The sequence below is a fragment of the Rhodococcus wratislaviensis genome (assembly GCF_900455735.1).
Classification (GTDB): Bacteria; Actinomycetota; Actinomycetes; order Mycobacteriales; family Mycobacteriaceae; genus Rhodococcus_F; species Rhodococcus_F wratislaviensis.
Map to the genome: position 1 here is coordinate 1 of NZ_UAUI01000029.1, position 57,290 is coordinate 57,290.

Genomic DNA, 57,290 nt, shown 5'->3' on the forward strand with positions numbered 1-57,290 from the left:
ACCCTGTCGCCGGAGCAACTTGCACAGTCGGTCCCCCAATCGGACGGCCTGATCAATGCACCCAACACCTATGGACTCGTCGTCTTCCACAACGTACTTCGGTCGGTCTGCCTGGCGAAAGACAAGGTCGACCAGCCCGCCGGTTGACGCGGCACGCGGTGCAGGTCGAGAGATTCTTCGAGGGTCAGAGGACCTTGCTGAGGAATTCCCGGGCACGGTCGGTATCGCAGTCGCTGAAGAACGCGTCGGGGGTGTTTTCCTCGACGATCCGGCCTTCGGACATGAAGATGATCCGGTCGGCGGCAGTCTGCGCGAAGCGCATTTCGTGCGTGACCACGACCATGGTCATGCCGCCCTTGGTCAGCTCCACGATGACGTCGAGGACCTCCTTGATCATCTCCGGATCCAGCGCGGAGGTTGGCTCGTCGAACAGCATGACCTTGGGATTCATGGCCAGCGCTCGGGCGATGGCCACGCGTTGCTGCTGCCCGCCCGACAACTGGGACGGCCGTTTGTCTGCCTGGGACCCCACCCCGACCCTGACCAGAAGTTCCATGGCCTGATCGCGTGCCTCTGCGGGCTTGCGTCCCTGCACCTGAACCGGGCCGAGCATGACGTTCTCGAGCACGCTCATGTGGGCGAAGAGGTTGAACTGCTGGAAGACCATGCCCACTTCCGAACGCAGCCGGGCGAGCGGCGCGCTCTCGTCCGGCAGCGGCACGCCGTCGATCTCGATGGTGCCGTCGTCGATGGTCTCGAGGCGGTTGATGGTGCGGCACAAGGTGGATTTTCCGGACCCGGACGGACCGAGGATCACCACCACCTCGCCTGCGTGGACGTCGAGGTTGATGTCGACGAGCGCGTGGTGGTTCCCGAACCACTTCTGGACGCCCTTGATCGAAATCATGTTGGTGTCGTTCTGCATTGGAATACCTTGTTTGTCGGTGCGTGCGGTCGGCTCCCTGTGGTCCCGACCGTGGAGGGATGTTGAATGGCGACTGTTCATTGCTAGCGCAGCCTTTCGCTCAGGAGCTTCGACAACCGGGTCAGCAGCAGGCAGATGCAGACGTAGAGGGCCGCGACGGCCGCGAAGATCGGGGCGGCATACTCCCCACCGAGGTATTCGATCGCTAACTCGCCGGTGAGCAGCAGGTCGGTGTAACCGATCACGAACCCCAGCGATGACGCCTTCGTGACCCGGACCATCTCACTGACCAGGCTGGGCAGAACCTGCCGGACCACCTGCGGCAGCAGAACGAACCGCAGCGTCTTGACGGTGCGTAGACCCAGCGCGTGCGCGGCTTCGGATTGGCCGCGAGGCAGGGCCAGGAACCCGCCGCGGAACACCTCGGCCATGGATGTGCTCTCGTACAGCACGAGGCCGATCACCAGCGCCCAGAACGTGCTGATGTTGAACCCGGTAGCCGCGGGAACCCCCAGGTAGATGAAGAACACCAGCAGCAGCTCGGGAAGCCCACGCAATGCCTGAACCCAGATCCGCGCCGGACGGTTGATCCAGTCCCGGTGCGACATCCGCCCCAGCGCGAGCAGCAGTCCGAAGACCAGGGACAGCACGACGGAGAAGACCGCGACCTTCAGTGTCGCGCCGACACCACCCATCAGGGCTATCAGCAGGTCGGGACGGGCCAGCACGGCCCAGCTGTCGGGGGCGAACAGGCCGGCATCGGTGAGGACGGTGACGGCCAGAATCACCAGGGCAACGATCGGCACGGCACCCCCGACCGTCCATGCCCTGATCCGGCGACGCTCGATCGGGCCGGGGATCTCGAAGAGTGTGGTAGTCATCAGGACGCGAACGCCACCTTTCGTTCCAGGGCGGCGGCGGCGAGTCCCGCCGGGATGGTGATCGCCGAGTAGAGCAGGCCGGTGAACAGCATCAGGGGGATCACCGCCGAGTCGTTGGTGTTGATGAGTTGGAGCATCGCGCCGAAGAGTTCCGTGACACCGAAGACGCCCGCGATGGCGGTCACTTTCACCAGCGCGATCGTGGTGTTGATCAATGGCGGTACCGAGTTGCTCATGCCCTGGGGCAGGACGATCAGCCGCAGTGTCTGGCCCTTGCGCAGGCCGATCGCGCGGGCCGCCTCGAGCTGGCCCTGCCCGATTGCGTTGATACCGGAGCGGACGGCGTCACAGTAATACGCGGCGAAATACAACGTGATGCCGATCGTCGCCAGCGCGAAGAAGGACAGCCGGACCCCCAGCAACGGCAAGATGAAGATCGTGAAGAACAGGTGCGCCGCGGCCGGGATGTTTCGCATGACTGCGACGTAGACCGCGCTGAAGCGTTGCAGCAGGGGCACCGGCGAGATCGCGAACGAGGCAAGGATCACGCCGGCGGCCAACGACATGACCCCGGACAGCGCAACCAGGACAATCGTTTTCACGAAGCCGCCCCAGAAGACGTCGAGGTTATCGATGATTACATTCATTCGAGCTCTTCCTTTCCGGCCGGCGGGCGGGCGTCAGCAACTGGCCATTTCGTCTGGGACGGTGGGTGCTTCGAGCCCGGAATCACCCATGTGCCGATCCCAGAGCTCACGGATGGTCCCGTCGTCGAACGCCTGCGCGAGGCGCTGGTTGAAGAATTCGCACAGGTCGGAGCGATCGTCGGCGATCCCGATTCCCCAGCGCTCGCCGGTGCCGTAGGTCACCGGCGCCAGGGCGAAGGAATCCGGCTTGTCGGCGACGAACCCGGCCAGCAGCGGGGCAGTCGAGTCGATGGCATCGACCGTCCCCTGCTCGAGCGCGCGCACACAGTTGGTGAGGGTGTTGAACTCGGAAATCTCGGCCTGCGGGATGAACTCACTGACACGGGGTTGCCCCTGACTTCCCTGCAGCACACACACTTTGGCCCCCTCGGGGATGTCGTGCAGCGTTTCGAATCGCATGGCGTCGTCCTTGCGCACCATCAGACTGGGCGCCGTCTCGAGATACGGCCCCGCGATAGCGAGGGTCTTCTCACGCTCGGGTGTGATGGCCAGCGCGGTGGCAAAGAAATCGATCTTGCCCTGCTTGAGGAAGGGGATGCGGTTGGCGGCCGTGGTGTGTACCCATTCGATGTCGTCCCGGTCGATGCCCAACGATTCGACGAGGAGGACGGCCAGGTCGGTGTTGAACCCCTCCCAGTCGTGCTGGAGATTCAGTTCGGCCAATCCCGGCTGGTTCGGGGAGGCGCCCACCTTGATCTTCGGTGCGCTGGCCAGGGCGGACATGGTCGAACCTGCGGGGAAGTTGTTCGGCCGGTCGGGGGCGTGTTCGCCGCAGGCGGCGGTGAGGAGCACCATGGCCGCGACGGCCGCCGGCATGAGGGTTTTCGAAGTGCGGAACATCGAGGAGATCACTCTCTTTCAACGACGGGTAGAACCAGTGCGTGGTCGCCGGCCCCGGACGGCGCCGGCAACTGCATCTGCCGTCACTGACTCCGTCCCTGAATCAGGCGGTGGCGCAGTCGAACCGCGAACAATCAGCTGGGACCCCAGCCGGACCGGGCCGGTGTGCACCGGTTTGCCGTCGATCTGATCCATCACCATGGCGAGACTGAGTGAACCGCTCTTGTCGATGTCGACCTGCACGGTGGTCAATCCCGGATCCGATGCCGCTGCGACGTCGACATTGTCGATTCCGACGATGCTGATGTCGTCGGGACACCGGTAGCCGAGCGTGCGGATTCCAGCCTGGATCCCCATCGCCACCAGGTCGTTGTAGGCGATGACGGCGGTGGCGCCGCTGGCGGCGACCGCCGCTGCGGACGCCAGCCCGCCGTGGACGTCCGCGGATTGGTTGCCCACCACGGTCAGGTCGAGCTGCCGTTGTGCGGCCAAGTCGGTGAGAATTTGGCAGCGGGTGCGGTTGGCCCATGAGGCGGCGGGCCCGGGGACGTAGACGAGGGAGTCGTGGCCCAGTGACTGGAGGTGCTCCGTCGCCTGCCGAAGCCCCTGTTCGACGTCCATCAAAACGACCGGGGCCTGCTCCGCCTCACCGTTGACGACAACCAGGGGTGTACTTCCGACTGCCCTGCCGGCGGCGGCGGGATCGGAGCGTGGTGAGCAGAGAATCACTCCATCTGCCTCGCGCCCAAGGGTTTCCAGAAGCTCGGTCTCCCGCGCCGGATCCTCACTGGTATCGGCGAGCAACATCCGGTGCCGCCCGGGCCACAACTTCTCCTGAATAGTTCTGAGCATCGCGGCGTAGACGGCGTTGGACACGTCGGGCACCAGTACGGCGATGGTCCGGGAACGGTGCGGCGCCGGCATGTCGTAGCCCACGCGTTGGGCGGCTTCCAGAACACGCCGCCTGGTATCCGGCGCCAGCATGTCGACGGAACTGAAGGCTCGAGATGCCGTCGCAAGGGAGACACCCGCCTCCTGAGCGACATCCTTCAACTTCGCGGCCACAGCACCCTCCTGCACATCTGTTACCTGGATCTCATGTCGCAACTCTGTGTAATGAGTTTCACACTTGTTTCAGCAGGATGCAATAGTTGCAGAAATTTTCATCGACAGTTGCCCGACACGGACAATCCGTCGAGCGCAGGGTGGGAGCAGGGGAAGGCATGCCGTCATGTGGTCTTGCGCTCGCGAAGAAGGCGGTCAACCACGACCGGGCCGAAGCCCGTCGGCGTGGGGCGAAGACACGCGCCCAGGGGGTAAGCGACGTGTATCGCTGCGGCGCCGGCCGACGCCGGGACACCGCAGCGATATCGTCGTGATTTGCTACGGCAACGTTGTGGCGCTGGTGGACTCGTCGATGTCGAAGAGTTCGCCGATCAGACCGCCGAGGAACCGCCGGTGTTGCGACGATATTTCGGCCGCCGCTGCTTCGTCCCGGGCCGCGCACAGTGTGATCAGGTTGTCGTGGTGTTCGATGGCGTCCTGCCAGCCGCGAAGGCTGGAGAACTTGCGGTAGTAGATCCGGTGGATCTGCGGGTGCACCTGGTGCATGAGCCGCTTGAGTAGTGGGTTACCGGCGGCGTCGACGATGACGCCGTGGAACGTGTCGTCCGCGGCGAGGGCGGCTCCGATGTTGTCGGTCTTGATCGCCTGCGCGAGGTCGTCGTTGGCGGTGCGCATCACGTCGATCATGTCGTCGGTGAGGTTGGGCACCCCCGTTTTCACGGCCAGTTGGTCCAAGACCTCCATCACGGCCAGCGTTGCCTCGACATCGGCCCGGTTCAGCGGGGTGATCCGGGTGAAGGCGGCGGGTTTGGCCTCGACGAGTCCGGTGTCGATCAGCCGGGTCAGAGCCTCGCGCACCGGGGTGCGGCTCAGACCGAGATGTTCGGCCAGCTCGCTGTCCTTGACCTTGGATCCGGGCGCGAGCTCACCGGTGACGATCGCGTCGCAGATCCGCTCGAACGCGACGTCGCTCATGCGGGGGCGCTCCACCGGATTATCACGCAACATACTGGATACTGTACTCTGCACGCCGCACGCTCCCGGGGTCCGCGTGTGCGAGTGCCAGGCGCCTTGTCGCGAGGATACCCAGAGCGCCTTCGTCGACCGTCCATCGTCCGGGCCTCGACTACCCATCCGCGCTGCGTCGCCCGGCGAGGACCTTGCCGCCGAGTTCGTCGCCAGGCTCGCCCCCGGCCGCAGCAGGTACGGAGCTGGGCGTTGCGGCGGATCGACCGGCCTTCGCCTCGGCTTTCTCTTCGGACTTGTCGATCACCGACGCGGCCAGGGAGTTTCCGACGACGTTGACCGCGGTGCGGGCCATGTCGGCGATGAAGTCCACCCCCAGCAGGAGTGCGACGGCTTCGGCAGGGAGGCCGATGGTGTTACCTGCGGCGATGAGCACCACGATCGAGGCGGAGGCAACGCCTGCCATGCCCTTGGACAGGATGACCAGCACGCCGACCATCAGCAGCAGGGTCGGGATCGAAGTGTCGACGCCGTAGGCGTTGGCGAGGAAGACCAGGGCCACAGCCTGGTAGAGGACGGAGCCGTCGGTGTTGAACGAGTAGCCGAGCGGCACGACGAACGAGGTCGTCGAGCGGCTGACGCCGAGCCCCTCGAGCTTGAGTAGAAGCGGTGCGAGCACTGCCTCGGAGCTGCGCGTGACGAAGGCCAGTCCGACGAGATTTCCGATTGCTTTGAGCATGGTGACGTACTCGACGCGGAAGATCGCGGCAATGATCGGAAAGATGATGCCGAGGATGATCGCCATACCGACGTAGACGACGGCGAGGAAGCCGAGCAGGCTCGACAGGTTCCCGAATCCGTAGTGCGCGACGTCGTAGCTGATGAAGCCCAGGACGCCGAGGGGGGCGAGGCGGATGACGTATCCGACCACCTTGAACATCGCGCTGGCGAGTGAGTCGAGCACGGACGTCATCGGCTTGGACTGCTCACCGATCGCAGCGAGTGCGACGCCGACGAACCCGGCGAACACGATCACTGCCAGCAGGTTCCCCTCCGCGAAGGCGGCGAAGACGTTCTTCGGAACAGCATGCAGGAGCAGTTCGTGGAAGTCGATGCCCTGCTCGAGGGTCTCGACTGAGGCTCCGTCGGCGCCCGCGACGGGGGCGCCGGAACCGATGTCGAGCAACTTCGCCAGCGCGACCGCCATCAGCAGGATGATCGTGGTGACGACCTCGAAGTACAGGATCGCCTTGGCGGCCATGCGGCCGACCTTCTTCGCCGAATCCATGCGCGCGATTCCGAGCACGATGAGCGGGAAGACCAATGGGACGACGATCATCTGAACCAGGTTGAGGAACACGTCGCCGGCCAGTTTCAGTTGCTCGCCGACGGCGGGGGCGAACGTGCCGATGAGTGCGCCGACGCCGACGGCGATCAGTGATTGCACTCCGATCGGAAGCTTCCAGAATTTCCACCACTTGCGTGGTGTGCGAGACGCATCGGCGTCTTCGGGTGCTGTCGCGTCGTCGGCAGGGATGGCGGGGGATGTCGTCATTCAACAGCTCCGATATATTGGATGTGGTGTACTGTTCGACAACAGTGATCGACGTCATAGACCCTGTCAAGTAGAACGGCGAAATAGGTGTTGGTGGAAAAGTTGAGCGGCAGCGATGTGCGGATCGAGCACGACTCGATCGGAGATCTGGCGGTACCGGCGCGGGCCTACTACGGCGTTCACACCGCCCGGGCGATCGAGAATTTCGCGATCACCGGGTCCACCATCGGTCAGTACCCGGCATTGGTCGCGGCGTTGGCGACGGTCAAACAGGCTGCCTGCCTGGCCAACCGGGACCTAGGCCTCCTCGATACGCGGCGGGCCGATGCGATTGTGGCCGCGTGCACGGAGATTCGCGCCGGGGCGCTGCTCGACCAGTTTCCGATCGATCCGATCCAGGGCGGGGCGGGCACCTCGTCGAACATGAACGCCAACGAGGTCATCGCGAACCGCGCACTCGAAATCCTGGGGTACGGGCGCGGCACCTACACCGAGCTCGACCCCCTCACCCACGTGAACCTGGGGCAATCCACCAACGATGTGTACCCGACCGCAATCAAGCTCGCGCTGGTCGAGCATCTCCGACTGTTGATCGCGTCGCTCGGTCGGCTCGCGGAGTCGTTCGAGCGCAAGTCGATCGAATTCGACGACATCATCAAGATGGGTCGCACCCAGCTGCAGGACGCGGTACCGATGACACTCGGTCAGGAGTTCGCCGCCTACTCGATCATGCTCAACGAGGACTGCGCCCGGCTCTCCGAGGGAGCGCTTCTGCTGCTGGAATCCAACCTCGGCGGCACCGCCATCGGCACCGGGATCAACGGCCATCCCGAGTATTCCGCGCTCGCCTGCAACTACCTGCGCGAGCTGACCGGTGAACCGGTCGTCCCGGCCGGCAATCTGATCGAGGCAACCCAGGACTGCGGGGCATTCGTGCAGGTCTCCGGCATCCTCAAACGTGTCGCCGTGAAATTGTCCAAGACATGCAACGATCTGCGGCTCACCTCCTCCGGCCCTACCGCCGGGCTCGGTGAGATCAATCTTCCTCCGGCCCAAGCTGGTTCGTCGATCATGCCCGGCAAGGTCAACCCGGTCATCCCCGAAATGGTCAACCAGGTCGCGTTCGAGGTGATCGGCAACGATCTGACCGTCACGATGGCCGCCGAGGGCGGACAGCTCCAGCTCAACGCCTTCGAACCCGTTATCGTCTACAGTCTGCTGCGCTCGACGACACACCTCGCCGCGGCCTCGGACACCCTGGCTGTGAAGTGCATCGACGGGATCACCGCCAACCGTGACCACCTCGAGCAGGGTGTTCGGCGCTCGATCGGCATCGTCACCGCGCTCTCGCCGTTCATCGGATATACCGCCAGCGCGGATATCGCCAAGAGGGCCCTCGCAACCGGCACCTACGTCGGCGACCTCGCCGTCGAGGACGGTCTGCTCACCCGCGCGCAGGTCGACGACATCCTGTCCCCCCGTAGACTTGCCGGCCTGCTCACCGCTCCGACCGTGGACCGCGAATTCTCCGCACTCGACCATTCCACCGGTGTCGCCGCGCACTGATCGACCGCATCACATCCCGCACCTCGGATACAGGACGCCGCAGTCTTCGCCCGAAGAGAAGTACCCATCGAGAGGAAACGAGAATCGGATGACGCTCACATCGACGGCACACTCCGTCGCAGTCCCTGCGACACATGCGCGCTCCTGGCTTCTGGTCGCGGGCTCACGTCCGGACGAGTTCGCCGCCGCCACGAACTCGGCGGCAGACGCGGTGATCTTCGATCTCGAGGACGGTGTTGTTCCGTCCTCGAAAACGCAAGCCCGCGAGGACGTCGCACGTTTCCTCGCCGGTGGTGGCACCGGGTGGGTGCGCATCAACAGCGTCACCACCGCGGACTGGTCCGCTGACCTCGACGCGATTCGGGGGCTGCCGGGATTGAGTGGCGTCATGCTCGCCAAGACCGAATCCGCGGACCAGGTCGATCGCACCGCTGCCGAGCTGCCGCACACCCCGATTCTCGCCTTGGTCGAATCGGCGCGTGGCGTCGAATTCGCATTCGACATCGCCTCGGCCGACGCCACGACCCGGATCGCATTCGGTACCGGCGACTTCCGACGGGACACCGATGCGGGCGCCGAGCCCGACGCCCTGGCCTACGCACGTGGACGACTCGTGGTCGCGAGCCGAGCCGCCGGCATCCCCGGTCCTGTCGACGGCCCCTGCTTGACAGGCGAACCCGAACTGTCCGAGGCCTTGGCCGTCACCAGGTCGATGGGCATGACCGGCAAGCTGTGCATGCACAGTGGTCACACAGGGATCGTCAATCGTGAACTGTCCCCGCTACACAGCGACGTGACATGGGCTGCCGAAGTCATCGCACAACTCGGCGCCAACGGCGAGAACATCGCCGACGGCAGTGATCGCCCCAAACTCGCCCGCGCCCTGCGGATCACCCACCTAGCCGACATCTTCTCGGGTTCCGCCTGATCACACAACCAACCGAATCCGTCGTCGGACAACGGTCGGTGAGTGCACGGACACCGACGACGCACAAAGACTCGATTCCCACCGCTATCGCCGCACCCCGGGGTCACAATTCAGATGCCGCTGGCGGTTACACACGACGCGGCGAAGTCGCACCAGCCCCACCGACCAGATTTCACTGATGACTGGCGGACTCCGGGCACGACGGCATGCCGGCTCGGCAACAGGGATCGTCCTGTCGCAGAGTCGGCATGGTGTGCGTTGCCCCGGGTCAGGATGCTCGGGGCCGGGCCCGGTTGTGCGCCGGTATCGGTTTCCGTTCCCAGTCGACTTGCCGTGGTGGGATGAACGTGGGGTGCCGGTCGGCTCCCATTTCCATTTCCCAGTCACTGTGGTGGAGCAATCGGTGGTGGAATCCGCAGAGCAGTACCAGGTTGCCCATGTCGGATGGCCCACCTGCGGACCAGTGAACGATGTGATGGCCTTCGCACCAGGACGGCGGCGCACCACACCCAGGGAACGCACACCCTCGATCTCTCGCCACCAACGCTTTTCGCTGCCGCTTGGTGACCGTTCGGGTAGATACGCCCAGGTCGAGTGGTGCACCCTTGTCGTCGAGCACGATCGGCGTGTAGATCGAGTCGCAGCTGAGGAGCCGGGCTGCTGTGAGGCTCAGCGGCCCCATCCACTCGGTCCACGCCACTCCGTCGACGGCGAAAAGCGACTCGCCAGCGGCGGAGGCATCGCGCTGTTGTCGCGCGCTGCAGTCAGTGTGGTCGGCGAGATCCTTGACGTTCACGTGGAGTGAGACGTGCGGCCGTTCGCCGCCTTCTTCGCCGGCTATCCCGGAGTCGAGGTAGCGGCGAAGGAGTTCGGTCAACCCGTCGGCCCGTCGCCGTCCGGGCGTGCGGCCGTCCTTGGTCCCGTCCTGCGCGGGTCGCGGCTTGGACAGTCCGGAGAGCGCCGAGAGCAGCATTTCGCCGGTGACGGCGTCCAGGTCACCTTTGACGGCGACGCGTCCGTTGAGTGTCTTGGAGGCGTGGAACTCGTTGAGGTCCGTGTCTTCGCTGGGCGGCGGATCGTCGGATTCGAAGGCGCGTTCCAGCCTGGCGATGACGGCGCGCACCGCGTCCGTGTTGGCGGTGGGACCGGTTGCGGCGAACAGCAACGCATTTCGGCAGTCCTCCATCGCTTCGAGCGGCATGCCCTTGGGCGGCCTCTCGCAGAACTTCATGATGAGTGCCGCATGCTCCGCCGAAATGTTGGTGTCGAAGTACTCTTCCGCGATCTCCGGCTGCTGACGCAAACCTCGGCCCAACATCACGATTCGCCCCGCCGCACCCACCTCGAGCAGTGTCTTGGAGGCCAACCACATCTTGGCGTTCGGAAATCCCAGCACATCGACCTTGCAGCGATGATCGACGGCACCGACGAGCCTGACCCGCAAGGCCTCGAGTCGCTGAATCTCCTCCGAGATACGAACGACCGAGTCGAGCAACTCGGCCTCGGCCAGACGCCACGCATCACCGACCGCGGTCGCCAGAATCTCGTCCGACAACGCCCCCTGGATATCCTCCCCGATCCCCATACACAGATCTTAGTTCGCACATATGTGGCCGTCCTGACCCTTTGGTGGGCGATTAATGTTGTGGCAGAGCTGGGCACGCCCCTCCTCGTGTCAGTGTCGCCATCGCAATCAAGGCCTCTGGGCTGTGAAATCCGTAGGATCGCTTCGTCAGTGAACGCAGGTGGGTGTTGTTAGCCTCGACGCGAGCATTGGACAGGTCGTATTCGATTGCGTTGAGGATCTCGCGCCGGTAGCGAGCGATGCTCTTAGCCAGGCCTACAAGTTCCGGGATCCGACTGTCCTGGGCCATCTGCATCCATGCTCGCAGTCGTACGGAGGCTCTCTTCTTCGAGCCGGAATAGACATGTTGCAGTTGTTCTTTCATGACATAGCCTCGACACAGTTCGCTGTTTCTGTCCTCGAGGATCTTTGCTCGGACTGATATCTGCGCGGGGTTGAGATTCTCGACGTTCTTCAACAATGCCCACCGCAGGTGCCGTCGATCCCGGTCGGTGAATCCCCATAGCCGCGACAACACACGCGAGCGCAGTCGGTCCAGAGCCCGCGTCATCCACTGAATCACATGAAACGGATCCATACACCGCTTCACCTGCGGCGCCCTGCTGCACACGGTCGAGGCGATCCACTTCGCAGCATCAGCACTGATATGCGTCAGACGAGCCGTGCGTTCTTCACCCAACTCGTCGAAGAATCGATTCAAGGTGCTCTCGTTGTGCCCTTCGGCTGCCCATACGAGTCGGCCTGTGTCGTGATCGACCACCACGGTGAGATACCGGTGACCTTTCCGGTAGGCGATTTCGTCGATCCCCAAGCGCCGCAATCCCTGGAGCCGATCAGTGCGTCCGACAGCGTCGCCGACGACGCGGGTGACGATCCTGGTCACAGATCGCCACGCCACTCGGGCGTACTCGCACACCGAGGTAGCTGGACTGTGCGCGGCCAACCACGCCACGTTGTCGTCGAACGCCCTGGTCATGTTCGCGGCCGGCCGTGCCCACGGCACCATCTCGGTCACCACGCCGTGCTCGGGGCATCGAATCCTCGATACCGAAGCTTGTACGAAGCACCGTGTGCCGCCCATATCCAGGTGACGCCACTGTCGAGATCGATTCGGGCGATCGTATCTAGGGCAGCGCTGTTTACAATGTGGACAGCGGGACCGCACCGACGCGTGCGACTCGAGGGTCACCACGATCACGGGCCCTCGTTCGTCGTCCGTGAATGCGACATCGATTACCCGGGCCCTGTCGATTCCCAGCAGTTTCTGCAGTATTCTGGCAGCGCGCAACGCCTTCTCCCTTAGGTCTTGTCTTCGCAAACCAAAACCTATGCGAGGGAGGGCGTTGCGTCTATCAGGCTCGCGGAGATCACCCATCAAAGGGTCAGAAGAGCCACATATGTTCTAGTCAATGGTCCATTCGAACCACCGTCATCGGGTCGCCGATCAGGAGGGAGGCGCAGACCGCAACATCGCAGCCAACGACCGAGTGTGCCTGCGCCACAGCCTTGCCGGGGCATGGTCCATCGCGCCACGTAGGTCCGCCCCGGTCCCAGATCGCGCGAGACGCACGAATTCGCAAGAGGGCCGGGAAACGGTCGTCGCCTCCGAAAGGAGGCGACGCTCCGGTTGTAGCTAGCTGCCGAACCCGCTGAAGAGGCTGAGCAGATCCTCCAGACCGAGGTCGGCGCTTCCGCCGCCGCCCGGAGCCGGAGCCCCGGTCAGGGTCACCTGCGCGAGCGGACCGAGCTCGACATACGGGTTGGTGCTCGCACCCGCCTTGCACTGGCTGATCACCGCATAGGTGCCCGCCGGCAACTCGATCGAGGTACCCGTGGCCTCACCGCCGGTGAAACCGGCGTACTTGATCGCGTCGACACGGGTGGTCTTGTCGAAGACCGGCGCGCCGAAGGGGAAGATCTGCGCCTCACGATGATTGAGCGCCTCGGTGGGCGCGATTCTCAGCGGGCTCGGCACGCGGTATCCCCGATTCAGTATGCGGTGTGCGATCCGTTCGGTGGAGTCATCTGTGGCCTCCATGCTCTCGGTCATCACCAGTCGCGTCGCCGCCGCCGTATCCGATTCATCCACGAGTTGGTGGAAGTACCGGAGCTCCTGCGTTCGCGACCAAACGCCGAGGCGTGCTGCCCCTCACCGATGCGTGCCCATTGCGCGCTCGGCAAGGTAGCCCCGTCGGCAGCGACGTACAGGGCGCCGCCCGGATCATGCTGCGGCCCGGAACAGATCGAGGTGAGCACCGACGGTGTCGGCGTCTCCGGGACGGTCGTCGACGTCGAGTATCTCGGCGCGGAGATGCTCGTGGGTATCCGCCTCGACACCGAGGGCGGCGTAGTTCCCGAGCGAGTCACCGTGCGCCGCTTCGGTGCCGGAAACCTCGCACCCGGTGACCGGGTCGGCATCCGAGTCCTCGGTAGAGCAGTGGCATACGAACCATGACGACAACGACGTAACGCGACACCGGCCGCAGCAGCAACTATCCCCGCGCCATGTCGACGAACTTGGACAGGTGAAGCTGGTGCGCCACAGTGATTGTCGCGGTAGGCCCGTTACGGTGCTTGCCGAGGATGAGGTCGGCCTCGCCGCCGCGGGGGTCGTCGCGTTCCGTGGCGTCGGGGCGGTAGAGCAGGATCACCATGTCGGCGTCCTGCTCCAGCGATCCCGACTCACGAAGGTCGGCGACCTGGGGGCGCTTGTCCTGCCGCTGCTCGGGACCACGGTTCAGCTGGCAGATCGCGACCACGGGAACCTCGAGTTCCTTCGCCAAAAGCTTGAGGCTACGGGAGAACTCGGAGACTTCCTGCTGACGTGACTCGACCTTCTTACCCGAGCTCATCAGCTGCAGGTAGTCGATCACGATCAGCTTGATGTCGTGTTTCTGCTTGAGCCGCCGGGCTTTTGCGCGGATCTCCATCATCGTGAGGTTGGGGGAGTCGTCGATGAACAGCGGCGCCTCACTGATCTCACTCATACGTCGAGCGAGCTTCGTCCAGTCGTCGTCGGTCATCTTGCCGGAGCGCATGTCGCCGAGCTTGATCTTCGCCTCCGCCGACAGCAGACGCATGACGATCTCGGTCTTGCTCATCTCGAGCGAGAACATGACGCTGGCCATACCGTGCTTCACGGAGCAGGAGCGCAGGAAGTCCATGCCGAGGGTGGAGTTGTGGGTCGGCACCATAGAACGGCCCGCGAGGTACAAATGGTCGGCGTTGTCGACTTCGACGCACCGCACGGGGACACTCTCGACCTTGCGTACGTCGGTGATGAAACGAGAACCCGAACGAACGGTAGCGCTGCTCGCGCGACGTTCCTTGTGGAGCAGAGCCTTCCGCGGAAGTCCGAAAACCTCGTCATCGGTTGCGAACGTAAGGGTGTAGGCAGTCGACGACGCCTCCGTACGACCGTGCACCTTCTTGGTGCTCATCTGGCAGCGGTAGCCGAGGCTGACGATCAGCTCCTGCGCGTCGCGCACCAAACGCTCACTCGTAACGGAGAACTGCACGGAGCCACCAGCCGTCACAGTGCCGTCCGTGTCCAGCAAACCGGCGAGCACCCAGCGGCGCTGCAGCTCAGATCCACGCAGGTACTGGATGGGAATGTGCTTGTTACCCAACACCCCGAGGGTCCGCAGTCGCGCCTGGAGAGTGCCCACCTCGTTTCGGCACCTCTGGCAGAGCCTCATGCCGATCGAAGGCCCGCCGCAATGTGCACAGGTTGGAGCCGGCACTGGATCCGACATGAAACGCGCCTTGCCACCGCAAGACTGCCCACAGGTACGCACCTGGCTCGTGAACGGCACGAAGGATTCGCCGCACACCACGCAGCCGCGGGCAGCGATCGGAGCTTCAGGCGCCAACTGCAAGCTGTATCGCAATTTCGCAGTCGTCGACGGAACCGCAACCAAACCTTCCGCCTCGATCAGCATGATGATCTCGGGGTCGGCGCACGTGATATGAGCAGCCGCCGAAGTGCCGTCACCGAGCCACGCTCCGAGCGTGTACGGAGGCACGAGCAGGTCCTGTGCAGGCAACTCGAGCGGTTTCGCATTGGTGACCGAATGATTCACGCGCGAATCCGCGGTAGCGCAGCGAAGTGTGGCGGCGATTTCGGCTGTCGTACGCACCTCAGCGAACGTGCCCTGGTTCTTGTATCGGTTGTAGCCGGTGGCGGCCTGCTGCGCCGACCGCCGAGATGCCCGCGTCTCCGTCAACCACTGATGCTGCTCGTCGGCGACGAGGACGGTGCCGTCCGAGAATTCCACCTCGTAGCAGGGCCTGCCGACCATGACGTCGGTGGTGGCGACGACGCGGGTGGGCTTGCCGTCGGCGTCGATGAGGTGATCGCCGACCTGGACGTCACCCATAGTGGTCCAGCCGGTGGGCGTGGCGAGGGGAGTGTCGAGGGCGAGCGCCTTGCCCACACCGGGTCGGGCCGCGACGATGATCATCTGGCCCGGGTGGAGGCCATTGGTGATCTCGTCGAGTTCGACGAAGCCGGTGGGCACACCGAGGGAGATGCCGCCGCGGCTGGCGATGGAGTCGATCTCGTCCATCGTGGGCTGCAGGAGCTCTTCGAGGGGGACGAAGTCTTCGGTGGTGCGGCGTTCGGTGACCTCGAAGATCTCGGCCTGCGCGCGGTCGACGACCTCGGCGACGTCCTGACCGTCGGCGCCGGTGTAGCCGTACTGGACGATGCGGGTGCCGGCGTCGACGAGGCGACGGAGGATGGCCTTCTCCGCCACGATCTCGGCGTAGTAGCCGGCGTTGGCGGCGGTGGGCACGGTCTGGGTGAGCGTCACCAGATACGGCGCTCCGCCGATGCGTCGGAGCTCGCCACGACGATCCAGCTCCGCGGACACCGTCACCGGGTCGGCGGGCTCACCGCGGCTGTAGAGGTCCAGGATCACGTCGTACACCGACTGATGCGCGGGACGGTAGAAGTCGCCGGGACGGAGCACCTCGAGCACGTCCGCGATGGCGTCCTTGCTGAGGAGCATGCCGCCGAGGACCGACTGCTCCGCCGCCATGTCCTGAGGTGGCTGCCGGCCGAACTCTTCGCCGGGCTCCGCGTCAGGCGGACCCGGGTATTCGGAACGGCCCCGATCGTCTACTACAGCCACTCGACCGACCTTCCCCATCACTGTTGCGCCACCCCGGAAAATGCTTCCCGGTGTTGGTGCCCCGAAACTCTTTGTACTCGCCCCTACCGACAACCTTCGCAGGCTCTTCGCGGCAGCCGGCGTCGTGATCGCGAGACACGCCGGGACGACGTTAGGGATTAGCTACCCGGTGTTCAAACCGGCCTGTGTACACAGTTGGGGACGAATTGTGGAAACTGCTGGGTACGTTTGTTAACCCCATGGGGATAACCTGAGGATAAGTGCATATCACAATCCCAAAGACCCAGATCAGAGCCGTTTTTTGGTTTCTCACCACTGTGGATGAAAACCCGTTCGGCGTGTCTTTCGCGTTGACGACTCGGGCGTGTTGAGTTGGTCGCCCCTGCGTGGCAATATGATCCACCTCACAGATCGTCGGCGGGGCGGCTAACTTCCAGACACAGCTGGAAGCCGCTCCTCTGCGTGCTTCAGACCGCTGAAAACGGGCTCGAGAGGGCGGCTGTGGGCCGGAATCGACAAGCACAGACCCCCCACACGCCGAGGCGTCCGGGGGGCCTGTGAGTAAACGAGTCGACTAGGCGCCGACGACGTTCAGGTGGAACTTCGCAACCACGTCGGGGTGCAGGTTCACGACGATGGCGTGCTTGCCGGTCGCCTTGATGTGAGCCTTCGGCAGCTCCAGGCTGCGCTTGTCGACGACGGGTCCACCGGCGGCCTTGATGGCAGCGGCGACGTCGGCGGCGGTAACCGAACCGAAGAGCTTGCCCGAGTCACCGGCGGTCTTGACCGACAGCGAGATGCTCTCGAGACCCTCGATGGCGTCCTTGAGCTCCTTGGCGTGGTCGAGTCCGCGCACGGCGCGGGCTTCCTGCGCACGACGGATACCCTCGACCTGCTTCTCGGCGCCACGGGTGGCGACGATGGCCAGGCCGCGGGGCAGCAGGTAGTTGCGGCCGTAGCCGTCCTTGACCTCGACGGTGTCGCCAGGCGCACCGAGGTTGTCCACGTCAGCGGTGAGGATGAGCTTCATGTCTTTCCTCCCTTTCCTTAGCGAGCCACGGTGGCGTAAGGCAGCAACGCCACCTCACGTGAGTTCTTGACGGCAATGGCAACGTCGCGCTGGTGCTGGACGCAGTTGCCGGTGACACGGCGCGCGCGGATCTTGCCGCGGTCGCTGACGTACTTACGCAGAAGCGTCGTGTCCTTGTAGTTGATCTGCGTGTTCTTCTCTTTGCAGAAGATGCAGATCTTCTTCTTCATTACCTTGTCGCGCAAGGGCGGCTTCGGCATTAGTTTGCTCTTTTCTGGATGTTCCGATCAGGTACGGATCAGAACGGGGGTTCGTCGCTCCCGCCACCAGAGCCTCCGAAGGAGCCGGACGCCTGCGGCGCACTGCCCCACGGATCATCTCCGCCGGTGTTGGATTGCGGACGTCCGCCGCCCGATCCGCCGGAGGAACCGAAGCCACCGCCGCTGCCGCCACCACGGTTGGCCTTGTTGACCTTGGCCGTGGCGTACCTCAGCGAGGGGCCGATCTCGTCGACCTCGAGCTCGACGACAGTGCGCTTTTCACCTTCACGAGTTTCGTAGGAGCGCTGCTTGAGCCGGCCGCTCACGATCACTCGCGAGCCACGGGTCAAGCTCTCCGCGACGTTCTCGGCTGCCTCGCGCCAGATGTTGCAACGCAGAAACAGTGCTTCGCCGTCTTTCCATTCATTGGTCTGACGGTCGAAGGTGCGGGGCGTGGACGCGACAGTGAAGTTCGCGACCGCGGCACCCGCGGGGGTGAATCGGAGCTCCGGATCAGCCGTCAAGTTTCCGATGACGGTGATGACGGTGTCGCCTGCCATATGGTTCCTCCTGCAGAATGTGGAGTTCGGTTGGGCACGAGCCTAGGGCTGGTGACCGACAGAAATCACTTGTTGTGGCGCAGAACCTTCGTACGCAGCACCGACTCGTTCAGACCGAGCTGACGGTCGAGCTCTGCGACGGTGGCGGGAGTAGCGCTGATGTCGATCACCGCGTAGATGCCTTCGCTGTGCTTCAGGATCTCGTAGGCGAGACGACGCTTACCCCAGACATCGACCTTGTCGATCTTGCCGCCGTCCTGGCGAACAACATTGAGGAACGTATCCAGCGAAGGAGCAACAGTGCGCTCGTCCAGGCTGGGGTCAAGGATGACCATCAATTCGTAATGACGCATAAGACCTCATCACCTCCTATGGACTAGTGAAAACGGCCACGGACTGTCCGTGGCAGGAGGGTCGTTGCGTCAGCAACCTTTGCAGGTTACACGACGAGCCCCTGACCAGCGAAATCAGGACAGCAGGTGTGATCCCGGGAACCGCGGGGTACGCCGACACGATGGCAGAAGAGAAGAAATTCCGACAGGGCGACGAGGTGGAGTGGAAGACCCACGGCACCACCACGTCGGGGACGGTCGAGGAGAAGATCACCGAGGACACCGAGGCGGCGGGCCGTACGGTGCGGGCCTCCGAGGACGACCCGCAGTACCGCGTCGTCAGCGACAAGAGCGGGCGGGATGCCGTGCACAAACCCGACGCCCTGCGCCGGGCGAGCGACTGACCTCCGCACCCGCGGCGTTTCCGCTTCGCACGCGGAGGCCCGCGCACCCTAATGTGGATTCATGCATATCGGAGCTCGGCAGCGGTCGCCGATCACGGCGCTCGTCGTCGGGTTGGCGGGTCTCTCCATGCTCGCCGGCTACCTGCAGAAGGCGCGGTGCGCCGGGGCTCCGTTCGACGGCTCCGGGCGAAGCCTGATCTTCGACCGCATCAAGGACACGCAGGTCTGCTACTCCGACATCCAGTTCCTGTGGCTCGGACGCGACGTCAACCTGCACGTCTTCCCGTACGTCACCGGGGGGATCAACGCCGACGGCATCCTCACCGGCGGCACCGTGGAGTACCCGGTGCTGAGCGGTGTGCTGATGTGGCTCGGCGGCATCGGTTCACACACCGACGCCGACTTCCTGCTGCACTCGGCGCTGATCCTCGCCCCGTTCGGACTGCTCACCGCGTGGATGCTGGGACGCCTGGCCGGCTGGTGGGCGCTGCTGTGGTCGGCCACTCCGCCGCTGGTGTTGTACGCCTTCCACAACTGGGAACTGCCGGTGGTCGCGACGTCGGTGGCCGCGATCTTCGTCATGACGCTCGAACGCATCCCCCTCCGCGCCCGGGCCGTCCTCGCTGCGGTGCTCCTCGCCGTCGGCTTCTGCCTGAAGGTGTATCCGGGAGCGTTCGTGTTGCCGCTGATCGCCTACGTCCTCACGCAGAACGGCACCGCGGGGCGGCGCTACGACGTGCGCGGCGCGGTGATGGTCGCGGTGGCCGCGATCACCACCGTCGTGGCGGTGAACCTGCCGTTCGCCCTCATCTCCTACAGCGGATGGCGGGCGTCGTTCACGTTCCAGGAGAACCGTCAGGCCGATCTCACCACCAACTCCATCTGGTACTGGGGCCTGCGACCGCTGTTCGGGCCGGTCGCCGACGACGTCCCGCTGCCCGCGTACGACCAGACGGTGAGCCTGCTGTCGCCGCTCCTCGTGTGCGCCGCGTTCGCGATCGCCCTGCGGCTCGGCTGGTCGCGGTTCCAACGCGACGGCGTCTACCCGTGGATCGCCGTCAGTGCCGCGATGCTCTGCGGATTCCTGCTGCTGCACAAGGTGCATTCGCCGCAGTACACGTTGTGGCTCATCCCGTTCTTCGTCCTGCTGCGCGTCCCGTGGGGGCTCGTCGCCGCGTACCTCGTGGCCGACCTGTCGATGGGGATCGGCGTCTTCAAATACTTCGGTGCGCTCGCCGCCCAGACGGACGCGTCGACGTTCGAGGTTCTGGTGAAGTTCGGGGTGTGGGGCCGCGCGGGTCTGCTGGTGGTGCTGTTCTTCGTGTTCCTGCGCGCCGCCCAACGGCATCCGCCCGTCCGCGGGCGCACCGGTCCCGAGTCCGGCAGGCGGCCGGTGTTGAAGTCTCCCGAGCCGGTGCGATGAGCGAATCCTGGTTCGCGCACCCCACGCTGACCGGGCGGCACGTACGACTCGAACCGCTGGGCGAGGACCACGTCGACGGCCTGGTGGACGCCGTCGACGACCCCCACATCTTCCATTGGACGTCCGCCGCGATCGCCGACCGCGACGACGCGGTGGCGTTCGTCCGCAGCGCCGACGAGGATCCGGCCCGCCTCGCGTACGCGCAGATCGACGTCACCACCGAGAGGATCGTCGGCTCGACGTCGCTGTATCTGATCGATCCGAAGAACCGCAGCCTCGCGATCGGGCACACCTGGTTGTCCCGTTCCGCGCAGGGCACGCTCATCAATCCGGAGGCGAAACTGCTGTTGCTGCGGCGGGCGTTCGAAGACCTCGGCGCGGTCCGCGTCGAATGGCACACCGACGAACGGAACGCCCACTCCCGCGGCGCCATCGCGAAGCTGGGGGCCGAGTTCGAGGGAATCCTGCGCAAGCACCGACGTCGCCGCGACGGGACCTGGCGCAACACCGCTCTGTTCTCGATGATCGACGAGGAGTGGCCGCGCATCTGCCCTCGACTCGAGGCTCGAGTCGAGGGCTGACACGGTCGGGTCACGTCACGTCACGCGACGGGTGCGGTGGCCGTCACTCTCTTCACGAACTCGATGACCGCCGAGCGCATTTCGGCGCTGCGCGGAACCGCCCCGGACATCCAGAACGCGCCGTGGATCAGACCGTCGAAGCGGATCGCCTCGGTGTCGACCCCGGCCTGCCGCAGCGACTCGGCGTACGCCTCCGCCTCGTCGCGGGCCACCTCGTTCTCGGTGGTGAGTACGAGGGCCGGCGGCAGCCCCTCGAGTGAGGCCGCGCGGCTCGGTACCGCGTGCGGGTGTTCCGCGTCCTCGGGGGAGGACAGGTAGTTGCCCCAGAACCAGTCGAGGTCCCCGGCGCCGATCACGTACCCGTCGGCGAACTCCTGCCGGGACGGGAAGTCGGCGTTCGGGTCGATCACCGGGTAGATCAGTACCTGCCCCCGCAGGCGCGGTCCGCCCTCGTCCCGGGCGCGCAGCGCGGTGACGGCGGCCAGGGTGCCGCCGGCGCTGTCGCCCATGACGACGACGTTGCCAGGGTCACCGCCGTAGCTTCCGACGTTGTCGGCCACCCACTGCAGGGCGGCGGACGCGTCGTCGGCGGCGGCCGGGAACCGGTGTTCCGGTGCGCGGCGGTAGGTCGCGGCGACGACGATCGCGCCGGCGCCGTTCGCGACCGCCCGCGCGGGTTCGTCGATGACGTCGAGGTCACCGGCGACGAACCCGCCGCCGTGGAAGTACAGGACCACGGGGTGCGGCGCCCGGCCCTCCGGCACGTAGACCCGCAGCGCGATCTGTGCTCCGCCGCTCTCGTAGTGCGCTTCTTCCACCCGGGCGACGGGTTCGGGCGGCGCCTGCAGTCCGGTGAACGTCGCCACGACCGCCCGCACCTCCTCCACGGTGCTGTGTTCGAAAGCCTTCAGCCCCTGCGCCTGTAGTCCGGCGATCAGTTCTGCTGCGTGTGCGTCGAGTGCCATGTCGGTCTCCTTTGTCGCGGGGTTCGGGGGTCAGGACACGGTGGAGGCCACGCGGGCATCTGCCCGGGTGAGCGCGAAACCGGAGTAGCCGCCGGCCACCACCTCGTCGCACGTCGCCCGGTAGGTGGGCGCTCCGCCGAGGTAGACCATGCAGGCGCGGGGCTTGCCGGGAATGTTCGCGCCCATGTACCACGAGTTCGTCTCCGGCAGCAGGGTCTGATTGGCGATGTCGTTGGTCAAAGCACCCCAATCGCTTTCGGCCTGCGCGGTGGGCTCGATGACGTCGAGGTCGCGGCCGTCCAGGTAGTCGATCGCGTCGGTCGCGAAGTCGACGTGGTCCTCGATGGCGAGGGGCATGTTGTAGAGCACCGACGGCGACTGCGGTCCGGTGATGAGGAACAGGTTCGGGAACTCGTTGACCATGATGCCGAGGTAGGTCTTGGGTCCGTGCTCCCACTTCTCGGCCAACGGCAGCCCACCCCGACCGCGGATGTCCATGGCCATGAGCGGACCGGTCATCGCGTCGAATCCGGTTGCGAGCACGATGGTGTCGACCTCGTAGACGCGGTCGCCGACCCGGACTCCGCTCGGCGTGATCTCGTCGATCGGCGTGGTCTTCACGTCGACGACGCTCACCGAGTCGCGGTTGAACGCCTCGTAGTAGTTGGTCTCGAGCGGGGGACGCTTGGTGCCGTACGCGTAGCCCGTCGGCGCCAGCGTCGCGGCCTTCTCGGGGTCCTGCACGCGCTCGTGGATCCGGTCGCGGATGTAGTCGGCGATCGTGTCGTTGGCCGCCTTGTCGAACAGGATGTCCTGGTAGGAGTCGATGAACAACCGGAACCCGCCGGCGTTCCAGCGCTCGTCGAACGTGCGGCGGCGCTCCTCGGCGTCGACGGCGAGCGCGGACGGCTGCACCTGAGTGAACGGCACGCCGAGGAAGTGGTTGCGGGCCGCGGTCCGCACGTCCGCGTAGTTACTCTTGATGTCCGCCACTTCGTTCGGGTCGATCGGGCCGTTGCCGAGGGGGGTCGCGAAGTTGGGGGTGCGCTGGAAGACCACCAGTTCGGCGGCGTCCTCGGCGATGAACGGGATGGCCTGGATGCCGCTGGCCCCGGTCCCGATCACGGCCACCCTCTTGCCGGTGAAGTCGGCGCCCTCACGCGGCCAGTTGCCGGTGAGCAGCACCTCCCCGCGGAAGTTGTCGATTCCGCCGAACTCCGGCGTCTTCGGCACGGACAGGTTGCCTGCCCCCGAGATGAAGTACCGGCTGCGCACGACGGCGCCGTCGTCGGTGCGGACCACCCACACCGAGTCCTCGTCGTCCCAGTGCACGCCGACCACCCGGGTGTCGAACGTGATGTCCTTACGCAGGTCGAAGCGGTCGGCGACATGTTCGAGGTAGCGCAGGATCTCCGGCTGTCCGGCGAACCTCTCACTCCACCGCCATTCCTGCTGCAGGTCCTCGTCGAAGGAGTACGAATAGTGGACGCTCTCGATGTCGCAGCGGGCTCCCGGATAGCGATTCCAGAACCAGGTGCCGCCCACATCCGAGCCGGCCTCGAACACCCGCGTCGACAGCTTCATCGTGTCGCGCAACTTGCGCAGCGCGTAGAGGCCGGCGAATCCGGCACCCACGACGACGACATCGACGTCGGCGGAAGAAATGGTCTTTGACATGGCGTTGAGCTCCTCGGGACGATGGGTTCCGGCTGGAGTCGAGCGGGCAACCGGGGTATGCCAATGACAATGACCCACGTCACATCACCCCCACACCGGGTAAATCACCCCCTTGGTTACCTGTGTTGTCCGTCACAACCAGTGGGGGTAGGTTCGTGCCACCTGGCCAACCGGAACGGGAGAGATCCACTGACTCGCTCGAGAGAACTCACGAGGTCGATGACCAGCTTCGTCGGCCGCCGCCGCGAGATCGAGGAAGCCCGCGCACGACTGCAACAGTCCCGGCTCGTGTCGCTGCTCGGTGCCGGCGGCGTCGGCAAGACGCGGCTGGCCGAGGAACTCGCGGTCCGCTCCGCGCGCGCCTTCCGCGACTCCGTCCGGTGGATCGACCTCGCGCCCGTCCGCGATCCCGACGCTCTGCCCTCCGCGGCCGCGGCCGCCCTCGGCGTCACCGACCAGTCGAGCCGCGCCGTGATGGACAAGGTGATCGACCACCTGCAGTCCCGGCACCTGCTGATCGTCCTCGACAACTGCGAGCACCTACTGTCCGCCGCAAGCGAATTCGTGAGCACCGTCCTCGCCTCCGCGCCGGAGGTCCGGATCCTCACCACGAGTCGCGAACCGCTCGGGATCGCAGGCGAATTCACGTACCTCCTCCCGCCGCTGAGCACTCCGGGTGACATCGAGGACTGCCGCGCCGCGGACATCGCCCCGTTCGAATCGGTGTCGTTGCTCGTGGAGCGTGCGCAGGGCGTCGTCGCCGACTTCCGGCTCACCGACGCGAACGCCCCCGCCGTCGCCCAGTTGTGCAATCAGCTCGACGGGATCCCGCTCGCCATCGAACTGGCCGCGGCCCGGCTGCGGTCGCTGTCCGCGTCTCAGCTCGTCGAACGCCTCGACCAGCGTTTCGCACTCCTCACCGGCGGCGACCGGGCGGCGATGCCCCGCCAGCAGACGCTGCGCGCCCTCATCGACTGGAGTTACGAACTGTGCTCGGACACCGAGCGGCTGCTGTGGTCCCGGCTCGCCGTGTTCCCCGGAAGCTTCGATCTCGAAGCCGCGGAGGCGATCAGTGGATTCGGTGCGCTGTCGGACTCGCCGGTCGTCGACGTCCTCGATCGGCTGGTCGGAAAATGTCTTGTCACCGTGGACCGTTCGACCGAGCGACTCCGCTACTCGCAGCTGATGACGGTGCGTGAGTACGGGCACGAGCTCCTCGAGCGCAGCGGGGAGCACGACGAGCTGTACCGTCGACATCTCGAACACTATTCGGAGCGCGCCCGCCGGTCGTCGCTCGACTGGTGCGGGCCAGGACAATCCGAGATCCTCGCGGGACTGCGGATCGACCACCCCAACCTCGTTGCCGCCCTGGACTGGGCGTTGCACGACGACTCACAGCGGGCCGCGGCCGCGGAACTGGCCGTCGCCTTGCGATACCACTGGATCGCAGGCGGCAACCTGTCCGACGGACGGATCCGGCTCGAGCGGATACTGCTGCGGCTTACCGAACCCACCCGGGAGCGGGGCGACGTGCTGTGGGTGACCGCCTGGACCGCGCTGATCCAGGGCGACCGCGACGCCGCACGCGAACACCTCGACGAGTGCACGACGATCGCGACCGCGCTCGGTGACGAACGTCTGCGGGCGCACGCCGATCACTGGGCGGCGATCCACGCCGTGTTCTCCGGCCACCCCGACGACGCCATCCGGCTGTTCCGTGATGCCATCGCCGTCCACCGCGCTGTCGGCGACACGGCCTCGGTGCTGACCGCGTCGTTCGAGATGGGCATGGCGCAGACCTACGACGGCCGACTCGACGACGCCCTCGAGACGTGCCGCGACGTGATCGCGGTGGCGGACGTGCACGGCGAGAAATGGAACAAGGCCTACGCCCTGTGGGTTTCGAGCGTCGCGTACTTCCATCTGGGCCGGGGCGACGACGCCGTCGACGCCGCCCAGCAGGCGCTGCGGATCCAGCGTGACTTCAAGGACAAGATCTGCACGGCCCTGTCGATCGAGGTGCTGTCGTGGGTGGCCACGTCGAGCGGAGACGCCAACGCGGCGGCGAGACTGTGCGGCGCCGCGAAGGGCGTGTGGCATCGGCTCGGCACGTCCGTCGCGGCGTTCGGCCCGCACATCACCGACGACTCCCTGTCGTCCGAGCGCGACGCCGCCCGCATGGTCGGAGCCGACGAGTTCGCCCAGCTCGCAGCGCCCGCGGTCCGGCTCACCATCGAGGAGGCCGTCGACCTCGCACTGGGAACCCCCACCGAGCACCGGGCACCACCCCGCGCCGAGGCGTCGCCGCTCACCAAACGGGAACAGGAGATCGCCGACCTGCTCGCCCAGGGACTCAGCAATCGGCAGATAGCCGAGGCGTTGGTGATCTCGCGGCGCACCGTCGACGGACACGTCGAGCACATCTTCGACAAGCTGGCCGTCAGCTCCCGCACCCAGGTGGCGGCGTGGGTCGCAGCCCGGGCGCATCCACCCGTCGTGGAGACCGGCCGATAGCCGGACCGTAACCGCCGGCCGCGCGAAACGCACTGCACAGTCGGGAATCTCGACGGTCTATACTCCACCTCGTCGCCCACGGTCGTGGGCTCCACCAGCGGGGAGGCAACGCATGACGTCGCAGCAGCAGGACACCTCGGCGGACTACCGCGGGCCGCTGGCACCGCCGCCCGCGAGCAGTCTGCCGCTCGCCATTCTTGCGATTATCGCGTTCCTGCCGTTCGGCATCGTCGCGCTGCTGCGCTCGCTCACCGTCCACCGACTGTGGGAGCGGGGCGAGTACGACCTCTCGGTGCGCGCCGCCGCCGACGCCCGCCAGTGGTCGATCCGCGCCATCGCCCTCGGCCTGTCGATCGCGGTGTTCGCGGTCGGGGCGACGCTGGTGCTGTCGAAGAACTAACCGGTCGACGGCGAAACGCTGTGAGCGGGAGCCGCTTCTACCGGCGGCCGCGGCCGTAGCCAGGCGGGCAGCCACCGCGGCTGCGCATCGGGCGCCTGATCGAGCACGCCGCCCGCCGGATCGTCGATGAAGCCGTACCGCACCAGGTCCTCGCCGGGCCGGTAGATCTGGCGGATGATCAGCGCGCAGATGACCACGACCGCGACGTCGCGGACCACCACCGCGCCGGTGAACCACTGCTCGGGGAGCCCCTTGTTGGACACGCCGAGGTAGTAGAACATCCGCGGCACCCACACCAGCGCGTCGATCGTCATCCAGGCCAGCAGGATCCGCCGGTGCGGGAACGCGAGCACGGCCAGAGGCACCAGCCACAGCGAATACTGCGGGCTCCACACCTTGTTGGTGAGGAGGAAACCCGCGACCAGCAGGAAACACAGTTGGGTCAGCCGCGGGCGTCTCGGCGCCGTCAGCGCGATGTACCCGATCCCGACGCACACGAGGGCGAACAGCAGGAACGACACCGCGTTGAGCACGGTGGGTGCCTCACCGGCCGACAGGATGCCGTCGAATCCGGTCCAGCCGGTGAACGACGAGATGACGTTGTAGACGGAGTCCGGGTCGGCGCCGCGTTCGGAGTTGAGCCGGAAGAATTCGGCCCAGCCCCGTGGGAACAGCAGGGCGATCGGCAGATTGACCGTCAGCCACGCGCCGATACCGGTCAGCGCCGTCACCGACCACTCACGAACCCTGCCCGTGCGCAGGCACAGCACCAGCAGAGGTCCGAGGAGCAGCAGCGGATACAGCTTGGCGGCACCACCGAGGCCGAGCAGGATTCCAGCGAGCACCGGCCGTTTCCGCGACCACGCCAGCAGCCCACCCGCAGCGAAAGCCGTTGCGAGGGGATCGAAATTCGTGAACGCGTGGACGATCACCAGCGGGGACCCGGCGATCAGTGCTGCGTCCCAGACGCGGCGTCCGGCCAGAAGCGCACTCGCCCAGACGGTGACCAGCCACGCCAGCGCCAGACCGAGCGCGACGACGTTGAAATAGATCGCGACCTGCAGCGCACCGGGCAGCCAGTGCACCGCGTCCCAGGACTTCGCGATCGTCATCGCGCCGTACTGGTAGAGCCCGGAGATCACCGGGTACTCCATGTATCGGCGCTGGAGCTGGCCGTTGCCGGCGTCCTCCTCCCACCACTTCTTGTAGGGGAACGCGCCCTCGTTCAGCCGTTCCGCCCCGTACAGGGGCACTGTGTCCGAGTAGCACATGGCGACGTACTGCCGGCTGCCACTCCAGTCGAGCCCGAGCGCGCCGTTCTCGCCGACCGGCGCCTGCTGGATGCACGGCGCCTTCGCGAACCAGCCGAGCGCGAGAAACACGATCGCCAGCAACAGAATGGCGCGCATCGGCGTGAAGAACCGGCTGCGCCCGACGACGGCGTGCCGACCGACCGGACCGCCGATCACCCCGGAGAGGTCGGCGGTCAGCGGGTCGGTGCGCCCCGGAAGGTCCCGCCAGTCCGCGGAACGCCGATCCTTCGCCAGAGGCGCGGGCGAGACGAATCCCGTCTCGCCCGCGTCTCGGACGGCGTGCGCGTCAGGGTTGTCGGCCACTCCGCGAGGCTACCGTTCGCCGTTACCGGGCCGGAACCTGCTGCTGGCCGTTGCCGTTACCGGCGTTCGGCGGCGTCGTCGTCTCCGGTTCCGCCGGAACCGCCGGGGCCGCCGTCGTGGGCCTCGGTGCCAGACCCGGAATCGGAATGGTGATGCCGGGCAGGATCTCCACCGGCGACGGCGTCACGACCACCGGCGGCACGAGCTCCGTCGGCAGCTGGAACGTGCTCGTCGGAGGCGCCGACGTCTTGGTCGGGGCCGGCGCCGAATAGGCCGGGATACCCGACTGGCCACCGATCGCACCCGGCTTCGGGAACTTCTCGACGTCGGTGCCCTCGAGGGCACCGTCCATCGTGTCCTTCCAGATGTCGGACGGCAGACCGGAACCGTAGATCATGGCGCCGCTGCTGTTCTCCAGCGCCTGACCGTCCGTGGTGCCCACCCAGACCGCCGTGGACAGCGACGGGGTGTACCCGACCATCCACGCGTCCTTGTTCTTGCCGGTGTCACCGAGCTGCGCGGTACCGGTCTTGGCCGCCGACGGGCGTCCGCCCGCCAGGTTGTGGCCCCGCGAGTACCCGGCGATGGGTTCCATCGCCGACGTCACGTTGTCGGCGACGTCCTTGTCGATGCGGTCCTCACCGGTGTCACCGCCGCGGTCGAGGAGCACCGTTCCGTCCGCGCTGACGACCTTCTGCACGAAGTGCGGGGCGTGGTACGTACCCGAGGCGGCCAGCGTCGCGTACGACGACGCCATGTCGAGGACCCGCGACTGGTACTGGCCGAGCACGATGCCGTTGTTCGGACCACTACCGTCCGGCTCGGTCAGCGACGGTCCGACGCCGGGGATCTCCTTCGGGATGCCCGCCTTGTGGGCCATTTCGGCGATCGCCTGCGGTCCACCGTCGAGTTCGAGTTCCTGACGGTAGAAGCTGGTGTTCAGCGAACGCTTCAGCGCCTCGGCGATGGTGCAGGTGCCGCAGCCCTCGCCCTCGACGTTGCTGATGGTGATGCCGTTGACCGTGAGCTCCGAGCTGTCGTACATCTGCGACAGCGGGATGCCCTGGTCGAGGGCCGCGGCGAGCCCGAACACCTTGAACGACGAACCGGTCTGCAGTCCGGCGTTCGCGAAGTCGTAACCGCCACCGTCCTCGCCGCCGTAGTACGCCCGCACCGCGCCGGTCTTCGGATCGACCGACACGACACCGGTGCGCAGGTTCTCCGGCTCACCCTCCATGTTCGAGCGGGCCGAATCCACCGCCGCCGCCTGGGCGACCGGGTCGATCGTCGTGGTGATCTCGAGGCCCTCGGTGTTGAGCAGCTGCTCGCTGATTCCCGCCTCCCCCAGCTCCCGCAGAACCTGGTTCTTGATCAGGCCCTCCGGTCCGGAGTCCTGGTTGCCGTTGTCGACCTGCGCGATCGGCACGTACGGCGGGTACTGCATCACCGACCGGGCCGACTGCTCGAGCGTTCCCGCCGACACCATGCCGTCGAGCACGTAGTTCCAGCGCGCCTGCGCACCCTCCGGGTTGGTCTCCGGATCGAGCAGCGACGGCAGCTGGATCGACGACGCCAGCACCGCACTCTCCTCGACCGTCAACTGGTCGACGGGCTTGTTGAAATACGCCTTCGACGCGGCCGCGATGCCGTACGCACCACGCCCGAAGTAGATGGTGTTCAGGTACGCGGCGAGGATGTCGTCCTTGGACCACTCGCGGGCCATCTTCGACGAGATGACGAGTTCCTTCATCTTTCGCGTCAGCGAACGTTCGGAACCGACCATCGTCTTCTTCACGTACTGCTGCGTGATGGTCGAGCCACCGCCGGCGCTGTCCTTGCCCAGGACGTTGTCGCGCGCGGCGCGCGCGAATCCACCGATCGAGAAGCCGGGGTTCGAGTAGAAGTCCCGGTCCTCGGCAGCGAGCACCGCGTCACGGGTGTGCTTCGGGATCTGGTCGAGCGTCACCTCGGTGCGGTTGCCCTCCGGCGGCACGACCTTGCTGAGCACCGACGTTCCGTCGGACGCGTAGATCGTGGCCACCTGGTTGGTCTTGAGGTCGCCGGGGCGCGGGACGTCCTGGACGACGTATGCCGCCATGAACAGCAGGATCGGGATGATCATGCCCAGCGCGACGCACGCGTACGCCGTCCGGCGCACGATCTTCCACCGCGACTTCTTCACAGCCGTCTTCTTTCCACCCTTCGGCGGTTCGCCACCGCGGCCGCCGCCGGTCTTGCGACCGTTCGACGGCGGAGGTCCCGGCGGGCGCCCACCGGGACCCGACTGGTTACGCGCAACCGGGGGCGCGCCCGCGGGACGGCCGGGCGGCGGGCCCGGACGACGCGGCGGGGGACCCGGCGGACGGCCACCACCCTGCGGCGGCGGACCGGGACGACGCGGCGGCGGGCCCGGGGGACGGCCACCACCCTGCGGGGGCGGAGGCGGCATCCGACGCGGCGGCGAGCCGCCCGATCGGCCCGGCGGGGGCCCACCCGCAGGCTGTCCGCCGCGGGGTGGTGGACCTCCGGGGCGTCCCTGTGGCGGGGGGCCACTCGGTCGTCTCGGTCCGTTCGGTCGATCACCCGGGGCGTTGCTGCGGGGGGAACTCACGTACAAATCTCCAGTGGTTGTGGACCGGCTTCAGTCCTGCGTTACGTCTGTGGGCACTCTTCTGCCCGCGTCCGTATTCGGGCGTGTCTACTCGCTCGCGGTACGACGGCTCGGAGGCCGCGGCCGTGGCGACGAACGCCTGGGCCGTTTCGGTTCGGGCACGGTACCGAGAACATAGGACTGGACCAAATGGTTCCAGCTGCATGTCCGGCACACCTCGACCACGTGAACCGAGAATTCCTCCTGAGTGGACGCGAGACGCACCAACTCCTCGGCCGTACGAGCCGAACCCGACACCGGGCCCAACTTGTCACCGAAGACCCAGGAGACCAGAGTCAACTGCTCCTTACGGCAGATCGGGCACACCACATCACTGCCCTTGCCGTGGAACTTCGCGGCACGAAGCAGGTAGGGGCTGGCGTCACACACCTCCGTGACACCCGTCCTGCCCGAGTAGACCTCGGCCAGGAGTGACCGGCGCTGAAGCGCATAGTCCACCACCTGCCGCTGTATCCGCACGGAGACCAGAGTACGTGCGTCGCGTCCGGAGAGAAGGGGTCGGTCGAGTGACGCTGGTCAAACACGGTCGCCGCACTACGATGCCGGTGTGGCCTCAGGACCGTCCTCGCAGACTCGCGCACGCGACCTCGATCGGGTCAACGCATGCAGCCAGCTCGACGCCGCCTACGCCGACGGGCAGCTCGGCGCCCACGAGTACCACGACAGGACGGCCCAGGCCATGTCGGCGAAGACCCTCGCCGAACTGAACCTGCTGATCAGCGATCTGCAACTGCCGTCGTCGATCACCACACAGGCACCTGTCCGGACAGCGGGATCACCCCGCCGGGCGCTGCGGATCGCGGTCGCGTGCGGGACGGTGATCGCGGTCGGCGCGATCGGTCTGGCACTCACCGAGCAGGACGGCCCGGACCCCGTCACCCCACCGGTCCCGGTGCAGGTCGAGAAGCCACTGGCCCGGCCGGAGGTCGAGGTGCCCGCGGTCGAGCCGATCATCGTGGGGCAGGCGCAGCCCCTCACCCAGGATGGGATCCACGCCCTCTTCGAGCAGTACCGGCAGAAGTTCGGCGACCTCACCGTCCACGAACTGGGGTTGTACGACGAGTACGCGATCCTGTCGCGGACGTCCCCGGACGCGCCCGACAAGGTCGACCGGTACGACTTCCGCGGCGGGTTCAAGACGTCGGGCACCCGCACGCAGCGTCTCCCCGGAACCGGGGAGGTCGACCTTGCGCAGGTAAACGTGCCCGCACTGGTCGCGCTCATCGCCGACGCACCCCAGCTGGTCGGAGTCCCGGACGGCACGATCGGGCACGTTCTCCTCGCCGACGGCGGCAAGGGACCGACGATCAACGTGTACGTCTACGACAAGGAACAGACCGGCGGGGGATACCTGCGGGCGACGCTCGGCGGGGACGTGTGGCAGGTGAACCCCGCGAGGTAGCCGTCCGGGCTCTAAGATCCTCCCGTGGCCAGCCGATACCCACCGAACACGCGGGCACGCGACGTCGATCGAGCCAACACGTCCGCACTGCTCGACGCCGCGTTCGGCGACGGCCAGATCAACGAGGCGGAACATCGCGCGATGTCCGACCTCGCCGCGGAGGCTCGCACCCTCGCCGACCTCGAGGTCCTGGTCAGTGACCTGCAACGACCCGCCGACGCACCACCGGACGCACGTCCGCCGCGCGACACCGCCAAGCACTGGTTCCCGGCCGCCGTCGCCGTCGCCGCAGTGATGGCAGCCGTCGGCGCCTTCATGCTCGTCGACAGCGACGACGTTCAGGCCACCGTGCCCCCCGCCGCGCAGCAGGTCGATTTCGATTCCGTCCAACCGCTGGTCGTCCCCACACCGAATCCCGTCACACCCGAGGGCATGAAGGTGTTCCTCGATCGGTACCGCGCCAAGTTCGGCGATCTGATCGTCGACGACCTCACCCTCTACGAGGGCGGCCACGCCAGCCTCGAACGCGCGCTGCCCCTCGAACCGAACCGGATGGTGAGCTACGACTACCGCGGCGGGTTCACGCCGTCGGGAACCCCGACCACTCGGAAAGTCGACACCCCCGTGTTCGACCTGTCGACGCTGAACCTCGACAAGATCGGCGGAACAGTCGTGGGTGCCCCGGTGAGCCTCAATGTCCCCGACGGAGAAGTCAGCCACATCTCGTTCGAGGCCGACGACGACGGCCCCACGGTGTCGATCTACGTCACCAACGAGTTCAGCGAGAGCGGACACATGGAACTCGACCCGTCCGGTGCACCACTGAGCGTCTACCCCTTCGGCCGATAGGACGCAGATGCCCAGGACCACACTCGCGGGTATCCGCGCCCGCGACTCCGACCGCGCCGACGCCTGCGGGATGCTCGACGCCGCGCTCGCCGACGGGCAACTGTCCGCGGAGGAACACACCTCCCGCACCTCCACGGCGATGCGGGCGAAGACGTTCGACGAACTCGACCGCCTCATCGGGGACCTCCAGATCCCCAGCCGGCTCGCCGCCAGCCCCGTCGTGTCCCCGCGACGCCGCCGATCGTCGCGGCGGTGGGTGTACGCCGCGGTCCTCGTCGTCGCCGCGGCCGCGGTGGGCGGTATCGCCGGAGCCGTCGCGAACAGCGACCTCGGCCCGTCGAAGTCGGTGCCGAACCTGACCACCGGCGCCGGCCTGCACTTCTTCCTCGACGAGTACCGCGCCGAGTACGGCGACACCGTCGCCGACGAACTCGGCCTCTACCCGGCCCACGCCGTCTTCGACCGGCCGTCCGCCGGCAACGCGCTGCAGTCCGACTCCTACCTCTACGACGGCGAATTCGACGACTGGGGCAGCTCGTCCACCCGCTCCGACGACGAGAAGTCCTTCGACCTCGGCACCGTCGACCAGGTCGCGATCGCAGGACTGCTCGCCGGGGCACCCGAAACCCTGCGCGTCCCCGACGGCGCGGTGGAGATCGTGTCCTTCCGGTACGAACCCGGGTCCGACGACGGACCGCCGACCATCTCCATCCACGTGAAGAACGCCGCCGGCCACACCGGACACATGGTCGTCGGATTCGACGGCGAACCGTTCGACATCTACCCCTACGAGGGCTGAGCGTCCGGGGTCGTTGCCCTGCTGGGGCCGGCAGCCGCCGTCGGGTGCCGTCGGCCGCCGGTTGGTCGCCCAATGTGACATTCGTTCAGTCAGACGGCACCGGTGTGACATTCGGCGACGAGGCCAGACGCCCGGCCTCGGTTAACAACCTGTGACGGCTTGTCCCATGTATCGAGCGGGCGTATCGTCCTATATATCGGTGCGATATAGTTTTGAATCGCATCACACGGTTAGGTCGGGCGACTCAGGGGGTGGACGTGCTCGAATTGGCAATTCTCGGGCTGCTCCACGAGTCACCCATGCACGGATACGAGCTCCGCAAACGGTTGACGGGACTGCTGGGTGCATTTCGCGCCTTTTCGTACGGTTCCCTCTACCCGACGCTTCGACGCATGCAGGCGGACGGTTTGATCGCCGAGGACGCAGGTCCTCCGGGGACCGTCAAGCGTCGTGCCCGCCGCGTCTATCAGCTCACGCCGATCGGCAAGGAGCGGTTCAAGGAACTGGTCGCCGACACGGGTCCGCAGAACTACACCGATGACGGATTCGGCGTTCATCTCGCCTTCTTCAGCCGCACTCCCGCCGAGGCGCGGATGCGGATCCTCGAAGGCAGACGACGCCAGGTCGAGGAGCGCCGCGAGGCGCTTCGCGACGCGATCGGAAGAGCGAGCGGCACGCTGGATCGCTACACCAAGCAACTCCACCAGCTCGGACTCGAATCCAGTGAGCGTGAAGTGCGCTGGCTCAACGAGCTGATCGCCGCCGAGCAATCGACAGCAACACCAAAGAAAAAAGGAGAACCCGACCATGGGTGAGAACAGCACCGCGGTGCGCGTGGCCATTGTGGGCGTGGGGAACTGTGCCTCGTCCTTGGTTCAGGGCGTGCAGTACTACAAGGACGCCGACGAGACGGCGACCGTTCCCGGCCTCATGCACGTCAAGTTCGGCAAGTACCACGTGCGCGACGTCCAGTTCGTCGCCGCGTTCGACGTCGACGCCAAGAAGGTCGGATTCGACCTGTCCGAGGCCATCTTCGCCAGCGAGAACAACACCATCAAGATCGCCGACGTCCCGCCGGCCGACGTTCCGGTGTTGCGCGGCCCCACCCTCGACGGCATCGGCAAGTACTACGCCGAGACCATCGAGATCTCCGAGGCCGAGCCCGTCGACGTCGTCAAGGCTCTGAAGGACGCCAAGGTCGACGTGCTGGTCTCGTACCTGCCCGTGGGTTCCGAGGACGCCGACAAGTTCTACGCCCAGTGCGCCATCGACGCGGGTGTCGCATTCGTCAACGCCCTGCCCGTGTTCATCGCTTCCGACCCGGAGTGGGCAGCGAAGTTCAAGGACGCCGGCGTCCCGATCGTCGGTGACGACATCAAGTCGCAGGTCGGCGCCACCATCACCCACCGCGTGATGGCGAAGCTCTTCGAGGACCGCGGCGTGCAGCTCGACCGCACCATGCAGCTCAACGTCGGCGGCAACATGGACTTCAAGAACATGCTCGAGCGTGATCGCCTGGAATCGAAGAAGATCTCCAAGACGCAGGCCGTGACGTCGAACCTGACCCGCGACCTCGGTCCGGGCAACGTGCACATCGGCCCGTCGGATCACGTCGGCTGGCTCGACGACCGCAAGTGGGCGTACGTCCGCCTCGAGGGTCGCGCCTTCGGTGACGTTCCGCTGAACCTCGAGTACAAGCTCGAGGTCTGGGACTCCCCGAACTCGGCCGGCATCATCATCGACGCCGTCCGCGCAGCCAAGATCGCCAAGGACCGCGGCATCGGCGGACCCGTCTACCCGGCGTCCGCGTACCTGATGAAGTCCCCGCCGGTCCAGATGGCGGACGACAAGGCTCGCACCGAGCTCGAGGCGTTCATCATCGACGCGTAGTTCACCGCGCAGAAGTAGTACGGGGCGAATGCACCTTTCGTCGTCTTCACGGCGACGAAAGGTGCATTCGCCTTTGTGTTCGATTTCTTGTCAGACCCTCCCTCTACGGTGACACCCAGGATTCATCGAGGGAGGCGTGATGTCCGACAACACTTTCGATCGAGAGATCGACGACGCCTGGACCGAACTCCAGGACCGTCTGACCGGGTACGTGCACGCTATGGAGGACGACGACGAACTGGTGCTGCAGTCGCAGTACGACAGCGTCGACGACGGCCTCGTCGAGACCGCCGCGTGCGTGCGGTTCTTCGCCTGGGCCGGCGACAAGGTGCGGTGCGAGGTGCCGTCCAACCGCTTCCTGCACCCGGCGCGGGCGCTCACCGCCGAGGAGCACGAAAGGCTGATCGAGCTCGGCTGGAACCGGCCCGACCTGTGCGAGCACGTCGACGAGGGAAACGGTTCCGCGTCGTACTACCTCGACGCCGACCGAGAGGACGCCCACCTGCTGGCGTCGATGACGGTCACCGTGTTCCGGGAGATCTGGGACCTTCTACATCCCTCGTTCCTGAAGGCGATCACCGGTGGCCGGGCGGAGACCCCGGAGTTCGGTACTGCTGATGTCCCAGCCCAGCTGCGTGACGGCGCCGGGTTGCGCGACCGTGTCGATGCCGCGGTCGAATCCATGCTCGAGCAGGCACCGGGCAAGGACGCGGACGGCGACATCCTCGTGTGGGTCGGCGACCTCCCCACGTACGTGCGGGTGATCGAGGAGGATGCCCGCGTCGAGGTGTTCGCCCGCGTGGTCCACACGATCAGCGATCGCACGCGCACCGCGGAGGCGCTCGCCGACCTCAATCGGCAGTGGCCCGACATCAAGTTCCTGCTCATCGTCGACAACGTGGTCGCCGTCATGCGCGTCGACGGGTCACCGTTCGTCGCCGATCATCTGGTGTCGGTGTTCCGGATGTTCGAGCATTTCGTGGATACCGTCGACGACGCGTTCGCCGAAAAGCTCGGCGGCAAACTCAATTCCACACCCGGTGCCACGTCCTCGTACGCCGAGCACGAATGCGAGGACGAGTTCCCCGCCGCCCTCGTGACCCTGATCCACCTCGACTCCGAGAGCGGGCTCGACCCGGACGACGTCGCGGAGATCTGCGGACGCGACCGCGACACCATCCTCGAGTTCCTCCGACTCTGCTCCGAGCAGGAGATCGAGTGGCGCCACAACGCGGAACTCGCCCGCGAGGAGGAGCCCGAAGAGGCCGACATGTGCGAGGACGAGGCGAGAGCCTGGGCCAAGACGACGGAAAGCCTCCGCGCCGCGCTGCGGGTTGTGGTGCTGCCGAACCGGACTCCGCCGCGCGGCGGGTTTCAGAACCTCGGCTAACCCGGCAGCGGGATGATGACGCCCGGGAGGATTTCGATCTGGGTCGGCGCCGGGACGGGTGCGGGCACCGGCGGGACGGGCGGGACCGGGACGGCCGGTGGCGGAACCTCGACGGGTGCGGGAGTGGGGGCACCGGGCGGCGGGACAACCCCGCTGGTGCCGGTTCCCGCTCCGTCGCCGCTGGTTTGACCGGTCCACGTGGGCACACCGGCTTGGCCGCCGATCGGGTCGGGCCACGGGAAGTCTTCCCAATCGGTGTCTTCGAGCGCGCCGTCCATCGTGTCTTTCCAGATGTCGGACGGCAGACCCGAACCGTAGATCAGGCCGCCCCAGCTGTTGTTGATGGCGGTGGCGTCGGCCTTGCCGATCCACACCGCCGTCGCCAGCGACGGCGTGTACCCGACCATCCAGGCGTCCTTGTTCTCACCGGTGTCGCCGAGCTGCGCCGTGCCGGTCTTCGCCGCGGACGGGCGTCCACCCGCCAGCGCATGGCCCCGCGAGTAGGAGGCGATCGGCATCAGTGCCTGACTGATGTTGTCGGCCACCGCGGCATCGAGCCGGCGCTCACCCGGGCTGGGCGCACGGTCCAGGAGCACGACGCCGTCGGCGGTCACGACCCGCTGCACGAAATACGGCTGGTGGTAGATGCCCGACGCCGCGAGCGTCGCGTACGCGGATGCCATGTCGATCGGCCGCGACAGGTACTGGCCGAGGACGATGCCACCCTCGGGTTCGCCGCCGTTCTCGCTGAGCGTCTTACCCTGCACCCCGGGAATGAACTCCGGGATCCCCGCCTTGTGGGCGGCGTCGGCGATGGCCTGCGGACCGTTGTCCAGCGACATCATCAGCCGGTAGAAGCTCGTGTTCAGCGACCGCTTCGTCGCCTCGGCGATGGTGCACGTGCCGCAGGACTCGCCCTCGACGTTGCCGATCTGCACGCTGCCGACGGTCAGCGGTGCACTGCTGAAGCGGGCGGAGAGCGGGATGCCCTGCTCCAGCGCCGCCGCCAGACCGAACACCTTGAACGACGACCCCGTCTGCAACGGCGCCTGCGCGTAGTCGAAGCCGGCGCCGTCCTCGCCGCCGTAATACGCGCGTACACCTCCGGTGCGGGGGTCGATGGACACGACCGCGGTCCGCAACCCGGGATCCTCACCTTCGAGGTTGTCGTGGACTGCCTCGATCGCGGACTCCTGCGCCCGCGGGTCGATCGTGGTGGTGATCTGCAGCCCCTCGGTGTTGAGGGTCTGCTCGGAGATCCCCGCATCCGACAACTCGCGCAGCACCTGGTTGCGGATGAGGCCGTCCGGGCCGGGCGCGGAGTTGGCGTCGGTGGGCCGGTTGGACGGCGCCGTGACCGGGAACTCCGCCGCACTGCGGTCCTGCTGACTGAGCACACCCATCGCGACCATGCCGTCGAGAACGTAGTTCCAGCGCGCCTGCAACTGGTCGAGGTTGGCCTCGGGGTCGAGATAGGACGGGCTCTGGATCACGGACGCGAGCACGGCGCCCTCGGCCACCGACAGGTCGCCGACCGGCTTGTCGAAGTAGGCGCGCGACGCCGCCTCGATGCCGTACGCGCCGCGGCCGAAGTAGATGGTGTTCAGGTAGGCGGCGAGGATCTCGTCCTTGGACCACTCGCGGGCCATCTTGGTGGAGATCACGAGTTCCCGCATCTTGCGGTACACGTTGCGGTCCGCGCCGACCAGCACGTTCTTGACGTACTGCTGCGTGATCGTCGACCCGCCGCCCGCGCTTTCCTTGCCGAGGACGTTGTCGCGGGCGGCACGCATGAACCCGGTGACGGAGAAGCCGGGGTTGGAGTAGAAGTTGCGGTCCTCCGCCGACAGGACGGCGTCGCGGACGTGCTGGGGGATGGCGTCGAGCGCGATCTCGGTGCGGTTGCCCTCCGGCGGGATGACCTTGGTCAGTTCGGTGGTGCCGTCGGCGGCGAAGACGGTGGCCACCTGGTTGGTCTTCATGTCCGACGGGCGCGGGACCTCGGCGCGGACGTAACTGACCAGGAACACGACGAGCGGGATGACCAGCAGCAATGCGATCACGACCAGGCTCACCCGGCGGACCGTGCGCCACCGTGTGCGCTTGTTCTTCTCGTCCGGTGATGGAGTGGGTGTGTCAGCCGAACCGTCGTCTACGGGCGGTGTGCCCCCCGATTCGGAGGCATGATTGCCCGTCGCGTCGTTGCCAGAACTCACTTCCACACTCCCGGTCAGTTATCCGGTCACGGAGGATCATCGCACCCACCCGTACGTATGTTATGTGAATGGCCTCGAGTGTGACGCGCGCCGCGCTAACGCTCAGCAAATTTCCATACCGACCGTACTGTTTCAGCGCACCCGATTCCGGGCGGCAATCGCCAGCCCCGACAGCACCAGGCAGCCGAGCAACACCAGCGCGGGAGTGACGCCGGGGTCGCCGCGGACGACCTCGACGACCGCGGCGACGAACGCCATCACCGTGAAGAACCCGAGCACGCCGATCAGTACCTCGAGCCGCTGCCGCTTCGCCACCGGATGCATGGTGCTAACTCTTCACGCCGCCGGCCGTCAGGCCCGACACGATGCGACGCTGGAACAGCAGCACCATGATCACCAGCGGAATGGTGACGATCGTGCCCGCCGCCATGATCGCCGCGTACGGCACGACGTGCGGGTCGTTGCCGGAGAACCGGGCGATCGCGACCGTGACCGGTTCGGTGGCGTCGCTGGAGAGCTGGCTGGCGAGCAGGTACTCGTTGACGGTCGCGATGAACGCGAGGATGGCGGTGGTGAACAGGGCGGGCGCCGCCAGCGGCAACATCACCAGACGGAACGCCTGACCGCGGCTGGCGCCGTCGATCCGGGCCGCCTCCTCGAGCTCCCAGGGGAGTTCCTTGAAGAACGACGTCAGCGTGTAGATGGTGAGCGGCAGCACGAACGAGATGTTCGGGATGATCATCGCCTGGTAGGTGCCGATCCAGCCGATGTTCGTGAACAGCTGGAACAGCGGGGTGACGAGGGCGACGACGGGGAACATCGACGCGCCGAGCACGATGCCGACCACCACGTACTTGAACCGGAACTCGATGCGGGCCAGCGCGTAGGCGGTGAAGATGCCCACGGCGAGGGCGACGACGGTGGTGATTCCGCCGATGATCATGCTGTTGACGACAGCCCGGGTGAAATTGTTGCCGCTGCTCGTCGACAGCGCGTTCTGGAAGTTCTCGAGTGTGAGATGCGTGGGCCAGGGTGTGGTGTCGAACGTGTAGTCGGGGTCGCGGAACGCCGTCACCATCATCCAGTAGAACGGTGCGAGCCCCCAGACGAGGATGATCGCGACACCGATGTAGATGCGGGAGTTCTTGAATGCGAACCGCTTCGGACGGTTGCGGGGAACGGGCCTGCTCGGGAGTTCGAGCTCCGGGGCGCGATGGGTCACGGCTTCGGCCCCTTTCGCTGGGCTTCCTGAGTCTCGACGGCGTTGGCGCCGAGGAATTTCACGAGGACGAATGCCACCGCGAAGATCAGCAGGAACGTGATGGTGGAGAGTGCGGACGCACTGTTGAACCCTTGCCGCACCTGGTCGACGACGAGAATCGACACCGTCGTGGTGGCCGGGTTGCCGCCGGTCAGGATGGCGGGCAGGTCGTACATGCGCAGGGCGTCCATCGTGCGGAACAGGATCGCGACCATCAGCGCCGGCTTCACCAGCGGGAGCGTGATCTGCCGGAACCGCTGCCAGGCGGAGGCGCCGTCTACCCGCGCCGCCTCGTACACGTCCTGCGGAATCATCTGCAGTCCGGCGAGGATGAGCAGGGCCATGAAGGGGGTGGTCTTCCAGACGTCCGAGATGATCACCGCGAATCGCGCGGGCCACGCGTCCGATGTCCACAGGATCTCGGTGCCGAGGAGGCGGTTGGCGATGCCGTCGTAGGCGAAGATGAAGTACCAGAGCTTGGCGGTGACCGCGGTCGGGATGGCCCACGGGATCAGGACCGCCGCACGCAGCAGGGCGCGGCCCTTGAACGTCTTGCCCATGATGATCGCCATCCACAGGCCGATCGCGACCTCGAGGCCCACCGTGACGACGGTGAAGAATGCGGTGTTCCCGACGGCCGACCAGAACTGGGAGCCGAGCGTGCCGGGCGGGCACGCCACGGCCACCCCGCTCGGGGAGGTGCACTGCTGCAGAATCCAGTGCGTGTAGTTGGTGAACCCGGCCCAGCCGCCCTCGACGAACATGCCGGTCGTCGGATCGAGTCCGGCGTCCTTCTGGAACGACATCACCACTGCCCGGATCACCGGGTAGCCGATGACGACTGCCAGCACGGCGAGCGTCGGCACGACGAACAGCCACGCGCGGCGACTGCTCAGCCCAAAGCGTCGCCCGTTCTCGCTCTTCTCACGCGAACCGCGGCCGGGGTCGGAATCCCCGGCCGCGGGACGGGCCGGCGCCCCACTGGTGGTCCCAGTCGGAACGGCCATGTTCACTCCTGTGCTCTACGAGCCTGCGGACTGGATGCCGGACTGCATGTCCGTGATCGCCTGATCCACCGACTTCTCACCCTTGATGGCAGCGTAGGCGTTGTCCTGCACGGCCTTCGACACAGCGGGGTAGAACGGCGTGACCGGACGGGGAACGGCGTTCTCGATCGACACCTTCAGCGTCGGCATGAACGGGTAGGCCGCGATGATCTCCGGGTCGTCGTACAGTGCGGCGCGGACCGGCGGCAGCGAGCCCATCGCGATGATCCGCTGCGCCTGCTCACCCTGCAGGAAGGTGAGGAAGTCGCGGGCCGTCGCCTTGTTTTCGGAGTACGCGCTGATGGCGGCGTTGTAGCCACCGAGCGTCGAGGCGCCGATGCCGTCCTTGCCGGGCAGCGGGGCGACCGCGAATTTGCCCTTGACCGCGGACGAATCCTTGTCTGCCGTGCCGTACACGTACGGCCAGTTGCGCAGGAACAGCGCCTTGCCGTCCTCGAACGCCTTCTGGCTCTCGGGCTCCTTGAACGTGGTGTCCTGGGCCGGGATGTCGCCGTTCTTGAAGTTGTCGACCAGCACCTGCAGGCCGGCGCGGGCCTCGGGGCTGTCGACGGTCGGCGTCTTGCCGTCCTCGCCGACGAACGAGCCGCCGTACGCGTTGATGACCTCGGCGGTGTTCACCGTCAGGCCCTCGTACGGTGCGAACTGACCGGCGTAGCAGTCGATGTTGTTGGTCTTCGCGACCTCGCACGCGGCGGCCAGCTCGGCCCACGTCTTCGGTGCGGCGGGCAGCAGGTCGCTGCGGTAGTACAGCAGGCCGCCGTTGGTGTTCTTCGGCGCCGCGTACTGGGTGCCGTTGTAGGTGGCGCTGTCGACCGTGGCGGGGAGAATTCCGGTGTTGTCCACCGCGAACTCGCCGGTCAGCGGCTGCAGCCAGCCCTTGGCCGCGAACTCCGCGGTCCAGGGGACGTCGAGTGCGACGACGTCGTAGTCGGACTGCTTGGCCTGCAGGTGCTGGACCAGGTCGTCGTGCGCCTGATCGGCGTCGTTCGACTGCTCCTTGAACGTCACCTGCTCGTCCGGGTGCTCGGCGTTCCACGCGTCGATGATCTGGCGGACGACCCCGGTCTCGGTGGTGTCCTTGCCCTCGACGTACGTGATGGGTCCGCGACCGTCGAGGTTCTCCGACGTGGAGTCGCTGCCGCTGTCGCTCGAGCAAGCGGTGAGCGTGACCAGCGAGGCAGCGGTGGCAAACACCGCGGCGCGCCGGACCGCTCTCGAAATCTGAACCATGGAGTCTCCCCGTAGGTAGATGTGGATGAACCCGTTACCGGCACGACGGAACTCGCGGCACCGGCGCGGTGTCGGAACATACTGTGGCATGGAACACCGCAGAAGTCCGGCATTACCCCCGACCTGAATCGGTCAGGAACCGCCCCGGCCGCCGCCGGGTCAGCTCAGCCGGTAGCCCTCGGACGCCGAGAACAGGTGCACCTGGGACGGGTCGACGTGCAGTTTCACCAGGTCACCCTTGCGGGGCGGGTTCCGCCAGTCGGCGCGGGCCACCAACTGCTGTGTCTCCCCGTTGACGGTGCTGCGGCCGTAGATGTAGGCGTCGGATCCGAGTTCCTCCACCACCGCGACCTCCATCGGGATGCCGGTCGTCGACAGTTCCAGGTGTTCGGGGCGGATCCCGACGACGACCTGACGCTCGTCGCTGTCCGCGCGCAGCTGCCGGGGCAGCGGAATGGTCGCGTCGCCGAGGACGACACCGTCGGCGGTGATCGGCAGCGTGAAGAGGTTCATCGACGGCGACCCCATGAAGCCGGCGACGAACACGTTGGCGGGCCTGTTGTAGAGGTCGCGCGGCGACGCGCACTGCTGCAGCACCCCGTCCTTCAGCACCGCCACCCGGTCGCCCATGGTCATGGCCTCGACCTGGTCGTGTGTCACGTACACCATCGTCGTCTCGAGGCGGCGCTGCAGCTGCGCGATCTGGGTGCGCGTCTGCACGCGGAGCTTGGCGTCGAGGTTGGACAGCGGCTCGTCCATCAGGAACACCTGCGGCTGCCGGACGATGGCACGACCCATCGCGACGCGCTGCCGCTGACCGCCGGACAGCGCCTTCGGCTTGCGGTCCAGATACGGCTCGAGGTCGAGGAGTTTCGCCGTCTCCTCGACGCGCGTGCGGATGTCGTCCTTCGCGGCGCCGGCGAGCTTGAGCGCGAACCCCATGTTCTCGGCCACCGACATGTGCGGGTACAGCGCATAGTTCTGGAACACCATCGCGATGTCGCGTTCCTTGGGTTCCTGGGTGGTGACGTCGCGGTCACCGATGAGGATCCGGCCGCTGTGGACGTCCTCCAGCCCGGCCAGCATCCGCAGCGACGTCGACTTGCCGCAGCCGGACGGGCCGACGAGGACCAGGAACTCACCGTCCTCGATCTTCAGGTCGAGCGTGTCGACGGCCGGTTTGTCCGAGCCGGGGAACAGGCAGGTGGCACCGTCATAGGTCACTGTGGCCATGAACGTCGAAGTCCCTTCTACCCGGCGCCGCGCACAGGTGCGAAGAATCTACCCCGTGCGCCTTTCGGTAGCCCCCGCTACCAGAAAGGCGCACTGGCGGCTACGGCGCCTCGGCGATGAGGGTTCGAAGCTCCTCTCCGAGTTCGGGGGTCGCCGCGACGATGCCGCTCCAGCGGCGGGTGAGGTCGGTGTCGAACTCGACGGGCCGGCCGAAGGCGTCCAGTACCACGCCACCGGACGCGCCGACGAGGACGACTGCCGCGGCGATGTCCATGAGCCGGTGGGTGTCGCTGCCGGCGTCGACGAACGCGTCGACGGCTCCCGTGGCGACCAGGACGGCGTCGAGGGTGCTGCAGCTGAGGATCCGGATGCGGGTCGCCGTCTGCGCGACGCGGGTCCACGCGTCCCAGTTGCGCTGATGCGGGCGCAGCATCGACACGGCGGCGTCGGCGACCGTGCGGCAGCCGCTGGTGGTGTACGGCGACAACTCCCGTGACGCCCACCAACGTTCATCCGTATGTAACCACGTGGTCATCGCCTCGGTGAATTCGCCGTCTATCGCGACGGCGGCACTGAAGCAGGCCAGCGGCACACCGGCGGCGGCGTTCGCCGAGCCGTCGACGGGATCGACCACCAGGGTGACGGCCGAGCCGACGTCGACCCAGCCCCGCTCCTCGGACAGCACGTTGACCCCGGCTGCGGTGGCAGCGTCGATGATGGCGTCCTCGACGATCACGTCGACGAACATGGTCGGGGTGCCGTCCGCGCCCTGCATCGCGATCGACTTCAGCTTCTCCCGCGGGTAGGTGGCGACGGCCCTCCGGTAGGCGTCCGTCGCAGCGTCGGCGGCCGCCATGAGTCCTGAATTTGCTTCGGTCCGAATCGTATTGGTCGGGTTCATCAACAGGTTCCTCCACAGGTTGGGGATGAATCAGGACATCGCCCGGCGCATCCACATCGCGATGCCCTCGACGGCCATCACGACGGCGAAGATCATGAGCACGATGGTGGTGACGACATCGAACTGCAGGACCCGGGCGGCGTTCATCAAGTAGAACCCGATGCCGCCCGCCCCGACGACGCCGAGGAGCGTTGCGGCGCGGATGTTCACGTCGAGTTGGTAGAACAGGTGCGCGACGAGAGCGGGCGCCGACTGCCGGAGTGTCGCGGCGGTGAACACCTGGGAACGGCTGGCGCCACCGGCCGACACCGCCTGCTGCACGGACACATCCGTTTCCTCGAGGGAGTCGGCGATCAGCTTGCCGAGCAACCCGACCGCCCCGACGGACAGGGCGAGCGCGCCCGCGGTGGCACCGAGCCCGGTGACGACGATGAAGATGATCGCGAAGATCAGGTCGGGGATGCCGCGGACCACCACGATGACGATGCGGAAGAACTTCGCGACACCCGGGGTGGGAGCTACGTTGCGGGCGGCCAGGATTCCGATCGGCACGGCCAGGAGCAGACCCAGAAGCGTTGCCGCGAGTGCGATCTGCACCGTGACGAGCAGCTGCACGAGCAGTTCGTCCCAGATTCCGCCGGTGCCGGGTGGGAAGAACAGGTCGAGCGTGCGGGGCAGGGACGTGATTCCCTCGGCCAACCGTGACAGGTCGATGTCGGAGCCCCACGTGGCGGCGGCCAGCGCCAGGACGGTCGCGCCGAGATAGAGGGTGCGCCTGATCCGCTCGCCCGTCCACGGTGGGCTGATCCGGTAGTCGCCACCGGGGGTGCGCAGGGCGACGGGGCCGTCGACCTTCGCCGCGGAACCGTTCTCCACCCAGCCGCCGCGGGCGGACAGCACCCGCTCACGCAGTCCGCGACGCTTCGGCGCCCGGTCACCGAGCAGGGAGCGCCGGACGGCGCCGGAGATCAGTTCGATCACGACGCACAGCGCGACGACGAACAGGGCCAGTGCCATTCCGCGCGGGTAGTTCATCGTCTTCATCGCCAGCGACAGTTCCATGCCGATGCCGCTCACCCCGACGTAGCCGAGGATCACGGACGCCCGCAGGTTGATGTCGAAGCGGTGCAGGGCGGTGGCGACGAACGCCGGGAGGGCCTGCGGGAAGACGCCGCCGACCACCTGCTGCCACCAGGTAGCCCCGGCGGCACGCAGGGCGTCGCGCGGTCCGGCGTCGGTGTCCTCGATGGCGTCGGCATACATCTTGCCGACCATGCCGACGGAGTGGATGCCGAGCGCGAGGATGCCCGCGACCGCGCCGAGCCCGAACAGTCGCAGGAACAGGATGGCGAGCACGATCTCGGGGATCGCCCGGGTGACGACGACGGTGGCACGGGCCGCCCAGCGGAGCGGGGTGCCGGGGGTGGTGTTCCGTGCCGCGGCGAGTGACACCAGCGCGCTGAGGATCACGCTCAGGGCGGTGGCACATGTGACGATGGCGAGGGTCTGCCCCGTCATGGTGAGGATCTCGCCGAGCGGCGGGAAGTCGAGGGGGAAGATGCGGGACACGAAATCGGCTGCGTTGCCGAGGCTGTCGGCGAACGTGGCGACGTTGATCTTCAGCGAGGCCACGGACCACAGCGAGGCGAGCAGCCATGCGGCGAGGACGACGGTGACACCGATCGAGGTGAGCGACGGCCGGGGCACGGTGCGCGCCTCGGGTTCTCGTTCCCTCGGGCGCGGGGGCAGGAGGACGGTCACTGCGGTCAGACGAGTTGCGGCGACGTCGGCGACGCGACGCTCGAGTAGATGGACATCGTTTCGTTCCGGTCGATGGCGGAGACGGGCTTGTCCAGTACCACCCGCCCGCCGCGCAGCCCGACCAGGCGGTGACCCCACGACAGCGCGAGCTCCACCTGGTGCAGGCTGCACAGCACGGTGAGGTCGTCCTCGGCGGCGATGCGGGAGATCAGCGCCATCACCTGGGCGGACGACTCGGGGTCGAGGGACGCGACCGGCTCGTCGGCGAGCAGGATGCGGGGACGCTGCACGAGCGCCCGCGCCACCGCGACCCGTTGCTGCTGCCCGCCGGACAGGGTGTCGGCGCGCTGGAACGGCCTGTCCGCCAATCCCACTCGGTCGAGTTGTTCCATCGCGGCGCGGCGCACCGACCTCGGGTAGCTGAACAGCCCGAACCGGGGGCCGCGCAGCGCGCCGAGGGCGCCGGTGCAGACGTTCTCGAGCACGGACATGCTGCCGACGAGGTGGAACTGCTGGAACACGAAGCCGACGTGCCGTCGCAGTGCACGGAGTTCACGTCCCCGCGCGTCCCCGACGTCCGTGCCGAGCACCGTCACCGAACCCGTGCTGGGCAGGTGCAGCCCGTCCAGCAGACGCAGCAGTGTCGACTTGCCCGACCCCGACAGCCCGAGCAGCGCGACGACCTCACCGGGATACACCTGCAGCGACACGTCGTCGAGCGCCCGGATCTGGGGGCCGAAGTCCTTCGTGACCCGGTCGAGGGTGATGGTCGGTGTCAGGATGCGGTCGATCGACGCGCCGAGCGCGGAGTGATCGGGGTCGGACATGGGGTCTCCCTACTGTGTCGGGTTCGGTTGCGGCCGGACGGTCAGCCCTGGCACGCCGCGGCCTTCGTGATGTCGCAGACCTTGCGGACGCCGTCGTAGAAGGCGTCGTCGACGGCGACGTAGCCGTACTCGACCCCTTCCGGCAGCGCGCATCCGCTCTCGTCGGTGCAGAATCCCGCCTCGACGAGGGCGGGCCGGTTCAGCTTGGTGCGGAAGATGTCGGTGAGCTTGCCCTGGAGTTCGGGGGACAACTCGGTGCTGATCGCGATGGGGCTGGCGGCGATGGTCTCCGACTTCCACAGCACGTCGACGTCACCCGGCTTGATCTGCCCCTTCTCGAGGAGAACCTTGTCGACGATGGTGTCGTACGCGAAACCGGCGTCGCACTGGCCGCTGACGACGGCGAGAACCGAGGCGTCGTGCCCGCCGGCGAAGACCGGGGTGACGTCCTTCTGCGGGTCGATCCCGGCCTCGAGGAGTCCCGCCGACGGGTACAGGTACCCGGACGTGGAGGAGGGATCGACGAAGCACACCGTCTTGCCGCGGAAGTCGGCGAGGCTCTTGATGTTCGACCCTGCCTTCGTGATGGCGTACGACTTGTAGCCCGGCTCGGCGTCGGCCGCGTCCACGGGCACCGCGATCGGTGTGGTGGCGACACCCGCGTCCTTCGCGGTGACGTAGGAGAACGGACCGTAACCGGCGATCTGCACCTTGCCGGCCCGCTGTCCCTCGATGACGGCGGCGTAGTCGGTCGCGTTCTGGAATTCGACCGGGATGCCGGTCTCCTTCTCGATCACGTCACCGACCAGCTTGTACTGCTGCTGCAGGCTCTCGGAATCCTCCGACGGGATGGACGCCAGCACGAGCGTCTCCGGGTCGCCGGACCCCGAACTGTCGGCGGCGCTGGATCCGCACGCGGACAGGGCGAGGACGGCGGCAGCGCCCACCGCGGCAGCGGCGAACGATCGGCGCATGAAGCTACCCATGAAAGTTGTCTCCTTCGGGTGCCCTGAGTCGGGCGTGGCAGGCGCGCATCGAGATCCTGCGCGTTCGGGTCAAGGTTCGTCGCCCACGGTGACCGCAGTGGCAACCCCGGGTGAACCCCCGAGAAACTGCGATGGGCGAGACCAGCGGGTTGTCGTTGCGGGCACGCCTACTGCGCCCGCAGCACGGACCGGACCACCGGGCACCGGTGTTCGAGACCGACGAGCACCAGGTCGGCGCGCTGCCCGGGTTCCAGCGCCCCGCGGTCGGAGAGCCCGACCGCCGTGGCGGGACCGCTGGTGATCAGCGACACCGCGGAGTGCAGCGGCATCGTGTCGTCGGCGGCGAGCGTGAACGCGGCGCCGAGCAGCGACGACGGCAGATAATCCGACGCGAGCGCGGTCACCAGCCCCAGCCGGGCCAGCTCCACCGCCGACACGTTGCCGGAGTGCGAGCCGCCGCGCAGGACGTTCGGTCCGCCCATCACCACGGACATGCCGCGGTCGCGGGCCTCCCGGGCCGCCTCCTCCGTCGTCGGGAATTCGGCGACGTTGCCGCCGCGGCGCGCCAGATCGGCGATCTCGACGGCGGATTCGGGGTCGTGCCCGAAGATCCGGGCCGATCCCGTCGCGCCGCGTCCGGCGAGCCACTCCATCGCCTCCTCACGCACCGCGACGTTGTTCTCCCGTTCCCGCACCACCTCGTCCACCCGCAGTCGCGCCTCCTCCATGGAGATGCCACGGATCCCGGCCATGTACTGCTCGTAGAACGTGCGGTCGGCGTACTGCCCGATGCCCGGGGTGTGGTCCTCGTGCGAGATCACGGCGGGCAGATCGGGACCCACCTGTCCGGTCGCGACCAGGTGGTCGAAGTGGCGGCGCAGCGCGTCCAGACCGGCGGCCGACCGGACGTCGAGCCGGTGCAGCACCCGGTGGTCGACCAGCCTGCCGTCGGTATCGCGTTCGTTCCACGCGGCGATCGCCTCGCACATTTCCATCGCCGCGTGCACGCTGCGCTGGTTCTTGGCCGCCTCCCGGTCGGAGAACGACGCCCCGTGGAACACGGTGGTCACCCCGGCCGCCCGCAGCTTCCCCTCGAACGACATCATCGAGAACATCCACGGCAGTTCCGCTCCCGGCCGCGGGAGGCGTTCCCGTTCGAGACCGTCCGAGTGGACGTCGACGAGGCCGGGAAGGCAGAACAGGCCGCCGCCGTCGACGTCGATCCGGGTGCCGGGTGCGGGTTCGCCGACCTCCACGATGCGGCCGTCGCGCACGACGATCCGGGCGTCGTCGAGGATGCCGCCGGGCAGCACGGCGCGCACGTGCCCGAGCACGTAGTCGCGTGGGGACTGCTGCAGCGACCAGGCGGTGGGCTGCTCGAGGGTCTGTGCCGTCTCGCTCATGCCACCGCTCCCAGCACGTCGAGCGCACTGCCCTGTTGCGCGATCCGGCCCTCGCTGAACCGGATCACCCGCGACGCCAGTCTGCGCATCGCGTCGAGGTCGTGGAAGACGGCGAGCACGGCCACCCCCTGCGCGGACAGCGACGCGATCAGCTCGAGCGCCCGTTCGCGGTTGGCCGGGTCGAGCGCGGACACCGGCTCGTCGAGCAGCAGCAGTCGCGGCGGATTGACCGTTCCCGCCGCGATGTTCACGCGCTGGCGTTCACCACCGGACAGGACGCTGCAGTCCACGTCCCACAGCGCTTCGTCGAGGGCCAGCCGCCGCAGCGAGTCGGCGGCGGCGGCGCGGGCGTCGGACCTGCTCATCCCACGGCGGCGGCCCGCGGCAGCGACCACGTCCATCGGGCCGGTGCGCGGCGGCGCCGACAGGAACTGGGAGACGTACCCCAGTTCGCGCCCGCGCAGCCGGGCCATGTCGCGGTCCGGCAGGGACGTCAGCTCGACCGGGCCGTCGTCGGTGCGCAGGGTGACGGTGCCGCCGTCGGGCAGGTAGCTGCGGTGCACGCAGCGCAGCAGACTGGACTTGCCGGCGCCGCTGGGTCCGGCGAGGGCGACGTGCTCACCTTCCGCGACGTCGAGGTCGACGCCGTGCAGCGACGTCACCATGCGTCCGTCGATGGTGTGCAGTGTGAACGTCTTCCGCAGTGCGCGGACCGACAGTATCGGCGAATTCATGGTCGGTTACCTCGTTCCTCTGGTCGGTTTCACCGACGGGCGGCCGCGACGAGCCGCTGCGTGTAGGGGTGGTGCGGGTCTTGGAACAACTGGTCGGTGAGGCCGGACTCGACGACGCGGCCGACGTTCATCACGAGGCAGCGGTCGGTGAGGGCCTCGATGACGGCGAAGTCGTGGCTGACGACCACGGCGGCGGTGTCCCGCTCGGCGAGGAGCTTGCGGAGCAGGTCCAGCACACCCGCGGCGACGGACGCGTCGAGTCCGGTGGTGGGCTCGTCCAGCAGCAGCACCCGCGGGTCGGTGGCGAGAGCCTTCGCGATCTGCACCCGCTGCCGCATGCCGCCGGAGAACGTGTGGACGGGGTCGTCCATCCGCTCGAGCGGTACCTCCACCTTCTCCAGCAGGTATGCGGCGCGGTCGCGGATCTCGTGATAGTTCCGCCAGCCCGCCGCGGTGAGCCGCTCGGCGATGTTGCCGCCGGCGGACACCTTCATGGTCAGACCGTCCGCCGGGTTCTGGTGCACGAGACCGACGGTGTCGACCCGCAGCGCCCGGCGCTCGGCCGCGTCGAGTCCGAACACGTCGGTGTCGCCGCCGCCGACGGTGGTGAGGAACATCGAACCGGCCGTGGCCTTTTCCTCGCCGACGAGGCAGCGCAACACGGTCGACTTGCCCGATCCCGACTCACCGATCAGACCGAGAGCCTCCCCGGGTGCGACGTCGAAGCTGACGTCCCAGGCGGCGACGACCGCGCCGGTGCGGGGGCTGATCGCGGTTCCGGTGTCGGGGCCGGTTCCGGGCACCGCGTCGGCGCCGCCCGGTCCGTGGACCTTGCCGACACCGCGAACCGCGAGCGTCCAGCCGTCGGTGTGGGCCGGGACCGGCCGGGCCTCCAGTTCCGCCGGATCACGACGGGTCGCGGCCGCCGCCGCCCCCACCCGGCGTGACGGGTCGGGCAGGAACCGCAGCGGCGACCGGTCCGCGTGGCTTCCGGTGTCGACGTCACCGTCGAGTGTCCTTGTGCACCATTCGATGTCGCTGCAGGCCGTGCGACCGCCGGGCGCCTCCACCAGGAACGTGTCGGACGAACCGCAGCGCGCACACCGCTGCGTGCTGTCGCCCTCGACCTCGAACGGGACGTCGTCGAACGTGAGCGGCTCGACCCGCGTGTACGGGGGGACCGCGAAGATGCGCTTCTCGCGGCCGGCGCCGAACAGCGTCAGGCTCGCGGCGTTGTTCAGGCGTGGCACGTCCCAGCGGGGGATCGGGGTGGTGACCATGACGTAGCGGCCGTTCACCAGCACCGGGTAGCCGGTGGTCTTGGTGATCACACCGTTGCGGACGAGGTCCTCGTACAGGCTGACCCAGATCATCGAATAGTCGGCCTCGGCGTGCATCCGGGCGCACTCGCTCACCGACTTCTGCACGCCCCGCAGCGGCTCCGCGACCGGAACCTGCAGCACCAGAATCTGTTCGTCGATCAGCGGCTCCTCCGGGATGCGGTGCCGGCTCTGGACGACGCTGCAGTCGCGGGTGTCCTGCGTCTGCGCGCAGTGCTCGCTGTCGACGATGAGGCGACGCAGGTTGGTGGCGTTGACGCCGTCGTCGTCGCCCTGGTCGATGACCTTGACGGTGTCGTCGCCGCCGAGCAGACCGAGCGTGATCTGCAGTCCGCCGGAACCCCAGCCGCGGGCCACCGGCATCTCGCGGGACCCGAACGGCACCTGGTATCCGGGCACGCAGACGGCGGCGAGGGTGGCGCGGCGGATCTCCCGCTTGGAACCTTCGTCGAGGATTCCGCGGGGGAAGGACTCGGCGTCGAGCGCCGCGAGAACGCCGGCGGTGGTGGGTGTTTCGGTGACGGTATCGGTGACGGTCATCAGCAGGTCCTTCCGATCGGTTCGGCGGTGCGCTCGGCCACCGACTCCACACCGCGCACGGCGCGCTTGCGGTCGATCATCGAGCGGAACGTGACGTAGTGCGGCAGCTTGAGGTGCTCGAGGAACCCGCACGAGTCGAGGCCGTCGGTGGTGAGCAGCAGCACCTGTTCGAGACCGTCCGCGTCACCGAACCGCCGGCAGGCGATGTCGAGGTTCGCCATCGCGATGGCCTTGCGTTCGTTGTGCCCGAAGCACAGTCCGTAGCCGACGTCGAATCGGCTGCGGTCCTCGTCCGGGCCGTCGAGGTCCTCGATGGCCTCGCACTCCGAGGCACGGATGTGCCCGAGCAGTACCGGTTTTCCGGTGTGCGGGTGCACGACCCTCAGCGGGAGCCGGCCGTGTCGCACCTCGCCGAGCGTCACCTCGTGGATGTTGCCCTCGGTGCCGCGGATCGAGCGGTACCAGGTGCCGATCAGCGAACCGGTCTCGGCGCGGGCCATGCTCGCGAGGATCGCCGAGCGCGGGGCGGGCGGTCGTGCGGGGTGCCGCGAGATGTCGAACGGTGCCGCCGTCGGCGCGGCGTCGGCGGGCCGGTTGTCGACCAGCAGGTCCATCTCGCGGAGCATGTCGGAGAACCGCCGCGGATGGCGCTGGTCCTCCCCGCGTTCGGTTTCCGCGGGCAGGCTCTCCGGGACGATCACGGGTCCCGGCTGCGCGTCACGGTCCAGCATCCGGCCGGTGTAGTCGCTGGTGCGGCCGAGCAACTGGGGGCCGTCGGGTGTGCGGTGTGCGGGGACGATGCGCCGCAGCACCACCATCTCGTCGGGATCGATCGGCTCACTCACGGCCAGCCGCGGCAACGTCGACTGGTGGGCCCGCACCAGGTGGGTGGCCTCGATGACATCGCCCTCCGCCTGCCGCAACGCGTCGGCGGCGGTGTCCTCGTCGTACAGGCCGCCCTCGCCCATCACCCGGTCGACGGCCAATCGCATGCGGCCGGTGATCTGTTCCGTCGTCAGCCACGGCGCGGGGTCGGTGTTCCGGGCGCCGCGCACCAGCGACTCGGCGGCGAGGATGGCGTCCAGGCCGCCGCGTGCTCCCGAATATCCCATGTCAGTTGTCCTTTCCGGTGGTCACCACGGTGGTGCGCGGGATCCCGACAAGGGATCCGTCCGGCCCGGCCAGCAGCAGGTCGACACCGGACGGGAACTCCGCGACCAGGTGCCGTCGGACCTCCCACAGCGCGGGGTCGAATCCGGCCGGCGCGAAGGCGATCTCGGACTCGATTCCCGGCCCTGCGAGGCGGACGGGGATGCCGTCGTCGACGGCGTCGACCGCGCAGACGACAGTCGCCGCCGACTCCGGGCTCAATGCCGTACCGGTTGTGACCGAACCGAATTCGGTCGCCGTCGGCGGGCGAAGCGCGGTGACATACTTTGCCGTCTCCAGAGGGGTGGCGGGTGCGCCGGTGGCGACGGCGAGCACGGACGTCCAGTCCTGCTGCCCCGGCTCGAGGACGTGCGTGCCGGTCTCCAGGTCCGCCAGCGCGAGCGCGGGCAACAGGGCAGCGGGAAAGTCGCTGCGGGGCAACGTCTGGACGGTTCCCGGTCGCGCGAACGCCTCCAGGACCGCCCGGTAGACGCGCTGCGCCTGGTCGGGGTTCAGTCCGGCGCCGAGCGCCGAACCGATCACGATGGTGTCGCTCATCTCTACGTCAGCTCCTCGAATTGGACGATCGTGGGGGCCAGCTGCGCCCATTCGTCGCGGTCGGCGAGCCGGCGGTCGTCCTCGACGCGGGCGCACAGCTCGTGGACACGGTCGGCGTGCGGGCGGCCCGCCTGGACCTCGGCGTCGCAGATCGCGGCGGCGAGGGTGGCGGCCCGGTCGTCGCCCATACGCATGGCCCAGCCCCGCACTCCGGCGAGACTCACCTCGGCACGGCAGGCGAGGATGTCGCCGAGGAAGAAGTGGTCGTACGCTATGGGTTCGCGCACCTGCGCCGCGACGGAACCGATCTCCGGCGCGGTGAGGACCGCGAGTTCGGCGCCGTCGGACAGGCAGGCGTCGGCGAGCTCGACGAGATCGCCCGCCGATGCCGCGGCCAGCAGCTCGGCGACGCGTTCGCGACTGTAGACGTGGGAAATCATGGGGTCGAGACCTCTTTCGTGTCGTTCTCGATGTCGGTGGTGAGTGGCCGGGGTTCGTCCGGAGAGCCGATCTCCATGACGACGCGGACGGCGTCGCCGCGCATCCACGCCTTGCTGTAGGTGAGGGGTGTGCCGGTGTCGGCGTCGCGATTGACGCTCTCCACCACCCACACCGGGACCGCGGACACGAGCTGCAGCTTCTCCTGCACGTCGGCCGGCGGAATGTCCGAGGCCGTGCGGCACCAGGACCGGACCGAACGGACATGGCCCATCTGACGGAGCACCTCGTCGAGGGATTCCTCCACCCGCATGCCCTCGGCGAGGTCGGGGACGGCGTCGTGGGAGATCCACTCGAATCCGAGACCCGCGACGACGTCGTTGATGTAGCTGAGCCGGACCATGTGGTGCGCCGGGGTGCCGTGCGGCACCTCCAGCCGGTCGGCGCAGTCGGCAGGCAGCGGTGCGAGCGACCGTTCGAGGATCACCGACCGCGGTACGGCCCCGGCCTCCCGGACGGTGATGTGCCACGACGGCCGGCGGTCGCGGGAGATGACGTAGTCGATCCGTTCGGCGACGAACGTGCCCGCACCCTGAACGCGCCGCACCCGCAGTCGCCGCTCCAGCTCCTGCACCGCACCCCGCGCCGCCGCCCGGCCCACCCCGAACCGCTTCATCAGCTCGTGTTCGCTGTCGAGTTTGGTGCCGGGCGCCAGCCGCTCGATCTCGCACTCCAGTTGGTCCGCGATGGCGCGGTACCGATGCTCCGTCATGGCGACCACTGTCACGGGCCGAGTTGTACGGACAACTGCCCTGCAGGTAACCGGGAAGGAAACGCCGCTGAACGTGTGGGCAAGTTGTCAGGCGCTTCGCACCCGTGCGCTTTTTTGGTTGCCCTAGCTACCAGAACGGCGCACGGGTGGCGGAGCCGCCTCGAACCGGTCCGGGCTGTCCACGACACCCGCGCTGCAGGCGGTCAGGCGGGGTTCGGCGCGGGTCGTGCGCACCCGGACCACGTCGGTGCCGTCCGGGTGCCGGACCAGGACGTCGGTGTCACCGTCCGGTCGCGGGACCGCCGACAGCGGGATCACGTCGTCGAGTCCGAGCAGTGACCGCTCGGCCCGGACGGTGTGCTCGGCGAACTGCAGCACCGGGTCGTCGGTGCACCGACCGCGGTAGTGCTCGAGCACCACCCGTCCGCGATCGTGTTCGGCGACAATGTGTTCCGCAGCCTCCGCGGTGACCCGGCCGTAGTAGATGCCCGACGGTAGACACACCACGGTCGCGGCGAACCGGTCGCCGCCGACGTGCGTCGACTCCCAGACCCGTCCGCCGCGGTGGCCGAGGCCGGTGACTACGGGGCGTCCGAATGACGCGCAGCAGGCGTCCTTCTTGCCGTGGGTGCAGACGAGGAACAGAGATTCGGCGGGGTCGAGACGTTCTCCAGCTCCGGGGGGCAGGTCCAGGTCGAGTTCGAGCAACTCCCGGTCCTCACGCACCAGCAGTCGCTCCGCCCAGCCGTCGGCGCGGCCCGGTCGCACGAGGTAGACGTCACGTCCGGCGGCGAGGTCGCGGCGCTGCCGGGTGCGGATCAGCACCGGACGCACCCCGGCGTCGGCGCACCGGGCGGCGAGCGCGTCGCCGAGGACCGGGTCGAGGCGGCTCTGCCGGAGCCGGTCGCGGCCCCACGGTCCGGGTTGCTCGATCAGCAGCCAGCCGCGCACCCGCGGCGCGGTGCCCCACAACGGCTCCTGGAGCGATTGGGAGAGCGCCGCGCACGCCGGTGGCGTCCACCCCTCGGGCGACGTCGTCGTCTGCACGCTCACGCACCAGACTGTATAAGGTTAGGTTCGCCTATCTTCTACCCCCTTCGAGATCGAGGTCCAGGATGCGTTCAGCCACGTGCTCCCCGAATGTCACCGACGTCCAATGGCAAGAGATCGTCGATGCCCTGACACGACGAGAATTCGGCGCCGGGCTGGGAGCAGCCGCGCTGGCCGCGCTCACCGCCGCATGCGCGCGACCCGACGCCGCAACTGGCAGCGACAGCGGCGCCCAGCGCACCGTCACCCACGCCATGGGGACGACGACGGTGAGCAATCGGCCCAGTCGCATCGTCGCCCTCGACAGCCTCCCCATCGACACCGTCGTCACACTCGGAAAGACACCGGTCGGCGCAGCTCAGGCGGGTTCCGCCGACGCGCTGCCCGCATACCTCGGCGGCGGACTGGACAGCACCACCGTCGTCGGGTCGATCGCCGAACCGAACCTCGAGGCGATCGCCGCGCTACAGCCCGACCTCATCCTCAGCAGCAAGCAGCGGCACGGCGACCTGTACGACGCGCTGTCGGCAATCGCGCCCACCGTGTTCTCCATGTCGCCTGCGGTCGACTGGCAGGGGACGCTGCGGCTGTTCGCCGAGGCTATGGGGGAGACGGAAGCAGCCGAACAGAAGCTGTCGGCGTTCCACACCCGCGCCGCCGCGTTGAGCGAAACCAACCGGGGCCGCACCGCGCACGTCATCCGCGTGATGGACGACGGCCTGCGCCTCCACGGACCCGGCACGTTCTCCGGTTCCGTGCTGACTGCGGCCGGCTACACCATCACCGGACAGCCGTGGGACGCGAAGAACGACATGTCCGAGATCTCGCTCGAGAATGTCGCCCTGATCGACTCCGACATCGCGTTCGTCGCCAACACGTCCGCACCGGGGGAACTGGGGATCGACCCC

At 67.3% G+C, this 57,290-nt stretch carries 53 protein-coding genes (1 of these 53 running past the window's edge); 15 read left to right on the plus strand and 38 right to left on the minus strand.

Annotation, left to right across the window (positions count from 1 at the left end; translation table 11 throughout):
- Nucleotides 1-184 precede the first annotated feature (184 nt).
- The 7 genes from DTA22_RS34740 to DTA22_RS34770 all read right to left on the minus strand — a co-directional run bounded on the left by DTA22_RS34740 (nt 185) and on the right by DTA22_RS34770 (nt 6,939).
- A complete protein-coding gene (locus tag DTA22_RS34740; RefSeq protein ID WP_037243374.1) occupies nt 185-907 on the minus strand; it encodes an amino acid ABC transporter ATP-binding protein in 723 nt (240 codons plus the stop codon).
- A 101-nt stretch (nt 908-1,008) separates the two neighbouring features.
- Nucleotides 1,009-1,806: an amino acid ABC transporter permease gene (locus DTA22_RS34745; RefSeq protein ID WP_037243137.1), complete on the minus strand. Its 798-nt coding sequence runs from the start codon at nt 1,804-1,806 to the stop codon at nt 1,009-1,011.
- A complete protein-coding gene (locus tag DTA22_RS34750) occupies nt 1,806-2,453 on the minus strand; it encodes an amino acid ABC transporter permease (protein WP_037243139.1) in 648 nt (215 codons plus the stop codon). The genes DTA22_RS34745 and DTA22_RS34750 overlap by 1 nt, the downstream gene beginning before the upstream one ends.
- A 33-nt stretch (nt 2,454-2,486) precedes the next feature.
- Nucleotides 2,487-3,353 carry a transporter substrate-binding domain-containing protein gene (locus DTA22_RS34755; RefSeq protein WP_128970065.1) on the minus strand — a complete coding sequence of 289 codons (867 nt, stop codon included), beginning with the start codon at nt 3,351-3,353 and terminating at the stop codon, nt 2,487-2,489.
- A gap of 18 nt (nt 3,354-3,371) precedes the next feature.
- The gene (locus DTA22_RS34760; protein WP_112302429.1) at nt 3,372-4,418 is read right to left on the minus strand and encodes a LacI family DNA-binding transcriptional regulator; all 1,047 of its coding nucleotides are present in this window, start codon (nt 4,416-4,418) and stop codon (nt 3,372-3,374) included.
- A gap of 318 nt (nt 4,419-4,736) precedes the next feature.
- On the minus strand, nt 4,737-5,393 hold the full coding sequence (locus DTA22_RS34765) for a GntR family transcriptional regulator (protein WP_081792753.1): 657 nt from the start codon (nt 5,391-5,393) through the stop codon (nt 4,737-4,739).
- Between the two features lie 151 nt (nt 5,394-5,544).
- On the minus strand, nt 5,545-6,939 hold the full coding sequence (locus DTA22_RS34770) for a dicarboxylate/amino acid:cation symporter (RefSeq protein ID WP_112302430.1): 1,395 nt from the start codon (nt 6,937-6,939) through the stop codon (nt 5,545-5,547).
- 117 nt (nt 6,940-7,056) lie between these two features.
- On the opposite strand from DTA22_RS34770, the gene DTA22_RS34775 reads away from it, so the two are divergent.
- Both DTA22_RS34775 and DTA22_RS34780 read left to right on the plus strand, forming a co-directional pair.
- Nucleotides 7,057-8,505, plus strand: a complete 1,449-nt coding sequence (locus DTA22_RS34775) for an aspartate ammonia-lyase (RefSeq protein WP_112302431.1) — start codon at nt 7,057-7,059, stop codon at nt 8,503-8,505.
- Between the two features lie 88 nt (nt 8,506-8,593).
- On the plus strand, nt 8,594-9,433 hold the full coding sequence (locus tag DTA22_RS34780; protein WP_112302432.1) for an HpcH/HpaI aldolase/citrate lyase family protein: 840 nt from the start codon (nt 8,594-8,596) through the stop codon (nt 9,431-9,433).
- A gap of 268 nt (nt 9,434-9,701) precedes the next feature.
- Here the strand turns inward: DTA22_RS34780 and DTA22_RS34785 are convergent, their stop codons facing one another.
- The 3 genes from DTA22_RS34785 to DTA22_RS34795 form a co-directional block, all read right to left on the minus strand.
- Complete coding sequence (locus DTA22_RS34785) at nt 9,702-11,018, minus strand: HNH endonuclease signature motif containing protein (protein ID WP_112302433.1); 1,317 nt, start codon at nt 11,016-11,018, stop codon at nt 9,702-9,704.
- Nucleotides 11,019-11,070: 52 nt separating this feature from the next.
- Entirely contained in the window at nt 11,071-12,306 is a 1,236-nt protein-coding gene (locus DTA22_RS34790; RefSeq protein ID WP_112302550.1) for an ISL3 family transposase, read from the minus strand.
- A gap of 345 nt (nt 12,307-12,651) precedes the next feature.
- Nucleotides 12,652-13,107 carry a hypothetical protein gene (locus DTA22_RS34795; protein WP_112302434.1) on the minus strand — a complete coding sequence of 152 codons (456 nt, stop codon included), beginning with the start codon at nt 13,105-13,107 and terminating at the stop codon, nt 12,652-12,654.
- Nucleotides 13,108-13,173: 66 nt separating this feature from the next.
- On the opposite strand from DTA22_RS34795, the gene DTA22_RS34800 reads away from it, so the two are divergent.
- The gene (locus DTA22_RS34800) at nt 13,174-13,473 is read left to right on the plus strand and encodes a TOBE domain-containing protein (protein ID WP_409372748.1); all 300 of its coding nucleotides are present in this window, start codon (nt 13,174-13,176) and stop codon (nt 13,471-13,473) included.
- A 37-nt stretch (nt 13,474-13,510) separates the two neighbouring features.
- Here the strand turns inward: DTA22_RS34800 and dnaB are convergent, their stop codons facing one another.
- The 5 genes from dnaB to rpsF form a co-directional block, all read right to left on the minus strand.
- Nucleotides 13,511-16,153: a replicative DNA helicase gene (gene dnaB, locus DTA22_RS34805; RefSeq protein ID WP_112302551.1), complete on the minus strand. Its 2,643-nt coding sequence runs from the start codon at nt 16,151-16,153 to the stop codon at nt 13,511-13,513.
- A gap of 574 nt (nt 16,154-16,727) precedes the next feature.
- The gene (gene rplI / locus DTA22_RS34810; RefSeq protein ID WP_037243154.1) at nt 16,728-17,183 is read right to left on the minus strand and encodes a 50S ribosomal protein L9; all 456 of its coding nucleotides are present in this window, start codon (nt 17,181-17,183) and stop codon (nt 16,728-16,730) included.
- 17 nt (nt 17,184-17,200) lie between these two features.
- Nucleotides 17,201-17,443: a 30S ribosomal protein S18 gene (gene rpsR / locus DTA22_RS34815; RefSeq protein ID WP_005249686.1), complete on the minus strand. Its 243-nt coding sequence runs from the start codon at nt 17,441-17,443 to the stop codon at nt 17,201-17,203.
- Between the two features lie 38 nt (nt 17,444-17,481).
- Entirely contained in the window at nt 17,482-18,003 is a 522-nt protein-coding gene (locus tag DTA22_RS34820) for a single-stranded DNA-binding protein (protein ID WP_005249678.1), read from the minus strand.
- A gap of 65 nt (nt 18,004-18,068) precedes the next feature.
- Nucleotides 18,069-18,356 carry a 30S ribosomal protein S6 gene (rpsF, locus tag DTA22_RS34825; protein WP_005249677.1) on the minus strand — a complete coding sequence of 96 codons (288 nt, stop codon included), beginning with the start codon at nt 18,354-18,356 and terminating at the stop codon, nt 18,069-18,071.
- 161 nt (nt 18,357-18,517) lie between these two features.
- Here rpsF and DTA22_RS34830 point away from each other — a divergent pair, with 161 nt between their 5' ends.
- The 3 genes from DTA22_RS34830 (at nt 18,518) to DTA22_RS34840 (ending at nt 20,743) form a co-directional block, all read left to right on the plus strand.
- The gene (locus tag DTA22_RS34830; RefSeq protein ID WP_160118546.1) at nt 18,518-18,739 is read left to right on the plus strand and encodes a hypervirulence associated TUDOR domain-containing protein; all 222 of its coding nucleotides are present in this window, start codon (nt 18,518-18,520) and stop codon (nt 18,737-18,739) included.
- Between the two features lie 61 nt (nt 18,740-18,800).
- Nucleotides 18,801-20,162, plus strand: coding sequence for a glycosyltransferase family 87 protein (locus DTA22_RS34835; RefSeq protein WP_112302435.1), 1,362 nt, complete (start codon nt 18,801-18,803; stop codon nt 20,160-20,162).
- Nucleotides 20,159-20,743 (plus strand): GNAT family N-acetyltransferase, encoded by a 585-nt coding sequence (locus tag DTA22_RS34840; protein WP_112302436.1) that lies wholly within the window; start codon nt 20,159-20,161, stop codon nt 20,741-20,743. The genes DTA22_RS34835 and DTA22_RS34840 overlap by 4 nt, the downstream gene beginning before the upstream one ends.
- 20 nt (nt 20,744-20,763) lie before the next feature.
- Here the strand turns inward: DTA22_RS34840 and DTA22_RS34845 are convergent, their stop codons facing one another.
- Both DTA22_RS34845 and DTA22_RS34850 read right to left on the minus strand, forming a co-directional pair.
- Nucleotides 20,764-21,708, minus strand: a complete 945-nt coding sequence (locus DTA22_RS34845) for an alpha/beta hydrolase (RefSeq protein WP_112302437.1) — start codon at nt 21,706-21,708, stop codon at nt 20,764-20,766.
- Nucleotides 21,709-21,738: 30 nt separating this feature from the next.
- Complete coding sequence (locus tag DTA22_RS34850; protein ID WP_112302438.1) at nt 21,739-23,385, minus strand: flavin-containing monooxygenase; 1,647 nt, start codon at nt 23,383-23,385, stop codon at nt 21,739-21,741.
- A gap of 219 nt (nt 23,386-23,604) precedes the next feature.
- On the opposite strand from DTA22_RS34850, the gene DTA22_RS34855 reads away from it, so the two are divergent.
- Together DTA22_RS34855 and DTA22_RS34860 are read left to right on the plus strand one after the other, a co-directional pair.
- Complete coding sequence (locus tag DTA22_RS34855; RefSeq protein WP_112302439.1) at nt 23,605-25,899, plus strand: ATP-binding protein; 2,295 nt, start codon at nt 23,605-23,607, stop codon at nt 25,897-25,899.
- 112 nt (nt 25,900-26,011) lie between these two features.
- Complete coding sequence (locus tag DTA22_RS34860; protein WP_112302440.1) at nt 26,012-26,299, plus strand: CD225/dispanin family protein; 288 nt, start codon at nt 26,012-26,014, stop codon at nt 26,297-26,299.
- On the opposite strand, the gene DTA22_RS34865 is transcribed toward DTA22_RS34860, so the two are convergent.
- The 3 genes from DTA22_RS34865 to DTA22_RS34880 all read right to left on the minus strand — a co-directional run bounded on the left by DTA22_RS34865 (nt 26,296) and on the right by DTA22_RS34880 (nt 31,045).
- The gene (locus tag DTA22_RS34865; protein WP_112302441.1) at nt 26,296-27,915 is read right to left on the minus strand and encodes a glycosyltransferase family 87 protein; all 1,620 of its coding nucleotides are present in this window, start codon (nt 27,913-27,915) and stop codon (nt 26,296-26,298) included. The genes DTA22_RS34860 and DTA22_RS34865 overlap by 4 nt on opposite strands.
- 22 nt (nt 27,916-27,937) lie before the next feature.
- On the minus strand, nt 27,938-30,097 hold the full coding sequence (locus DTA22_RS34870; RefSeq protein ID WP_081792754.1) for a transglycosylase domain-containing protein: 2,160 nt from the start codon (nt 30,095-30,097) through the stop codon (nt 27,938-27,940).
- A gap of 516 nt (nt 30,098-30,613) precedes the next feature.
- Nucleotides 30,614-31,045 (minus strand): DUF5318 domain-containing protein, encoded by a 432-nt coding sequence (locus tag DTA22_RS34880; protein ID WP_029539769.1) that lies wholly within the window; start codon nt 31,043-31,045, stop codon nt 30,614-30,616.
- An 88-nt stretch (nt 31,046-31,133) separates the two neighbouring features.
- Here DTA22_RS34880 and DTA22_RS34885 point away from each other — a divergent pair, with 88 nt between their 5' ends.
- The 6 genes from DTA22_RS34885 (at nt 31,134) to DTA22_RS34910 (ending at nt 36,916) form a co-directional block, all read left to right on the plus strand.
- Complete coding sequence (locus DTA22_RS34885) at nt 31,134-31,988, plus strand: DUF1707 SHOCT-like domain-containing protein (protein WP_112302442.1); 855 nt, start codon at nt 31,134-31,136, stop codon at nt 31,986-31,988.
- Between the two features lie 24 nt (nt 31,989-32,012).
- The gene (locus DTA22_RS34890) at nt 32,013-32,837 is read left to right on the plus strand and encodes a DUF1707 SHOCT-like domain-containing protein (RefSeq protein WP_112302443.1); all 825 of its coding nucleotides are present in this window, start codon (nt 32,013-32,015) and stop codon (nt 32,835-32,837) included.
- Nucleotides 32,838-32,844: 7 nt separating this feature from the next.
- The gene (locus DTA22_RS34895; protein WP_037230108.1) at nt 32,845-33,636 is read left to right on the plus strand and encodes a DUF1707 SHOCT-like domain-containing protein; all 792 of its coding nucleotides are present in this window, start codon (nt 32,845-32,847) and stop codon (nt 33,634-33,636) included.
- A 257-nt stretch (nt 33,637-33,893) separates the two neighbouring features.
- On the plus strand, nt 33,894-34,451 hold the full coding sequence (locus DTA22_RS34900; protein WP_037230360.1) for a PadR family transcriptional regulator: 558 nt from the start codon (nt 33,894-33,896) through the stop codon (nt 34,449-34,451).
- Complete coding sequence (locus DTA22_RS34905) at nt 34,444-35,526, plus strand: inositol-3-phosphate synthase (protein ID WP_005264442.1); 1,083 nt, start codon at nt 34,444-34,446, stop codon at nt 35,524-35,526. Before DTA22_RS34900 ends, DTA22_RS34905 begins: the two co-directional genes overlap by 8 nt.
- A gap of 139 nt (nt 35,527-35,665) precedes the next feature.
- Nucleotides 35,666-36,916: a T3SS (YopN, CesT) and YbjN peptide-binding chaperone 1 gene (locus DTA22_RS34910; protein WP_037230111.1), complete on the plus strand. Its 1,251-nt coding sequence runs from the start codon at nt 35,666-35,668 to the stop codon at nt 36,914-36,916.
- Here DTA22_RS34910 and DTA22_RS34915 read toward each other — a convergent pair.
- The 18 genes from DTA22_RS34915 to DTA22_RS35000 all read right to left on the minus strand — a co-directional run bounded on the left by DTA22_RS34915 (nt 36,913) and on the right by DTA22_RS35000 (nt 56,385).
- Nucleotides 36,913-39,132: a transglycosylase domain-containing protein gene (locus tag DTA22_RS34915; protein ID WP_112302552.1), complete on the minus strand. Its 2,220-nt coding sequence runs from the start codon at nt 39,130-39,132 to the stop codon at nt 36,913-36,915. The genes DTA22_RS34910 and DTA22_RS34915 overlap by 4 nt on opposite strands.
- Nucleotides 39,133-39,264: 132 nt before the next feature.
- Entirely contained in the window at nt 39,265-39,456 is a 192-nt protein-coding gene (locus DTA22_RS34920) for a hypothetical protein (protein WP_037230114.1), read from the minus strand.
- Nucleotides 39,457-39,460: 4 nt separating this feature from the next.
- On the minus strand, nt 39,461-40,354 hold the full coding sequence (locus DTA22_RS34925) for a carbohydrate ABC transporter permease (RefSeq protein WP_037230115.1): 894 nt from the start codon (nt 40,352-40,354) through the stop codon (nt 39,461-39,463).
- Nucleotides 40,351-41,400 (minus strand): carbohydrate ABC transporter permease, encoded by a 1,050-nt coding sequence (locus tag DTA22_RS34930; protein WP_037230117.1) that lies wholly within the window; start codon nt 41,398-41,400, stop codon nt 40,351-40,353. The genes DTA22_RS34925 and DTA22_RS34930 overlap by 4 nt, the downstream gene beginning before the upstream one ends.
- Before the next feature lie 15 nt (nt 41,401-41,415).
- Nucleotides 41,416-42,690 (minus strand): ABC transporter substrate-binding protein, encoded by a 1,275-nt coding sequence (locus tag DTA22_RS34935; RefSeq protein ID WP_005264448.1) that lies wholly within the window; start codon nt 42,688-42,690, stop codon nt 41,416-41,418.
- Nucleotides 42,691-42,849: 159 nt separating this feature from the next.
- The gene (locus tag DTA22_RS34940) at nt 42,850-43,923 is read right to left on the minus strand and encodes an ABC transporter ATP-binding protein (protein WP_112302444.1); all 1,074 of its coding nucleotides are present in this window, start codon (nt 43,921-43,923) and stop codon (nt 42,850-42,852) included.
- A gap of 100 nt (nt 43,924-44,023) precedes the next feature.
- Nucleotides 44,024-44,779: an inositol monophosphatase family protein gene (locus tag DTA22_RS34945; RefSeq protein ID WP_245973434.1), complete on the minus strand. Its 756-nt coding sequence runs from the start codon at nt 44,777-44,779 to the stop codon at nt 44,024-44,026.
- Between the two features lie 75 nt (nt 44,780-44,854).
- Nucleotides 44,855-46,585, minus strand: coding sequence for a phosphonate ABC transporter, permease protein PhnE (gene phnE / locus DTA22_RS34950; protein WP_245973435.1), 1,731 nt, complete (start codon nt 46,583-46,585; stop codon nt 44,855-44,857).
- Between the two features lie 5 nt (nt 46,586-46,590).
- Nucleotides 46,591-47,412, minus strand: a complete 822-nt coding sequence (gene phnC / locus DTA22_RS34955) for a phosphonate ABC transporter ATP-binding protein (RefSeq protein WP_174233911.1) — start codon at nt 47,410-47,412, stop codon at nt 46,591-46,593.
- A gap of 41 nt (nt 47,413-47,453) precedes the next feature.
- Nucleotides 47,454-48,398, minus strand: a complete 945-nt coding sequence (locus tag DTA22_RS34960; RefSeq protein WP_174233912.1) for a phosphate/phosphite/phosphonate ABC transporter substrate-binding protein — start codon at nt 48,396-48,398, stop codon at nt 47,454-47,456.
- A gap of 167 nt (nt 48,399-48,565) precedes the next feature.
- Nucleotides 48,566-49,801: an alpha-D-ribose 1-methylphosphonate 5-triphosphate diphosphatase gene (locus DTA22_RS34965; protein WP_112302447.1), complete on the minus strand. Its 1,236-nt coding sequence runs from the start codon at nt 49,799-49,801 to the stop codon at nt 48,566-48,568.
- Nucleotides 49,798-50,535 carry an ATP-binding cassette domain-containing protein gene (locus DTA22_RS34970; RefSeq protein WP_112302448.1) on the minus strand — a complete coding sequence of 246 codons (738 nt, stop codon included), beginning with the start codon at nt 50,533-50,535 and terminating at the stop codon, nt 49,798-49,800. The genes DTA22_RS34965 and DTA22_RS34970 overlap by 4 nt, the downstream gene beginning before the upstream one ends.
- A 29-nt stretch (nt 50,536-50,564) precedes the next feature.
- Entirely contained in the window at nt 50,565-52,415 is a 1,851-nt protein-coding gene (locus tag DTA22_RS34975) for an alpha-D-ribose 1-methylphosphonate 5-phosphate C-P-lyase PhnJ (protein ID WP_112302449.1), read from the minus strand.
- Nucleotides 52,415-53,527 (minus strand): carbon-phosphorus lyase complex subunit PhnI, encoded by a 1,113-nt coding sequence (locus DTA22_RS34980; protein ID WP_037230135.1) that lies wholly within the window; start codon nt 53,525-53,527, stop codon nt 52,415-52,417. Before DTA22_RS34980 ends, DTA22_RS34975 begins: the two co-directional genes overlap by 1 nt.
- Before the next feature lies 1 nt (nt 53,528).
- Nucleotides 53,529-54,122 (minus strand): phosphonate C-P lyase system protein PhnH, encoded by a 594-nt coding sequence (gene phnH, locus DTA22_RS34985; protein ID WP_160118545.1) that lies wholly within the window; start codon nt 54,120-54,122, stop codon nt 53,529-53,531.
- Between the two features lie 2 nt (nt 54,123-54,124).
- The gene (locus DTA22_RS34990) at nt 54,125-54,562 is read right to left on the minus strand and encodes a phosphonate C-P lyase system protein PhnG (RefSeq protein ID WP_112302451.1); all 438 of its coding nucleotides are present in this window, start codon (nt 54,560-54,562) and stop codon (nt 54,125-54,127) included.
- Complete coding sequence (locus DTA22_RS34995) at nt 54,559-55,332, minus strand: GntR family transcriptional regulator (RefSeq protein ID WP_235214583.1); 774 nt, start codon at nt 55,330-55,332, stop codon at nt 54,559-54,561. The genes DTA22_RS34990 and DTA22_RS34995 overlap by 4 nt, the downstream gene beginning before the upstream one ends.
- 123 nt (nt 55,333-55,455) lie before the next feature.
- Nucleotides 55,456-56,385 (minus strand): sucrase ferredoxin, encoded by a 930-nt coding sequence (locus DTA22_RS35000; RefSeq protein ID WP_112302453.1) that lies wholly within the window; start codon nt 56,383-56,385, stop codon nt 55,456-55,458.
- Nucleotides 56,386-56,447: 62 nt separating this feature from the next.
- On the opposite strand from DTA22_RS35000, the gene DTA22_RS35005 reads away from it, so the two are divergent.
- On the plus strand, nt 56,448-57,290 hold the 5' portion of the coding sequence (locus DTA22_RS35005; protein WP_112302454.1) for an ABC transporter substrate-binding protein. The gene runs 126 nt beyond the window's last position; the window shows 843 of its 969 coding nt (coding positions 1-843); it begins with the start codon at nt 56,448-56,450; its stop codon lies beyond the right edge, outside the window.

What these genes read in the sequence shown, in the direction of transcription:
- DTA22_RS34740 (WP_037243374.1), bottom strand. Translation starts at nt 907, where the DNA reads ATGATTTCGATCAAGGGCGTCCAGAAGTGGTTCGGGAACCACCACGCG.
- DTA22_RS34745 (WP_037243137.1), bottom strand. Translation starts at nt 1,806, where the DNA reads ATGACTACCACACTCTTCGAGATCCCCGGCCCGATCGAGCGTCGCCGG.
- DTA22_RS34750 (WP_037243139.1), bottom strand. Translation starts at nt 2,453, where the DNA reads ATGAATGTAATCATCGATAACCTCGACGTCTTCTGGGGCGGCTTCGTG.
- DTA22_RS34755 (WP_128970065.1), bottom strand. Translation starts at nt 3,353, where the DNA reads ATGTTCCGCACTTCGAAAACCCTCATGCCGGCGGCCGTCGCGGCCATG.
- DTA22_RS34765 (WP_081792753.1), bottom strand. Translation starts at nt 5,393, where the DNA reads ATGAGCGACGTCGCGTTCGAGCGGATCTGCGACGCGATCGTCACCGGT.
- DTA22_RS34770 (WP_112302430.1), bottom strand. Translation starts at nt 6,939, where the DNA reads ATGACGACATCCCCCGCCATCCCTGCCGACGACGCGACAGCACCCGAA.
- DTA22_RS34780 (WP_112302432.1), top strand. Translation starts at nt 8,594, where the DNA reads ATGACGCTCACATCGACGGCACACTCCGTCGCAGTCCCTGCGACACAT.
- DTA22_RS34785 (WP_112302433.1), bottom strand. Translation starts at nt 11,018, where the DNA reads ATGGGGATCGGGGAGGATATCCAGGGGGCGTTGTCGGACGAGATTCTG.
- DTA22_RS34800 (WP_409372748.1), top strand. Translation starts at nt 13,174, where the DNA reads ATGCGTGCCCATTGCGCGCTCGGCAAGGTAGCCCCGTCGGCAGCGACG.
- rplI (WP_037243154.1), bottom strand. Translation starts at nt 17,183, where the DNA reads ATGAAGCTCATCCTCACCGCTGACGTGGACAACCTCGGTGCGCCTGGC.
- rpsR (WP_005249686.1), bottom strand. Translation starts at nt 17,443, where the DNA reads ATGCCGAAGCCGCCCTTGCGCGACAAGGTAATGAAGAAGAAGATCTGC.
- DTA22_RS34820 (WP_005249678.1), bottom strand. Translation starts at nt 18,003, where the DNA reads ATGGCAGGCGACACCGTCATCACCGTCATCGGAAACTTGACGGCTGAT.
- rpsF (WP_005249677.1), bottom strand. Translation starts at nt 18,356, where the DNA reads ATGCGTCATTACGAATTGATGGTCATCCTTGACCCCAGCCTGGACGAG.
- DTA22_RS34830 (WP_160118546.1), top strand. Translation starts at nt 18,518, where the DNA reads ATGGCAGAAGAGAAGAAATTCCGACAGGGCGACGAGGTGGAGTGGAAG.
- DTA22_RS34835 (WP_112302435.1), top strand. Translation starts at nt 18,801, where the DNA reads ATGCATATCGGAGCTCGGCAGCGGTCGCCGATCACGGCGCTCGTCGTC.
- DTA22_RS34840 (WP_112302436.1), top strand. Translation starts at nt 20,159, where the DNA reads ATGAGCGAATCCTGGTTCGCGCACCCCACGCTGACCGGGCGGCACGTA.
- DTA22_RS34845 (WP_112302437.1), bottom strand. Translation starts at nt 21,708, where the DNA reads ATGGCACTCGACGCACACGCAGCAGAACTGATCGCCGGACTACAGGCG.
- DTA22_RS34850 (WP_112302438.1), bottom strand. Translation starts at nt 23,385, where the DNA reads ATGTCAAAGACCATTTCTTCCGCCGACGTCGATGTCGTCGTCGTGGGT.
- DTA22_RS34855 (WP_112302439.1), top strand. Translation starts at nt 23,605, where the DNA reads ATGACCAGCTTCGTCGGCCGCCGCCGCGAGATCGAGGAAGCCCGCGCA.
- DTA22_RS34860 (WP_112302440.1), top strand. Translation starts at nt 26,012, where the DNA reads ATGACGTCGCAGCAGCAGGACACCTCGGCGGACTACCGCGGGCCGCTG.
- DTA22_RS34895 (WP_037230108.1), top strand. Translation starts at nt 32,845, where the DNA reads ATGCCCAGGACCACACTCGCGGGTATCCGCGCCCGCGACTCCGACCGC.
- DTA22_RS34905 (WP_005264442.1), top strand. Translation starts at nt 34,444, where the DNA reads ATGGGTGAGAACAGCACCGCGGTGCGCGTGGCCATTGTGGGCGTGGGG.
- DTA22_RS34910 (WP_037230111.1), top strand. Translation starts at nt 35,666, where the DNA reads ATGTCCGACAACACTTTCGATCGAGAGATCGACGACGCCTGGACCGAA.
- DTA22_RS34920 (WP_037230114.1), bottom strand. Translation starts at nt 39,456, where the DNA reads ATGCATCCGGTGGCGAAGCGGCAGCGGCTCGAGGTACTGATCGGCGTG.
- DTA22_RS34930 (WP_037230117.1), bottom strand. Translation starts at nt 41,400, where the DNA reads ATGGCCGTTCCGACTGGGACCACCAGTGGGGCGCCGGCCCGTCCCGCG.
- DTA22_RS34935 (WP_005264448.1), bottom strand. Translation starts at nt 42,690, where the DNA reads ATGGTTCAGATTTCGAGAGCGGTCCGGCGCGCCGCGGTGTTTGCCACC.
- DTA22_RS34940 (WP_112302444.1), bottom strand. Translation starts at nt 43,923, where the DNA reads ATGGCCACAGTGACCTATGACGGTGCCACCTGCCTGTTCCCCGGCTCG.
- DTA22_RS34945 (WP_245973434.1), bottom strand. Translation starts at nt 44,779, where the DNA reads ATGGCGGCCGCCGACGCTGCGACGGACGCCTACCGGAGGGCCGTCGCC.
- phnC (WP_174233911.1), bottom strand. Translation starts at nt 47,412, where the DNA reads ATGTCCGACCCCGATCACTCCGCGCTCGGCGCGTCGATCGACCGCATC.
- DTA22_RS34960 (WP_174233912.1), bottom strand. Translation starts at nt 48,398, where the DNA reads ATGGGTAGCTTCATGCGCCGATCGTTCGCCGCTGCCGCGGTGGGCGCT.
- DTA22_RS34965 (WP_112302447.1), bottom strand. Translation starts at nt 49,801, where the DNA reads ATGAGCGAGACGGCACAGACCCTCGAGCAGCCCACCGCCTGGTCGCTG.
- DTA22_RS34970 (WP_112302448.1), bottom strand. Translation starts at nt 50,535, where the DNA reads ATGAATTCGCCGATACTGTCGGTCCGCGCACTGCGGAAGACGTTCACA.
- DTA22_RS34975 (WP_112302449.1), bottom strand. Translation starts at nt 52,415, where the DNA reads ATGACCGTCACCGATACCGTCACCGAAACACCCACCACCGCCGGCGTT.
- DTA22_RS34980 (WP_037230135.1), bottom strand. Translation starts at nt 53,527, where the DNA reads ATGGGATATTCGGGAGCACGCGGCGGCCTGGACGCCATCCTCGCCGCC.
- phnH (WP_160118545.1), bottom strand. Translation starts at nt 54,122, where the DNA reads ATGAGCGACACCATCGTGATCGGTTCGGCGCTCGGCGCCGGACTGAAC.
- DTA22_RS34990 (WP_112302451.1), bottom strand. Translation starts at nt 54,562, where the DNA reads ATGATTTCCCACGTCTACAGTCGCGAACGCGTCGCCGAGCTGCTGGCC.
- DTA22_RS34995 (WP_235214583.1), bottom strand. Translation starts at nt 55,332, where the DNA reads ATGACGGAGCATCGGTACCGCGCCATCGCGGACCAACTGGAGTGCGAG.